The 57,671-nt window shown below is 44.4% G+C and carries 45 protein-coding genes and 2 riboswitches (1 of these 47 running past the window's edge); of the genes, 32 read left to right on the plus strand and 13 right to left on the minus strand.

All coding sequences use genetic code 11. The annotated features are described in order from the left end of the window. Positions 1–81 precede the first annotated feature (81 nt). The 4 genes from ACTXGL_RS03950 to ACTXGL_RS03965 form a co-directional block, all read right to left on the minus strand. Positions 82–645, minus strand: coding sequence for a hypothetical protein (locus tag ACTXGL_RS03950; RefSeq protein ID WP_443525022.1), 564 nt, complete (start codon positions 643–645; stop codon positions 82–84). A 29-nt stretch (positions 646–674) separates the two neighbouring features. After that, on the minus strand, positions 675–1,226 hold the full coding sequence (locus tag ACTXGL_RS03955; RefSeq protein WP_443525024.1) for a hypothetical protein: 552 nt from the start codon (positions 1,224–1,226) through the stop codon (positions 675–677). A gap of 177 nt (positions 1,227–1,403) precedes the next feature. Next, positions 1,404–1,661, minus strand: coding sequence for a YheV family putative zinc ribbon protein (locus ACTXGL_RS03960; protein WP_443525026.1), 258 nt, complete (start codon positions 1,659–1,661; stop codon positions 1,404–1,406). Continuing rightward, positions 1,662–3,857 carry a M3 family metallopeptidase gene (locus tag ACTXGL_RS03965; protein ID WP_443525028.1) on the minus strand — a complete coding sequence of 732 codons (2,196 nt, stop codon included), beginning with the start codon at positions 3,855–3,857 and terminating at the stop codon, positions 1,662–1,664. Between the two features lie 559 nt (positions 3,858–4,416). Between ACTXGL_RS03965 and ACTXGL_RS03970 the strand changes: the two genes are divergently transcribed. The 11 genes from ACTXGL_RS03970 (at position 4,417) to ACTXGL_RS04020 (ending at position 19,854) form a co-directional block, all read left to right on the plus strand. Then, positions 4,417–5,529, plus strand: a complete 1,113-nt coding sequence (locus ACTXGL_RS03970) for an AOC03_06830 family ribosome hibernation factor (RefSeq protein WP_443525030.1) — start codon at positions 4,417–4,419, stop codon at positions 5,527–5,529. 642 nt (positions 5,530–6,171) lie between these two features. Next, a riboswitch (guanidine-I (ykkC/yxkD leader) is annotated at positions 6,172–6,285 on the plus strand. A 45-nt stretch (positions 6,286–6,330) separates the two neighbouring features. Further along, positions 6,331–7,095 carry an urea amidolyase associated protein UAAP1 gene (locus tag ACTXGL_RS03975; protein WP_443525032.1) on the plus strand — a complete coding sequence of 255 codons (765 nt, stop codon included), beginning with the start codon at positions 6,331–6,333 and terminating at the stop codon, positions 7,093–7,095. A gap of 229 nt (positions 7,096–7,324) precedes the next feature. After that, positions 7,325–7,954 (plus strand): urea amidolyase associated protein UAAP2, encoded by a 630-nt coding sequence (locus tag ACTXGL_RS03980; protein WP_443525535.1) that lies wholly within the window; start codon positions 7,325–7,327, stop codon positions 7,952–7,954. Between the two features lie 59 nt (positions 7,955–8,013). Then, the gene (uca, locus tag ACTXGL_RS03985; RefSeq protein WP_443525034.1) at positions 8,014–11,667 is read left to right on the plus strand and encodes an urea carboxylase; all 3,654 of its coding nucleotides are present in this window, start codon (positions 8,014–8,016) and stop codon (positions 11,665–11,667) included. Positions 11,668–11,746: 79 nt separating this feature from the next. Continuing rightward, on the plus strand, positions 11,747–13,582 hold the full coding sequence (gene atzF / locus ACTXGL_RS03990) for an allophanate hydrolase (protein WP_443525036.1): 1,836 nt from the start codon (positions 11,747–11,749) through the stop codon (positions 13,580–13,582). Positions 13,583–13,701: 119 nt separating this feature from the next. Continuing rightward, positions 13,702–14,727 (plus strand): ABC transporter substrate-binding protein, encoded by a 1,026-nt coding sequence (locus tag ACTXGL_RS03995; protein WP_443525037.1) that lies wholly within the window; start codon positions 13,702–13,704, stop codon positions 14,725–14,727. 72 nt (positions 14,728–14,799) lie between these two features. Continuing rightward, positions 14,800–15,741 carry an ABC transporter permease gene (locus ACTXGL_RS04000; RefSeq protein WP_443525039.1) on the plus strand — a complete coding sequence of 314 codons (942 nt, stop codon included), beginning with the start codon at positions 14,800–14,802 and terminating at the stop codon, positions 15,739–15,741. A 15-nt stretch (positions 15,742–15,756) separates the two neighbouring features. Beyond that, the gene (locus ACTXGL_RS04005) at positions 15,757–16,674 is read left to right on the plus strand and encodes an ABC transporter ATP-binding protein (RefSeq protein WP_443525537.1); all 918 of its coding nucleotides are present in this window, start codon (positions 15,757–15,759) and stop codon (positions 16,672–16,674) included. Positions 16,675–16,921: 247 nt separating this feature from the next. Continuing rightward, positions 16,922–17,677, plus strand: coding sequence for an endonuclease/exonuclease/phosphatase family protein (locus ACTXGL_RS04010; protein ID WP_443525041.1), 756 nt, complete (start codon positions 16,922–16,924; stop codon positions 17,675–17,677). A gap of 140 nt (positions 17,678–17,817) precedes the next feature. Further along, positions 17,818–18,816: an NADP-dependent oxidoreductase gene (locus ACTXGL_RS04015; RefSeq protein WP_443525043.1), complete on the plus strand. Its 999-nt coding sequence runs from the start codon at positions 17,818–17,820 to the stop codon at positions 18,814–18,816. A gap of 195 nt (positions 18,817–19,011) precedes the next feature. After that, positions 19,012–19,854 (plus strand): EcsC family protein, encoded by an 843-nt coding sequence (locus tag ACTXGL_RS04020; protein ID WP_443525045.1) that lies wholly within the window; start codon positions 19,012–19,014, stop codon positions 19,852–19,854. Positions 19,855–19,932: 78 nt separating this feature from the next. Here the strand turns inward: ACTXGL_RS04020 and ACTXGL_RS04025 are convergent, their stop codons facing one another. From ACTXGL_RS04025 to ACTXGL_RS04035, 3 genes are all read right to left on the minus strand, one after another. Further along, positions 19,933–20,550, minus strand: coding sequence for an alpha-ketoglutarate-dependent dioxygenase AlkB family protein (locus ACTXGL_RS04025; protein ID WP_443525047.1), 618 nt, complete (start codon positions 20,548–20,550; stop codon positions 19,933–19,935). A gap of 13 nt (positions 20,551–20,563) precedes the next feature. Then, on the minus strand, positions 20,564–21,454 hold the full coding sequence (locus ACTXGL_RS04030; RefSeq protein WP_443525049.1) for an alpha/beta fold hydrolase: 891 nt from the start codon (positions 21,452–21,454) through the stop codon (positions 20,564–20,566). A 76-nt stretch (positions 21,455–21,530) separates the two neighbouring features. Beyond that, positions 21,531–23,438, minus strand: a complete 1,908-nt coding sequence (locus ACTXGL_RS04035) for an ABC transporter ATP-binding protein (RefSeq protein WP_443525051.1) — start codon at positions 23,436–23,438, stop codon at positions 21,531–21,533. A 378-nt stretch (positions 23,439–23,816) separates the two neighbouring features. Between ACTXGL_RS04035 and ACTXGL_RS04040 the strand changes: the two genes are divergently transcribed. Both ACTXGL_RS04040 and ACTXGL_RS04045 read left to right on the plus strand, forming a co-directional pair. Further along, the gene (locus tag ACTXGL_RS04040; RefSeq protein WP_443525053.1) at positions 23,817–24,665 is read left to right on the plus strand and encodes an EamA/RhaT family transporter; all 849 of its coding nucleotides are present in this window, start codon (positions 23,817–23,819) and stop codon (positions 24,663–24,665) included. Positions 24,666–24,839: 174 nt separating this feature from the next. Next, complete coding sequence (locus tag ACTXGL_RS04045) at positions 24,840–25,730, plus strand: fructose bisphosphate aldolase (RefSeq protein ID WP_443525054.1); 891 nt, start codon at positions 24,840–24,842, stop codon at positions 25,728–25,730. 134 nt (positions 25,731–25,864) lie between these two features. Here the strand turns inward: ACTXGL_RS04045 and thiC are convergent, their stop codons facing one another. Beyond that, complete coding sequence (gene thiC, locus ACTXGL_RS04050; protein ID WP_443525056.1) at positions 25,865–28,003, minus strand: phosphomethylpyrimidine synthase ThiC; 2,139 nt, start codon at positions 28,001–28,003, stop codon at positions 25,865–25,867. Positions 28,004–28,245: 242 nt separating this feature from the next. Then, positions 28,246–28,401: riboswitch (TPP riboswitch) on the minus strand. A gap of 293 nt (positions 28,402–28,694) precedes the next feature. Here thiC and pstS point away from each other — a divergent pair. The 5 genes from pstS (at position 28,695) to phoU (ending at position 33,938) form a co-directional block, all read left to right on the plus strand. Then, entirely contained in the window at positions 28,695–29,855 is a 1,161-nt protein-coding gene (gene pstS, locus ACTXGL_RS04055; protein WP_443525058.1) for a phosphate ABC transporter substrate-binding protein PstS, read from the plus strand. Positions 29,856–30,098: 243 nt separating this feature from the next. Further along, complete coding sequence (pstC, locus tag ACTXGL_RS04060; protein WP_319050716.1) at positions 30,099–31,052, plus strand: phosphate ABC transporter permease subunit PstC; 954 nt, start codon at positions 30,099–30,101, stop codon at positions 31,050–31,052. A 49-nt stretch (positions 31,053–31,101) separates the two neighbouring features. Next, a complete protein-coding gene (gene pstA / locus ACTXGL_RS04065; protein WP_319050715.1) occupies positions 31,102–32,007 on the plus strand; it encodes a phosphate ABC transporter permease PstA in 906 nt (301 codons plus the stop codon). Positions 32,008–32,085: 78 nt separating this feature from the next. Next, positions 32,086–33,006 carry a phosphate ABC transporter ATP-binding protein PstB gene (gene pstB / locus ACTXGL_RS04070; RefSeq protein WP_442967648.1) on the plus strand — a complete coding sequence of 307 codons (921 nt, stop codon included), beginning with the start codon at positions 32,086–32,088 and terminating at the stop codon, positions 33,004–33,006. 149 nt (positions 33,007–33,155) lie between these two features. Next, complete coding sequence (phoU, locus tag ACTXGL_RS04075; RefSeq protein ID WP_443525061.1) at positions 33,156–33,938, plus strand: phosphate signaling complex protein PhoU; 783 nt, start codon at positions 33,156–33,158, stop codon at positions 33,936–33,938. Positions 33,939–34,029: 91 nt separating this feature from the next. Here phoU and ACTXGL_RS04080 read toward each other — a convergent pair whose 3' ends face one another. Both ACTXGL_RS04080 and argH read right to left on the minus strand, forming a co-directional pair. Beyond that, entirely contained in the window at positions 34,030–34,320 is a 291-nt protein-coding gene (locus ACTXGL_RS04080) for an oxidative damage protection protein (RefSeq protein WP_443525063.1), read from the minus strand. Between the two features lie 290 nt (positions 34,321–34,610). Beyond that, entirely contained in the window at positions 34,611–35,984 is a 1,374-nt protein-coding gene (argH, locus tag ACTXGL_RS04085; protein WP_443525539.1) for an argininosuccinate lyase, read from the minus strand. Positions 35,985–36,211: 227 nt separating this feature from the next. Between argH and ACTXGL_RS04090 the strand changes: the two genes are divergently transcribed. The 6 genes from ACTXGL_RS04090 to ACTXGL_RS04115 all read left to right on the plus strand — a co-directional run bounded on the left by ACTXGL_RS04090 (position 36,212) and on the right by ACTXGL_RS04115 (position 42,207). Continuing rightward, entirely contained in the window at positions 36,212–37,237 is a 1,026-nt protein-coding gene (locus ACTXGL_RS04090) for a histidine kinase (protein ID WP_443525065.1), read from the plus strand. A gap of 222 nt (positions 37,238–37,459) precedes the next feature. After that, the gene (locus tag ACTXGL_RS04095) at positions 37,460–38,197 is read left to right on the plus strand and encodes a LytR/AlgR family response regulator transcription factor (protein ID WP_319050711.1); all 738 of its coding nucleotides are present in this window, start codon (positions 37,460–37,462) and stop codon (positions 38,195–38,197) included. 193 nt (positions 38,198–38,390) lie between these two features. Further along, on the plus strand, positions 38,391–39,425 hold the full coding sequence (gene hemC / locus ACTXGL_RS04100; RefSeq protein ID WP_443525067.1) for a hydroxymethylbilane synthase: 1,035 nt from the start codon (positions 38,391–38,393) through the stop codon (positions 39,423–39,425). A gap of 96 nt (positions 39,426–39,521) precedes the next feature. Further along, complete coding sequence (locus tag ACTXGL_RS04105; RefSeq protein ID WP_443525069.1) at positions 39,522–40,553, plus strand: uroporphyrinogen-III synthase; 1,032 nt, start codon at positions 39,522–39,524, stop codon at positions 40,551–40,553. Between the two features lie 59 nt (positions 40,554–40,612). After that, positions 40,613–41,668 (plus strand): hypothetical protein, encoded by a 1,056-nt coding sequence (locus ACTXGL_RS04110; protein ID WP_443525071.1) that lies wholly within the window; start codon positions 40,613–40,615, stop codon positions 41,666–41,668. Between the two features lie 50 nt (positions 41,669–41,718). Next, the gene (locus ACTXGL_RS04115) at positions 41,719–42,207 is read left to right on the plus strand and encodes an acyl-CoA thioesterase (RefSeq protein WP_443525073.1); all 489 of its coding nucleotides are present in this window, start codon (positions 41,719–41,721) and stop codon (positions 42,205–42,207) included. Positions 42,208–42,367: 160 nt separating this feature from the next. On the opposite strand, the gene ribBA is transcribed toward ACTXGL_RS04115, so the two are convergent. Beyond that, complete coding sequence (ribBA, locus tag ACTXGL_RS04120; RefSeq protein WP_319050705.1) at positions 42,368–43,480, minus strand: bifunctional 3,4-dihydroxy-2-butanone-4-phosphate synthase/GTP cyclohydrolase II; 1,113 nt, start codon at positions 43,478–43,480, stop codon at positions 42,368–42,370. A gap of 347 nt (positions 43,481–43,827) precedes the next feature. After that, complete coding sequence (locus ACTXGL_RS04125) at positions 43,828–45,117, minus strand: replication-associated recombination protein A (protein ID WP_443525075.1); 1,290 nt, start codon at positions 45,115–45,117, stop codon at positions 43,828–43,830. A gap of 447 nt (positions 45,118–45,564) precedes the next feature. On the opposite strand from ACTXGL_RS04125, the gene ACTXGL_RS04130 reads away from it, so the two are divergent. Beyond that, positions 45,565–46,098, plus strand: coding sequence for a type IV secretion protein Rhs (locus ACTXGL_RS04130; protein WP_443525077.1), 534 nt, complete (start codon positions 45,565–45,567; stop codon positions 46,096–46,098). A 246-nt stretch (positions 46,099–46,344) separates the two neighbouring features. Then, entirely contained in the window at positions 46,345–47,310 is a 966-nt protein-coding gene (locus ACTXGL_RS04135) for a hypothetical protein (protein ID WP_443525079.1), read from the plus strand. Between the two features lie 118 nt (positions 47,311–47,428). On the opposite strand, the gene gltA is transcribed toward ACTXGL_RS04135, so the two are convergent. Continuing rightward, entirely contained in the window at positions 47,429–48,709 is a 1,281-nt protein-coding gene (gltA, locus tag ACTXGL_RS04140; protein ID WP_443525081.1) for a citrate synthase, read from the minus strand. Positions 48,710–49,738: 1,029 nt separating this feature from the next. Between gltA and sdhC the strand changes: the two genes are divergently transcribed. The 6 genes from sdhC to odhB form a co-directional block, all read left to right on the plus strand. Continuing rightward, positions 49,739–50,125: a succinate dehydrogenase, cytochrome b556 subunit gene (sdhC, locus tag ACTXGL_RS04145; RefSeq protein WP_319050700.1), complete on the plus strand. Its 387-nt coding sequence runs from the start codon at positions 49,739–49,741 to the stop codon at positions 50,123–50,125. 2 nt (positions 50,126–50,127) lie between these two features. Beyond that, on the plus strand, positions 50,128–50,532 hold the full coding sequence (gene sdhD / locus ACTXGL_RS04150; protein ID WP_319050869.1) for a succinate dehydrogenase, hydrophobic membrane anchor protein: 405 nt from the start codon (positions 50,128–50,130) through the stop codon (positions 50,530–50,532). Between the two features lie 328 nt (positions 50,533–50,860). Beyond that, entirely contained in the window at positions 50,861–52,711 is a 1,851-nt protein-coding gene (gene sdhA, locus ACTXGL_RS04155) for a succinate dehydrogenase flavoprotein subunit (protein ID WP_319050699.1), read from the plus strand. Positions 52,712–52,935: 224 nt separating this feature from the next. Beyond that, positions 52,936–53,646, plus strand: coding sequence for a succinate dehydrogenase iron-sulfur subunit (locus tag ACTXGL_RS04160; RefSeq protein ID WP_192518379.1), 711 nt, complete (start codon positions 52,936–52,938; stop codon positions 53,644–53,646). A 936-nt stretch (positions 53,647–54,582) separates the two neighbouring features. Beyond that, positions 54,583–57,468 carry a 2-oxoglutarate dehydrogenase E1 component gene (locus tag ACTXGL_RS04165; protein WP_443525084.1) on the plus strand — a complete coding sequence of 962 codons (2,886 nt, stop codon included), beginning with the start codon at positions 54,583–54,585 and terminating at the stop codon, positions 57,466–57,468. A 154-nt stretch (positions 57,469–57,622) separates the two neighbouring features. Further along, positions 57,623–57,671, plus strand: partial view of a 2-oxoglutarate dehydrogenase complex dihydrolipoyllysine-residue succinyltransferase gene (gene odhB / locus ACTXGL_RS04170; protein ID WP_443525086.1) — the 5' end (the start) only. It continues 1,184 nt past the right edge of the window; the window shows 49 of its 1,233 coding nt (coding positions 1–49); the start codon lies at positions 57,623–57,625; its stop codon lies beyond the right edge, outside the window.

Genomic DNA, 57,671 nt, shown 5'->3' on the forward strand with positions numbered 1-57,671 from the left:
TTTTTTTTATCTTTAAAAACGATAACTGAGCAATTCATAATCAGTTTATAAGTAACAGTCAGTTTATAAGTAATAGTCTGTTTATAAGCTGATGCTTTTTGGGACGTGCACATCGATACGTAGCTTTGGTAGGTCTTGTAAATAGGTAGTCAGTAATGGCAATGTATCAGTCTGCCAATCTAGAGGCAGAGAATTTGCTTCAGTACTTTGGTGAGTTGCAGTATCACGTGGATTATCAAAAATAAGTGGACGTGCCAATAGTGCAACTCTGCGTATGCCTTTATAACGTATGAGCGGCATCATCTGCTGTTGTAGATCAATCAAGGCAGTGGTGAACCAACGCGTACGCGCAGGATGGTATGGATGATTTGATACTACAAGGTTAGCGATATAGCTTGGCTGATTGCCATTACTACTGATACCCAGACCTGCTTGCTCACGCATGCGCTTATGCAGTAAGCAACTGCCAACATTTAAGCTACCATCACGGCAAGCACGATGATAGCGATGATAGTTATCAGGGTACAAGGTTTTGGCTCGTGCAAGGACAGGGTCCAAAAGAACGCCAGCGTTATTGACAGGTAATATGAGCAGTTGTGCTCTACTATTCAATATAGACGCATGCGTAAGTCGCAGGTTCGCCATCCTAAGCCTCTTTATCAGAAATGCTGTTTTTATTGTGGCTCTGTTTGACCAGCGCCATCTGCTTCTAGCTGTGCTATTTGCTGTTCGAGTAGGGCGATCTCTTCTGCTTTCATATCGGTGAGTTTTTTGCTCATGGCTAATTGCTCAGCAGCCAGCTTTTCTTGTTCAGCTAAGCGCTTACGCTCATCTTCTAAACGATCAATCTCTTCTTTTGCTAGGCTGTCAGTCTTTGGTATAGGCGCGTTTAAGATAGCGGCGGGGCTGGGTAGTTCAGTGCTTGCACTCCCATCTAAAATGACACTTTCATTCATGTCTTCGCTATCGTCAATGATAATATCGTGCTCATCATTGGTCATGTCTTTTGAATTTGAAGCGGCTTTAGCGGCCTCAGTTTGCTCAGCCATTGTTGGTGATTTGCTAATAGGTAAGACAGGATCTGGTTGAGGCTTTGCCCAAATAAAGTAAGCCACAGCGACAAGTAGTAACGCAAAAATAAGGGTAATCCAAACTCGTCGGCCAGCTTTTGCAGAGGTTGCTCTAGAAGACTTGGTAGATAAAGGACGCATTTGTTTACGGTTCATATTATGATCGATTTATGTCAAGACTATAAGTAGACATACTATAGCAAACTCAAAATAAAAAGCCTATCTATTGATAGATAGGCTTAATAGACCATGAAACAATGAGTGAGTAATACATAGGTACGCTGTTTGAAACAATTGCTGAGTAGTTAGCACTAAGCGACCAGTTTTCAACAATTAAGGTTTGAACTTTACGGTACCGCTAGTACCTGTAGTCATGGCATCACGAGTAAGCTTATCCTCCAAATGGTTTTTGGCACTGATCGCATCAGGATCAGGACGATGCTCCGAATGTCCACATTGGGTACACTCAATGTACTCATCTGGCGCTGGCGTGACAATATTGACTTGTACTACCGCGTCCATCTCCTGGCATTTTGGACAACGCACTCCTGCCAAAAATCGACGCTTGGGTTTAGATGACTGATAGCGCATTTAGATAACCTCGTGCGTCGTCTGGTCGTTTGTAGCGTCGATGTTCTTAGTATCGACAAAGCCATTGTGACGTAGTAGAGCATCAATACTGGCACTACGACCACGGAAGTTTTCAAAGTTGGTCTTGGCTGGGAAACTACCACCAACGGATAAGACAGACTCACGAAAAGCTTTACCAGTTGCTGGGTTAAAAATACCCTCTTCCTCAAACTTACTAAAAGCATCCGCTGATAATAGCTCTGCCCATTTATAAGAGTAATAACCCGCCGCATAACCACCCGCGAAGATATGACTGAAGCCATTAGCAAAACGGTTATAGTCAGGCGTCTGCATGATAGCGATATCGCTACGTACTGCATTGAGTGTTGCTAAGATACCATCGTAATCAAGGGCTGGGGTATGAGCGTGAATCAGTAAATCAAACAATGCAAACTCGATTTGACGCAGTGTCTGTAGACCGCTTTGGAAGTTTTTTACCGCCAATAGCGCATCCAATTTATCTTTAGGCAATGGCTCACCAGACTCGACATGGCTACTGATAAGCGCAATGCCTTCAGCATCCCACGCCCAGTTTTCCATAAACTGACTAGGCAGCTCGACGGCATCCCACTCGACACCATTGACACCTGCGACATCACCGACGGTAACTTGGGTCAATAAGTGATGCAGGCCGTGACCGAACTCGTGGAACAGAGTCAATACTTCATCATGGGTTAACAAGCTTGGTTTGCCATCAAGCGCTGGTGTGAAATTGCCTACCATGAAGCAGACAGGCAGTTGTGTGTGGTTTTGCTCTTCATAGCTATAGCGAGACTGAAAACCACTCATCCATGCCCCGCCACGCTTGCCACTGCGAGCAAATAAGTCGAAGTAAAAGCCGCCAATCAAGCGATCATCGGCATCAAACAGCTGATAAAAGCGCACATCATCGTGCCAGCGTGAGACAGAGGGAACATCAGTATCAGTATTATCAAAGTCTTGCTCTTGTACCGTAATACCGTATAGACGTTCAACAATAGCAAACAAACCACTAATTACTTTTGGCAATGGGAAATAAGGACGGATCTCTTCTTGCGATAAACTAAACGCGCTTTGCTTTACTTTTTCGGCGATATAAGCGCTATCCCACGGTTGTAATTCATCAATACCATAATCCTGCGCACATTTTTGTAGCTGTGCCAAATCAGCCTTGGCAGCTGGAGTCGCTTTGGCAGCCAAATCACGTAAGAAGGTTTCCACCTCCAAGACGCTATCTGCCATCTTGGTCGATAGGGATACTTCAGCATAGTTGTCAAAGCCCAATAATTTGGCCTTTTGCTCACGTAATGTCAAAATTTGACTCATGATGTCGGCATTATTTAGCGACTCACCTTTAGTATTGGTATGAGTATCAAACTCAGAAGCACGCGTGACGTAGGCGTGATACAGCGTCTCACGTAAGCTGCGATCATCAGCATGGGTCATAACTGCCAAATATACTGGGATATTTAGCGTTGCCACGTAATAAGGAGTAGGGAGCGCATCCACATCAGCTCGGCTGAGGTTATCGCTGTCAAGCTCACGTGCCTTATACTGCTCGCCTGCATCTGCCAATAGTGCCAACCCACTTTCTGTTAGACCCTTCAGCTGTGAGTCTGCTAGAGGCAATACAAATGCTTGGGTCGCATCTAAGATATGATCTGAGAATGTTGCAGACAAGGTAGATAGCTCACTTTGGATAGCAGCAAATTTTTCTTGCTCTACCTTAGGCAGTGCTACCCCTGATAGCTCAAAACTGCGCAGTGCCAGTTCGATCGCGCGCGTACGTGCAGGCTCAAGTGTCGCAAAGAAATCTGTGTCATTTACGATAGTCTGGTAACGACTAAAGAGCGTCTGATGCTGACCAACTCGCGTGCCATAAGCGGAGAGCTTGGGCAGTAGCTCATGATGGACATGACGAATCTCGTCGTTACTCATCACGCCATTGAGGTGTGACAAGATACCCCAGCTGCGATCTAGCGCCAGATTGATATGATCAAAACGCATGACGTCTGCCAATGCCTGTTCAGCACTTACGCTGGTAGCGTCCGTCACTGCCGAAAGGTTATCTAGAAAATTATTGGCTTCATCGATAGCATCAACGACTTGGTTCTGTAGTGTGTGCGGCGCGGCATCGGCAAAGTCGACAAGGCGCAAGTCTGAAGAAGGAATAGTCATAAAAGTATCCAATATTAATGGTTGTTATAGAGCAAACTGTCGTATCAGATCGCACTCGTTACGGTTTCAATCTGTAATGCACGGCTATTTTTATAGTCTACGATTTATAGATAAGTTATATAAAAGATGGGTTCGTTTCATAAAAATACAACCTGAGTGTGCACAAACTGAGCGCGCGCTCAATGTATGAGTACATGATATGGTCAGTAGAGTTCAGAAGACAGTTGGTTGAGACGATGTCTGTCTTTAACAATACAGATTGCTCTATTTACAAAGCGCTATCATTTGCTTGCATTTTAACCCTACAGAGAGTGAGGAGCAGCTGCTAGGATTAAGACAAAGGAATTCAAAAATTATGCACATATAAAGTGTGTACAACATGGAAAAGCAGAAGATGATCAGCAAATGGCTTTAGCAGTTTTTTATGAGCAGTCTATATTTTGTGATTATACTGATAAAACCATCGCTAAGTATGGCATAGAGTAAAACAACATAACGCTGTACTAATAAGAAAATATATAAAATCGAAAGTAAATGATAATAAAACAAGGAGCACTATATGAAAGCGACTCTCAAAAGTTTACGTGAAACCAAAGCGAACCCAGCAGTGAGTATTTTTGTGAAGACTCACCGAGCACATCCTGCTAACGAACAAGATCCTATTGCCCTCAAAAATCAGTTAAAAGTCGTAGAAGATCGTCTGAATAAAGAGTATGACAAGAGCACAGCGACAATTATCTTGGATAACATTCATGCCAAGACCAACGACTTAAATCATAATTACAACCTCGATACCCTAGCTATATTTGCCAGTACTGATGATGTACAAGTTATCCGTATGCCAATTGACACAACAGAACGCGTGGTAATCTCAGATAGCTTCGCGACGCGCGATTTGGTACGTGACATGGCAAGCGCTGTCCATTATTACACAGTAATTCTAACCCGTGACAAAGCACGTTTAATCGAAGCTTCTAATGACCGTGTCATCAGAGAGTTTGACAAAGATGACGATGCGCAAAACAATATGGAAAATATTCAGTTCCCTGTAGAGAACAACGGACTGTATACAACGGGTGATGGTAGCTCGGATCGTTCATCAAATAACGAAAGCAGCCATCTTAAAGAGTACTTCAACCAAGTTGATAAAAGTGTGCAAGAGCTGTGGGGCGAGCACAAAATGCCACTCGTAATTGTTGGCGACGCAAAAAACATCGGTTACTATAAAGAAGTGTGTGATCGTCCAGACAACATCATTGCCACGGTATCGAACGCTACTAATTTAGAAGATGGTAGTGCCCAGCATATCGTGGACAGTGTACAAGACGCTGTAGAAGATTACCGTACATCATTGCATAAAGCAGCATTGGGTGAAATCGATAAAGCTCGCGGTGCCAATATGTTGCAAACTGACTTGCAGGAAGTATATCGTAGCGCGTTCCAAGGTGCTGGCGAGACTCTTTATGTGCGCCGTGGTTATATACAATCTGCCAAGATCGATGAAAAAGCTCAAACCCTAAGTCTTGCAAGCGATGTCACTGCAGAAGGTGTCACTGACGATGCAGTTGGTGAAATTATCGAGCACGTCATTCATAATGGTGGTGAAGCGGTGTTTATGCCACAAGATATCATGGGTGAAGATCAGCCTATTGCTTTGGTAACTCGTTACTAATTAAACAGGTCATTAATCAAACAGGCATATTTTATTAACGATGCTTATCCATAGATAAGCTATCGGGAATAAGCAATTACGATACAAGAGCGTTGGTTCTATATGGACCAGCGCTCTTTTTTATCATGCTTATTACTCATGTCCATGAGTACACACTATATTGGTTACGGATTCGAAGCACTGGTTCATATTGAGTCAGTGCTTTTTGCTATTTTTCACTTTCTAACAGTCAAATTATCGCAGATAAAGCTAAGTATCGATGCATACTTAGCATGGTTCAGAATAGAGCGATATTTCTCATTATGGTGCACGATGTTCTATGATAGTGCGTTTTTTAATTTACCTAGTAACTAACTTCTATCTTTTATGAACTGCTACTGCCAATCATATCAGAGCCCTATTTTTAGGAGAGTATCGAATTTGCTATTATGTACTCAGCCTATATGTATTAGGCTATAAGCGTCCCTAGAAGTAAATTTATCTTGGAGAAATACGACTAATATAGCGAATTTTTTAGTGAGCTAATTTTAAGTTGTGCGAAAAATAAGAGCCAAATCGATAGTGATGGATAATGACTGGCATACCGCTTGCAGAGTTAATAGTACACGGTTAACTACCGTATGCTATTAATCTAAGAGCTAAAAAAATGCCGTCTAGGGTTCCGATATAGTAGAGGAAGGCTTTCTAAAACTATATGACTGGTCCGAGAGATGGCGGTTCGAAAGAACTACACGGAGGGATAAAAGCCCGGGAGACTCTAAGTGACACTGTTCACTTAAGCTCATAACTGTGGAGTTTTTTATGTCATCCGTTTCAATCACTACTTCCGATAGTTCATATTCAGACCGTTTCACCATGCCTCTACCAGGTGGCCACCATTGGTGTGGACGTATCAACAAAAACACTGTATTAACGCTCAAATCAATGGCAGCCAATGCCAATGCTAGCCTATATGTGGTTAATGCTGATGAGAAGCTTGAACGCTTCAACATGCCAGATAGTCTAAAAGCACAACACACCTTATACCTATCTGAAGGTCACGTACTCTACTCCGATATGGGCCGAGTGCTGGCCTCTATTATCAGCGATGACCATGGCTGGAACGATGCTATTTGTGGCCCTAGCACCGCTGCTATGATCAGCTCACAATATGGCAAAAAAACCTTCCAAGATGCTCGTAACGAGCGCTATCAAAATGGTCTTGACGGACTACTAACAGAGATGTCGAAGTTTGCGCTAAATGAGAGCGATCTTACGGCAACGGTCAATTTATTCTCCAAAGTCATCCCCGATCTACAAGGGCAGCTGTCCTATATCGCTGCTGACAACACCAACCAATCTATCGCCCTACGGTTTGAGATGAATTGCTTAGTATTCATCTGTAACGCCCCGCATCCACTTGATCCATCAGACATCTATGATCCAGCTGATATTGAACTAACCATTCAGCAGGCAGCGCCTATCGTGTCGAAGGCAGAGTTTGATATTTGTCGTGACTCCTGCTCGCAAAACCAACGTGGGTTTGAAAACAATGCACGCTATTTTGGCGACTATACGAACGCCTAACGACAGGCAGTGTTCGATAGTCGAAGGCATTTATTAAGTAAGTGGTTATCAATTTCTAATTTTTGACTGGTAAAACGACTCTATAGGTTCGTGAGCACCATACCTACGTCCATAACCATTCATAGTAACTATTTATAATAACTAAGAGAGCAGACTCATGACAATTAATAATGATATTAAAAATAACGATGAATATACGCAAAATCCAGCCACAACAACTTTAGAGTCAATGGATCTAAAGCAGATCAAGCTGCGTGAAACGTGTGCTGCTGGAGAGGGGTGGATGGCCGAGGTTAAGAAAGACCAGACCTTGCGCATTATAGATGCCGAAGGCAATCAGGCAGTCGATACCTTGTTTATCAGCTGTGCTGATACGGCTGAACGTTATAGTGCCACGGATACCTTGGCACAAAATCAAAAGCTGTTTTTGGAGATGGGCAGTCAGCTATTCACTAATAGAGGGAAAGTTATTGCCACTATCACAGATGACACTTGTGGTCGTCATGATACGTTGGGCGGTGCATGCTCATGTGAGAGCAATACCGTGCGTTACGCTCATGATACTTATCCCATGCATAGCTGCCGTAACAACTTTATGCATACTCTAGCAACGCATTCAGTTGCTCAAAAATATGATCTGAACCTACGTCATGTCGGACCAAACATCAATTTCTTTATGAACGTACCTATTACGCCTGACGGTAGTTTGGCGTTTGATGATGGTATCTCAGCCCCTGGTAAATACGTCGATATCACCGCTCAAATGGACATGATTGTCCTGATATCGAACTGTCCTCAGCTCAACAATCCCTGCAACGGCTATAACCCCACGCCCATTGAGCTGGTGATTTATGAGTAAGTAAGCGATTTTCGAACAAGACGATACTGCCTATTAATGAGAATGCTGAGGAAGTTGTGATGTTTAAAAAAGTATTGATTGCCAATCGCGGTGCTATTGCTTGCCGAATTATACGTACCTTAAAGCAAATGGGTGTCGGCTCAGTCGTTGTCTATACCGATGTAGATCGAGGCTCACTACATGTCAGTCAGGCTGATGAAGCCATAAACATCGGCTCGGGTCCTGCCAGTGATAGCTATCTGAATATGGATAAAGTATTGCAAGCAGCGATAGATTCAGGCGCAGAAGCCATTCATCCTGGCTATGGGTTTTTATCAGAAAACGCTGCATTCTGTGATCGCTGCAGTGATGCTGGAATCGCTTTTATTGGGCCAACCTCTGAGCAGCTGCTGAGCTTTGGGCTCAAGCATACAGCTCGTAAGCTCGCCATTGACAGCCAAGTGCCATTGTTACCCGGTAGCGAGCTGCTACAAGATGTGGACGAAGCATTACGTGAGGCCGAGCGTATTGGTTACCCTGTCATGCTCAAAAGCACTGCAGGCGGCGGCGGTATCGGCATGCGTCTGGTATGGAATGAGGTCGAACTAAAAGATGCTTATGAGTCTGTGCATCATTTGGCACAAAGCAACTTCAGTGATGCTGGGCTATATCTCGAAAAATTTGTAGAGCATGCTCGCCATATCGAAGTGCAAGTATTTGGTGACGGGGCAGGTAATATCATCACCTTAGGAGAGCGTGATTGTTCTATTCAGCGTCGTAATCAAAAAGTGATTGAAGAAACGCCAGCGCCCTTACTATCAGACGTACAAAGACAAAACCTACAAGCGGTGGCGACTAAGCTCATGCAACAGGTCAACTATCGCTCTGCTGGTACCGTGGAGTTTGTGATGGATGTGTCGACGCAAGACTTCTATTTCTTGGAAGTGAACACACGCTTGCAAGTTGAGCATGGTGTCACAGAAGAAATCTATCAAGTGGATTTAGTACGCTGGATGATTGAGCTGGCTGCAGGCGAGTTCGTGTTGCCAGAGTTGCCACTGCGCGCATTAGGACATTCGATTCAGGTGCGTCTGTATGCCGAAGACCCTGTCAAAAGCTTTCAACCAAGCACGGGGATTTTAACGGATGCTTATTTTGACCCAGCCGCTCGAGTTGAAACTTGGATAGAAACAGGCAGTGAAATATCAGCCTTTTATGACCCGATGCTAGCAAAAATAATAGTTACGGCACCTGATCGCAAGCAAGCACTGGAGAAAATGAGCCAAAGTTTGGCCGTGTCACGTATGGCAGGTCTTGAAACCAATCTTGAGTATTTGCAGCAGATAGTGGCTTCAGAGACATTTTATGCAGGCGAGCAGACTACAAGGTTTTTGAACACTTTTACATGGCTCAGTCAAAAAATCGAAGTGTTGCAGTCGGGCGTACAGACGGCCGTACAAGATGTACTCGGCCGAGAAGGTTACTGGGATGTGGGCGTACCTCCATCAGGTGCGATAGATGGTCTGAGTCTCAATACGGGCAATCAGCTGTTGGGTAACCCATTTAACACTGCAGGTCTTGAGTGCGTGGTTACTGGACCGACTTTATTGTTCCATTGCGACAGTCAGATTGCTATTACTGGCGGTAACATGGCCTGTACCTTGGATGGTGTAGAGCAACCAATGTGGCAAACCATTCCTGTACGTAAAGGTCAAAAACTCATTTGTGGCAATATCACCTCAGGTTGCCGAAGCTATATCGCTATCAAAGGTGGCATAGATGTCCCTGAGTATCTAGGCAGTCAAGCGACCTTTAGTTTAGGTCAGTTTGGTGGTCATGCAGGTCGTAACTTACTTATCGGCGACATGCTACCCGTTGTACAGTGCGATACGTCCATTGCTACTAAAGCCTTACCTGCTGCCCAGCAACCGGCGTTTAATGGACTATGGCAAATCGCGGTTATGTATGGACCACATGGCGCGCCAGATTTCTTTACGGATGCTGATGTGACGCAGTTCTTTGAGCATGAATGGGATGTCCATCACAACTCTAGCCGTACTGGTATCCGTCTGGTCGGACCTAAACCTGAATGGGCGCGTGAAGATGGCGGCGAGGCAGGGCTACACCCCTCAAATATCCATGACAATGCCTATGCTGTTGGTGCGATTGACTTCACAGGTGACATGCCGATCATTCTAGGACCTGATGGACCAAGCCTCGGTGGCTTTGTGTGTTTAAGCGTCATTGTCGCAGGTGAGCGCTGGAAAATGGGACAGCTCAAAGCAGGTGATCGAGTGCAGTTTGTCCCTGTCAGCTACGATCAAGCTGCACAACTACATCAGCGTTACGATGACATGCTACGGGCTGATCACTGTGATTTGGTGGATTATGATTTACCTATTCATACAGAAAAAGTAACATTGCAAACAGCCATATTAGACACTTTACCCATCAATAATGACCAACCAAAAGTGGTGTATCGTCCTGCTGGAGACAGCTATATATTGATTGAGTACGGCGAGCAGGTGCTTGATTTGCAACTGCGCTTCCGCGTCCAGGCATTGATGGAGTGCCTACAAGCACAGCATATCGATGCCATTATCGATATGACGCCAGGTATTCGCTCACTATTAGTGCATTACCATTCATTGAAATTGCCACAGGCAGCACTGCTGGCAATCCTCAAGCAAGCAGAAAGCGCGTTACCCGATATTAAACATATGCAAGTACCGTCCAGAATTGTCCATCTTCCCATGGCGTGGGCTGACTCTCAGACTAAGCTAGCAACGGAGAAGTATCAGCAACTTGTCTATCCTGACGCACCTTGGTGCCCCGATAATATCGAGTTTATCAGACGTATCAATGGCTTGGCCTCTGCCCAAGCGGTCAAAGATATTGTCTATGATGCCAGCTATTTGGTTATGGGTCTTGGTGATGTCTATTTGGGTGCGCCTGTTGCCACACCGCTCGATCCCAGACATCGTTTGGTCACTACCAAATACAATCCTGCCAGAACATGGACACCAGAGAATGCGGTGGGTATCGGTGGCGCTTATATGTGCATCTACGGTATGGAAGGCCCAGGCGGCTATCAGTTCGTCGGTAGGACGCTACAAATCTGGAACCGCTATCGCTCACATCCAAGCTTTGAAGCCGAAAAACCATGGCTGCTACGATTCTTTGATCAAATTCGCTTTTATGAAGTTAGTGAAGAAGAACTGTTATTAATGCGAACTGCCTTTAAAGCAGGTGAACTATCTATTGAGGTTGAGGATAGTGTGTTAAACCTCGCTGAGTATTACGAGATGTTGAGTGAAAACAAGGATAGTATTCAGACGTTCAAAGATCAGCAGCAAGCCAACTTTGATGCAGAGCGACAACGCTGGAAGCAGCAAGGACTTGATCAGTATGTTGGCGAAGATATCGACGCGGTAGAAGTATCATCAGAGGTCTCTGTACCTGAGGGCGGAGTAGTCGTTAAAGCTCATATGATGGGCAGTGTCTGGAAGATTTCTTGCGCGGTAGGTGATGTAGTCGATGAGGGGCAGACTCTAGCAATCATAGAGGCTATGAAAATTGAGATACCAATTGTCTCACCCGTTGCGATGCAGGTGGTGAGTATTGAAATTGAGATTGGTACTACAGTGAAACCCGAGCAGCCTTTATTTGTACTTGCACCCATTACTGCTCACGAGACATTGGTGGCAGACTCAGACATACACGAAGAAAGCTGATGCTGTACGGACTCATCTAGCCGATAGTGAGATAGCAAAACAACGATAAAAATGGCGAAGAATAATAGAGAGAGCAACTATGCAAAAGAATTGGACGATCAAAGATTGGCAAAGCGCTTATGCCGAAGGAACGACCCAGCTAAGTGATCTATTAGATTATGTGGCGGGTATTAGTAATGATAATAATGCTTGGATTGAGATTGCGACTCCTGAGCAGCTGACCGCTCAGATTGACAGTATCGCCACGCAAAACTCCCAAGACTTACCGCTATACGGCATACCGTTTGCGGTAAAAGACAACATCGATGTGGCAGGGTTTCATACCACGGCAGGATGTACAGATCCTTTGTATTTGGCTGACAAAGACGCACATGTGATTGCCAAGCTCAAGTCGGCAGGCGCTATCGTCATCGGCAAAACCAATCTTGACCAGTTCGCGACAGGACTGGTAGGTACGCGCTCACCTTATGGGGCGGTGGCCAACAGTTTCAATCCTGACTATATCAGTGGTGGCTCAAGCTCAGGCTCTGCGGTCAGTGTGGCAAATGGCATCGTGGCTTTTGCATTAGGAACGGACACGGCAGGCTCTGGACGTGTACCTGCGGGTCACAACAACATAGTGGGTTTGAAGCCTACAAAAGGCTGGTTCTCCAGTACGGGTCTCATTCCAGCGTGTCGATTACATGATGTGATTTCTATTTTTGCGCTGGGTGTTGATGATGCGTGGCAAGTAGCTCAGCTAATGAAAGGCTACGATAAAGAGGATGATTACAGTCGTACCCATCCTGCCACTGCGCCAGTCGCCTTTAGTCTTGGCAAAATTGCTATCCCTGATACCTTAGAGTTTTACGGCGATACCGAGTCAGAGCAGGCTTTTGAGATAGCCATCTCGCAGCTACAGACGATGGGTTATGAGATCACACCGATAGACTTTACCGTCTTCAATGAGTTAGCAGATGCACTTTATAACGACAGCTGGGTTAGTGAACGCACCTTTGCCATTGATCAGCTCGTCGAGCGCGATGCGCTACTACCTGTCACTCGCCAAATCATCAGTCAAGCTGAGAACTACAATGCGGTTGATGCGATGAGTGCTGAGTATTCTCGTGCTGCATTAAGTCGCCGTATTCAACAAACGCTATCTAAATTTGATGCCTTAATGGTGCCAACCGCACCAACCATCTATACCATCGATGCGGTCAATGCTGACCCGTTAACGAAAAATAGTCACATGGGTGCTTATACTAATTTTGTGAATCTAGCGGACTTGTCGGCGTTGGCGTTGCCGAATCTAATCGCTAGAGATGGCCTGCCACGCGGTGTGACCTTTATCGCTATGGGCTGGCATGATGAAGCCTTAGCCAACTTTGGGCATCAATGGCAAACCGCTCTGGATATACCAATGGGAACCTCTCACCATCATTATCACTCCGGCACCTCTCAAACCCAAACCGCTCAATCTAATCAACCACAATCGCTTATTCCACTGAGCACAGATGATAGTGATAGTAGTGTAGCACTAGCAGTGGTTGGTGCGCATTTGAGTGGTATGCCACTCAACTATCAGCTGACCGATAGAGGCGGTGTATTGTCTGAGCAAACCCAAACGGCACATGCCTATCAGCTCTTTGCATTGGCAGGATCGACACCTGCCAAACCGGGACTGAGACGCCATGACGAAGGACGCTCGATTGCAGTAGAAGTCTGGCGAATCCCCAAAGCAAAATTTGGTGACATCGTCAACGAAGTGCCTGCACCATTAGGCATCGGCAATGTCGAATTGGCAGATGGACGCTGGGTCAAAAGCTTTATTTGTGAAGAGTACGGATTTGAAGGTGGTACGAATGTGACCGAGTTTGGTGGTTGGAAATCTTATATAGCTGAACAATCAGAGTCCGTAACTTATATCAAATAACTCTAATCATTATCCGAAAACAGTAACGCAAGCAATGCCGATATCTCTCATGGTATTGCATAACAATAATCAACGGACATTCCCATAATGGGCCTGTCTTTATTCAAGGAGCAAGACTCATGAATCGACGCTTATTTACTTTTGCGGTTTTCTCAAGCTTTATGCTATTTGGTTGTGACAACACGGCTACCGTATCAGCACCTGAAGGGGAGGCAGCACCAGAAAAAGTCACTGCCTCAAATGACGAACCAATCTCTATCGGTTACAGTGATTGGCCTGGCTGGGTAGCGTGGCAGATTGCAATTGATAAAGGCTGGTTTGATGAAGCTGGCGTCAATGTTGAATTTAAATGGTTTGATTATTCTGCTTCGTTATCTGCTTTTGCCTCTAATCAGCTGGACGCCATTTCTGTGACCAATGGCGACAATTTAGTCAACGCTGCGAGTGGTAGTGAGGGCATTATTATCTTGGTTAACGACTATTCAGCAGGTAATGACCAGATCATTGCTAAACCGTCGGTCACTAGCATAGCGGACCTAAAAGGCAAATCAATCGGTGTTGAAAAAGGCTTGGTAGATCATTTGCTGCTCAATAGCGCGCTGGCCGATAACGGGTTGACAGAGGCTGATGTGACACTGGTCAATGCCACCACAAACGAGTTACCACAAGTCTTCACAAATGAGAGTATTGACGCCGTCTCCATCTGGCAACCCAATGCCAATCAAGCCCTAAAAAATGTGCCAAGTGCAAAGGCTATCTATACCTCAGCGGATAAGCCGGGTCTTATTTATGACACGTTAGCCGTCAGTCCCGCCAGCCTATCTGAGCACAAGGCAGAGTACGCCAAAATCATCCAAGTGTGGGGCAAGGTCGTCAACTATATCAATGATCCAGCGACTAGAGATGATGCGATTAGCATTATGTCTAACAAGGTCAACGTGCCTGCTGATCAATATAGTGCCTTCTTGAATGGGACAAAACTGATGGGTCTTGAAGATAACAAGAGAATCTTTGCAAAATCTGATGAGCTCAGCTCTATCTATGGATCTAGCTATCATGTCAATCAGTTCAATATTGACAATCAGATTTATGATCAAAAGCTTGATATCGATAAATTGATCTATCCTGACTTGATTAATCAGTAAGGATAAGTGCCGTTTTATCTATTGCAAAGGCAGTGGTTGTTGAGTCTTCATCATCGTTTTAGAGGGTAGCCCATGAGTCATATCAACACATATCTAACCAAGAAAACCACTCTTGGGCTCAATGTACTCTCATTTTTGATTCCGATCTTACTATGGTGTGCGGTCAGCTACCTTCCTTTTATCTGGCATCCACAAGTTGAGATTACCGATGCTGGCGCGAGTACTTATCTACAAGAGGGTAGCCGCATTGATAAAGAGGTATTTTACCGCGAAGCACAAGATGCGATGGCCTCTGATGCAGCACCACCGCAAGGAAAACTGGTCAATCCTGTCTACTTGCCAGCACCGGATGAGGTAGCCACAGCGATGGTCACTGCCTTCGTCAACCCGCCTGCGCAAGCGGATGGGCCGTGGTTACATGAGAGTCTCTGGCAGAGTATCCGTACGGTATTTATCGCTTTTTTTATCTCATCTATCGTCGGTATTCCGTTAGGGCTGCTGTGCGGATTTTCTCAAAAAATTGCACAAATTACTCAGCCCTTCGTAGAGTTCTTTCGCTATCTACCAGCACCCGCATTTGGACCTTTGGCCGTGGCAGTGCTTGGTATCTACGATGGACCAAAAATTGCCATCATCGTGATTGGGACTCTATTTCAACAGATTCTAATCATTGCAAATACCACGCGTACCATGGATCTTGGTTTGATTGAGGCAGGCTACACGCTAGGCACGACCAAACTAAAAAGTTTCTTTTATGTACTGCTGCCTGCCGTCTTGCCCGACGTCTATCGAGACCTGCGTGTTCTACTCGGCTGGGCATGGACATATTTGATTGTTGCTGAACTGATAGGGACGACATCAGGTATTACTTGGTTTATTGTGCAACAAGCCCGCTACCAGCATTTTGATAACGTCTATGCAGGTATTCTACTCATTGGGTTTATCGGTTTAGGTACAGATATCTTGTTGTACCAGCTCGGTAAAAAACTCTTCAAATGGAAAGCGAGTATTTAAATGATAAATAACGATATGGTCTCTTCCGTCCCTACACATAGTGCTCGCACCACCCATAGCGGTGCCACTGACTATTTCAAAGCTTTGTATCAGAGAAATGTAGTGTTGCAAGTTGAGCAATTGACACAGTCGTTCGATCAAGGTGGTAGCCAAAAAGTAATATTGAAAGATGTCAGCCTAAAAATCTATGAGCGTGAGTTTGTATGTGTGATTGGTCCTTCTGGTTGCGGCAAGTCAACACTGGGGCGTATCGTTGCAGGCTTAGATGCGTATCCTAGCGGCGAGGTAGTCGTTGATAAAGAAAAAGTCAAAGGCCCAAGTGCTAGCCGTGGCATGGTTTTTCAAGGCTATACGTTATTTCCTTGGAAAACAGTCAAAGAAAATGTGATGTTTGGTCCTATCATGGGTGGCCGTAGTAAGTCGAGCGCAGAGCGTAGTGCCCGTGAGTGGCTAGATGTGGTCGGACTGACTAAGTACGAAAACCACTATCCACACCAGCTGTCTGGCGGTATGAAGCAGCGTGTTGCGATTGCGCGCGCACTGGTCAACGAGCCAAAGGTGTTGATCATGGATGAGCCATTTGGTGCACTTGATCCTTATACACGTCAAAAAATGCAAAAGCATCTACTAGATCTATGGCGTAATATTGATATTACCATCGTATTTATTACGCATGATATGGATGAGGCGGTGTTACTGTCAGATCGTATCGTGGTACTCAAGGCAAATCCAGGAGAGGTTCAAGAGATTATTGAAGTACCGCTCGCACGGCCTCGTTCTCCCGATATTGTGACAGACAGTCGTTTTTTACAACTAAAAGCACGTATCAATAGCATCGTTCATAACCCACAACCTGTCATTGACCCTGCATTGACAGATATGCCAGATATCCCGCGCATGACCCCTTTGGACAAACACAAATCCGTAACATAGCTATTTGTCTTAAGTTGAAAAAGGCAGTGTTCGGTCTCCGTTCTAACCTGCACAATCGTTGCTAGCCATATAGCGCAGCGGTTGTGCTCTATTATCATTAGTCACAAAAGCTGTGATGGGTTTATCGGTTTTGCTTAGCAATACTACTACGAGTTATCTCTGATTAACTGCTGCTGATAAATACGACTGCTGTTATACTCAGTAGCGTATTCATCTGCTTGCTGATCTATTTATGACGAACAAATTTATGACTACCAACTCTTTTGTGTTGACCAGCTACAATATTCACAAAGGCATGTCACCACTAAACCGCCAAGTAAAAATGCAAGGTATTGCCAAAGCGCTAGAGGCTGTCGGTGCAGATATACTGTGTCTGCAAGAAGTGCAGGGACAGAACCTAAAGCGCAACATGCAATACAACGAATACCCAAATCAGTCGCAGCATGAATGGTTTGGTGAGTTTTTAGATCTAGAAAACAGCTACGGTAAAAACTCAGAATACGAGAATGGTCATCATGGCAATGCCGTATTAAGCCGATTCCCGTTAGATCCAAAACACAACGTCAATATTACCGTCAATAAACTTGAGCAACGCGGCGTCTTACACTGTGAAGTACAGCCTAATGGTTGGGAGCGACCGGTCGTTGTATTATGCGCGCATCTCAATTTGTTTGAGCGTGATCGTATCAAACAGTATCAAGCGATCAGCGACTATGTGCGACATGAGATCGCGCCTGATCAGCCGCTTATATTGGCAGGTGATTTTAATGACTGGAAAAAGATGTCTTGTGACAAGCTTGCGACCGAGCTGGGTATGATAGAAGCGTTTAAGGATTGTCACGGTAAACTATTACCGACGTTTCCAGCAAAACTGCCAGTACTCAGCCTAGATCGTATCTATGTGCGTAATTTGATAGTCAAAGATGCGTGGGTACACACTGGTAAGCCTTGGTCGGCACTATCAGACCATCTACCGATTAGCGCAGAATTGGCCTTGCCATAAAACAGCATTACCGTACCAAAAAAACAATGAGAAACGCGCTATCAAACAAAGCTTCTGTAAGAAAAGCTCGATTACATAAAGTGCTAGTCAATAAATGGGTAAAAAATAAATTGCCCGATAATATATAAGGATATATAACGATGTCTAATAATCAAATACCGAACACTCAGCATGCAGTACTCATACGCGAATTTGGTGAGCCTGAAGTCATGCAATATCAAGATGGTGTGGCAGTACCAGAGCTGGCCGATGAGCAAGTATTGATAAAAATTGCCTATGCTGGTATCAACCCTGTGGACTATAAGACGCGGCAAGGTAAAGGGTGGGGAGCGACTGCTATCCAAACAGAAAAATTCGACAATGACCAGCCTGCAATTTTAGGATTTGATGTAGCAGGCGAGGTCGTCAGCAGTAATAGCGACCAGTTTGCTATCGGTGATAGAGTGGCTGCTTTGAGCTTTAGTGGTTGTGGCTATGCACAATATGCCGCAGTAGATGCCAAGTTGCTTGCAAAAGTACCAGAAAGTGTCACGCTGGAGCAAGCGGGGGGGTTGCCTTGTATTGGTCAAACCGCATTACAGTTTGTAGATTTTGCGGATATAAAAGCAGGCGAGCACGTGGTAATTAATGCACCAGCAGGCGGCGTTGGTCATTTATTGATTCAATTACTTATGAACAAAGTGGCGCAAGATAATATCAAAGTAACAGTTATTTGCTCACCAGAAAAGTACGCTAAGCTTGATGAGTTGATAGAGGTATCTAAGCTGGCAGGCTGGATTGATTACACCAAGGATGAGGATTTTCCTGAGCTGCAAGCGGATGTGCTGTTAGATTTGGTCGGCGGTGATGCAGGGATACGCGCACTTAGCGTGATGAAGCCTGAAGGTCATGTCTATGTATTACCCACCATTTGGGTAGATAAGCTCAAAGAAGCCGGCAGTCAAAAAAACCTAAACGTGGCAGGTTATAAGTCGCAACGTAACGGTGAAGATATGGCACGTGTTTTACAGCAAGTTGCTGATGGTAAGCTGATTTTGAAGATTCAAAAGATCTATCCATTATCTGAAGTCGTTGCCGCTCACCATGAGCTACAAAAAGGCGATTCTTTTGGCAAAATTGTCTTGTCAGCTGCTGATTGAATGTCAAGATCGCTCGAGTATTAGGCAGTATTTAGTCAGGTTTATTAGTAATGGGATTTCTGTTGAAACCTAATAAAACCAACTGATGACTTAATAAATCATACGAAAGTTTTATGTTGGACAACAGAACACCCCTGTAGTCGCCCCTTGTTTATCATAAGATAGAAAGTGAACGATACTAATAAAGGGACTAATATGACTACTAACGAAAAAACAAATGATCACATTGCTTATGAAGCCAAAGTCCGTGAAGACATAGAAGCGTGGAAAAACCCTGATAAAAGCGTACTTGATAAAGCGCTGTCCGTTATCAACAAACCTATTGTTGAAGCAGGTGACGCGCTTATGAGTATGCCGCAATTCGGTGATGCGCTGACAAAAGCCACAGAGCAGTCTATCACCGCTTTGAGTAATGCCGCAAACTGGACATTGAATACCCAGGACGTCATCAATACTTATCAAAACGAGTCTGATATCGCAGGCTCTTCTATCACTACATTCTCTGATATTGAACGCTTACCGATTGCTGTCGTTGATAAACAGGTTGAATTGTTTAAAAGTAAATATGTGGCTTTAACGAGTGCTCAGGGGGTGACCACTGGAGTCGCCGGGTGGGTAGGTATACCTGCTGACGTGGTCGGTCTCATTACGGCAAATCTACGTGCGATTGGTGAGTATGCGACTTACTATGGTTTTGATATTAATAATAAAGGCGAGCAGTTGTTTGCCATGTCTTTGTTAGCGGTGGCGACGTCTGCATCTGCCGAGGAGCGCAAAGCTGCTTTGGATAATACTGATGCAATGGTCAAAGATCCGCAGACGCAGGCATTTAACCAAGTTAATGAAGAGGTAATGTCGCGGGTAGTACGTCAAACGGCAACCAAAGTGGCGACCAATATGGTCAAAACAAAAGCAGCACAGATTATCCCAACAGTGGGTGCGGTGGTCGCAGGCGGTGTCAACGCCAGCTATACTGCCAGTGTTTGTGAGGCGGCGCACCAATGCTACAGAGAGCGTTTTTTGGATCGCCGTGTATAGTTAGTATTTGCGCATAACTACTAACCCTACATAAAACTAGACTACTTAACGAATACATCGCTCAGTATGACGCTGTTACTAACGGGTGAGCATTTGCCGAAATGTTAGGCTGATCCGCCCAGTAGAGACTGCTTTTGTTTTAGTGACAGTATGCTTCCAAAAGTTTTGCGTCGCGCCATGCATGACAATTAATTGACCAGACTCAAGATGAAGTTCAACTTTGTCTTGAGTTTTTTTATGCTTAAAAACAAATTTGCGTGTGGCACCTAGAGATAGAGAGGCAATAATTGGCTGATGACCAAGCTCTTTTTCGTCATCGGCATGGTAGCGCATACCGTCAACCCCAGAAGGATAATAGTTGAGCAAGCAGGTATTAAAATCGACCACAATACCGACATCTACCAAAGCCTGTTCAACCTGTTGTTTCACGTGGAACACTATACTTGACCACGGTACCGTCTGCCGTTTATGCCCTGAATACTGATAATCGGCATCCGTCTCTCCCATCCAGACAATTTGACGAGTCGTCACATGGGTCTTACCAAACAATCTCACGATGTCTGGCTGCCACGGTAACTCATCTAATAAAGTGTCATAGAGAGTATGAGCGTCGTCGATAATTATGCCCAAATCATTAACTTTACCATCATAAGGCAATAAATTATCGGTAGGAGCAGGGGCAAAGAGATCAGTCATAGATTAGTGGTCGCTATTTGCTGTTTTGATGATGATCATTGATGACTCGGGCACAGAGTGTAGGCGCCTCAATCGGCAGTAGATGACCATAATCTGGTAATGAGATCAGACTGCCATCAGGTACAAACTTGCGCCACTTTTTACGTACTTTATCACTGATAAACAAGGTAGGCTTACCGGTGATTAACGTATAAGGGCAGCTCAATTTTTTGAGCGCAGCATCAATATGAGGCGCACCAAAATAGTTTGCCAGCTCTTGTCCAGGTGCAAACATAAGCGTGTAGCTGCCATCAGTATTTTTGCTTAGACTTTGCTCAGCAAAGATCTGCAAGTGTGTATCACTGATGCGCTTATAAGCACGCTGCGCGCGTAGGCTCTGATAGTAGTCATCAGTACTTGACCAAGTCGATTGCTTAGTTGATGTGCTTTTAAATGGTTCTTGGCTAAGAAGTACAGAGCGAGGCAATAGATTATATAAAGTGGCTTGGCTTTTGGTAAATGTGACAGGTTCTATGAGATACAGCTGCGAAAACAGCTCTGGACGCTTGGCAGCAGCGATTGCCGTAGCTGTTGCGCCTTGGGAATGTCCAATACCCACGACAGGCTTATCTTGCGTTTGTTCTAAAAACTCAATCAGCATATCAGCATCTTGCTCACGTGTGAGGCGACGGCTTTGCGGTTTATCGTACCAGTAACCGCGCAAGGCAAGTGATCTCATATCAAATTCATTTGCTAGCTCACTCAGTAGCGGCATATACGTACCAACCGTAAAGCTGTTACCACCATAAAAGTGTGCTGGTGCACGCTGAGTCGTCGTTGACTCTGCTGGCTGATTGAACTGGCTCAGGTTATAGTAGCGTGCTTTTTTTTTGCTAAGGGTGATACTGCGTGTGAATGCGTCCATAAAATAAACACTTCCTTGTGACTTATTTATTATGATTTATTTTTTGTGATCTATTTGCTTATCGTTTTAGTGAGTCTTAGTTGTCTTCACCTAAGAAGCCACCGCTTTGGCGCTGCCACAATCTGGCATAGACGCCGTTTAACGCTAGTAGCTCATTGTGGCTACCTTGCTCGATGATACGTCCTTGATGCATGACGACCAGTCTATCTAACGCAGCAATGGTAGAGAGTCGATGGGCGATAGCGATAACCGTTTTGCCTGTCATGATGTCATTTAGACTCTCAGTAATCGCATACTCAATCTCAGAATCTAGCGCACTTGTTGCTTCATCCAAGAGCAGAATTGGTGCGTTTTTTAGCATAACACGTGAGATAGCGATACGCTGACGTTGACCGCCAGAGAGTTTGACTCCGCGTTCACCTACTTGCGTATCGAGACCTGTATTGCCTTTATCATCATATAAGTCTTTGATAAAGTCCCATGCTTGCGCTTGTTTTGCTGCAAACATAATCTCCGCGTCAGTAGCATCAGGGCGACCATAAGCGATGTTTTCACGCACAGTACGATGCAGCAAAGAGGTATCTTGAGTTACCATACCTATTTGTTGACGCAAGGATTCTTGAGTGACGGCGTCAATAGCCTGACCATCGATCAAGATTTTTCCGCTATCGACGTCAAAGAAGCGCAGCAATAAATTGACCAAGGTTGATTTGCCAGCGCCTGAGCGCCCGACCAGACCAATTTTTTCCCCTGGTTTGATGTCTAGATGAAAGTTATCTAGCAGTTTGGTATATGAGTTAGGTGTGTGCGTAGTGCCATCATGAGACTCGCTGTCTTGCGCGCGCTCATCTTCTTCAGATTCATAACTGAAATCAACATGCTCAAATACAATACGACCATCAGTGACAGTAAGCGCGCTTGCATCAGGTTTGTCTATGATCGTTTGCGGTGCTGATAGTGTACGCATACCGTCTTGCACGGTACCGATGCTCTCAAATAAACTGGCCGTCTGCCACATGATCCAGCGCGTCAGACCATTTAGACGTAACGCCATAGCGGTCGCCGCCGCAATTGCCCCGACACCCACAGCGCCTTGTTGCCATAAGTACAGACCAATACCTGCGGTACTACTGACCAAGATGACACTGATGAGGTGGGTTGATACTTCTAGATAGCTGACCCAGCGCATTTGTGCATGTACCGTACCCAAGAACTGTCCCATGGCGTTTTTAGCATAACCCAGCTCCCGGCGTGAATGGCTAAAGAGCTTGACGGTCATGATATTGGCATAAGCATCTGTGATACGCCCCGTCATCAGAGCACGAGCATCAGCTTGAACGATGGCAGTGTCCTTGAGCTTAGGAATAAAGTACCAAATCGTTAGTGCTACTAACACCAACCAAATAATAAAAGGTATGAGCAGCAGACTGTCTAGGTTAAATAAAATCACCCCTGAGGTGATAAAGTAGACAGAGACATACATAAACATATCAGTGACAGTCATGACCGTATCGCGGACAGCGAGTGCGGTCTGCATGACTTTAGCGGAGACACGCCCTGAGAACTCATCTTGATAAAACTGCATCGACTGACCAAGCATACGCTGATGAAAACGCCAGCGCATTTGCATAGGGAAAACACCCTGCAAGGTTTGAAAATGGACGAACGATGACAACGCAATCCACAACGGGCTGACAATCATCACCGCAAGCATAAGCAGTAGCATATCGCCTTTTTCTGCCCATAAGTTTTGCGGTGTATAGATACCTAGCCAGTCGACGATATCACCAATCCACGCAAACAGCATAGCCTCATAGATACCGATACCAGCGGACAAAACCATAAAGAGCAACAGCCAGCCACGCAGACCGTTGGTACATACCCATAAGAACTTTAGCATACCATCGCGAGGTGATGGCAGCGGCATAGGGGTGTCTGGAAAGGCGGGTAGACGGTTTTCAAAAAAGCGAAATAGAGCATTCATAGGCAGCAGTAAAACATCAATAGCAGTACGTCGAGATGAACGAGAAGTCTCGTTATCTCAAATCTTTACTTTTGTGATTGGGGTTAGGTGCTATTTTAGCAAAATTACCCATCATACCTGCATGCTAATTGTAATTTGATCACCCATGATGCTCATTGCCAGAGCTTTGGTATGGGCAATAATAAATGGATTGCTGCAAAAAATATATTTTGCTACCTTTTACAGCGCGCTTATCTAACTCACTATTCATGTGCTTAAGTATAGCGTTGGCAGTTATGATGTGATCAGGCGCCCGTTGGATAGATAAAGTGGCTTAAGTCAGGTACTACTGGTATACAAACAAGCACCCAATATAGAGGTCAAACAAGGTAGAAGTGAATGATGTATTTAACAATCGCGGTGCTATGCAGCGTTGCTGTCTCTGTACTCTTAAAAGTATTGCGTCAAAAAAACATAGATATACGTCAGACTATCGTGGCAGGGTATCCGGTGGCATTTTTACTGACATGGGTATTATTACAGCCTGATATTGGTGCCATACATGCGCTTGATAGTGCTTGGGGTATTATCATCGCGCTTGGGGTATTGTTGCCCGCGATATTTATCATTCTGGGCCGTGCTATTGAAGCAGTCGGCATGGTAGCAACGGATGCGTCTCAGCGCTTATCACTGATTATCCCCATTGTCGCTGCTTTTCTATTGTTTGGTGAAGTGTTGACGGGTACTCGTATACTTGGGTTGGCATTAGGATTTTTGGCACTAGGTGCGCTTGTCTATCGACCACAGCATAATGATATCACTCGGCAAGCAAAGCATACGCCACTATGGTTATTCGGGGTATGGGCAGGCTACGGCATTATTGATATCTTGTTCAAACAGGTCGCCAAACAAGGCGCCGCTTTTCCGTTGACGCTGTTTGTGAGCTTCGGTATGGCAGGTATGCTGCTTTTTATCTATCTACTTATCAGCCGGGTACGCTGGCAAAAAGACGCACTCATAGCAGGTCTGCTGCTTGGAGCGCTAAACATGGGTAATATCTATGCCTACGTACGTGCCCATCAAGTGTTATCTGATTCACCCAGTATCGTCTTTACGGGTATGAATGTCGGTGTTATTGCGGTGGCAACATTAATTGGCGTAGGCGTATTCAAAGAGCAACTTAACCGTATCAATATAGTGGGGTTACTACTCGCTGTATGCTGTGTGGGCGTGCTCTTTTTAGCATAGTTTTTACCCAAAATAGTTGTATAAAAGTAATTTTAGACACGCTGTCACGTATCCTATATAGGCAGACAATCCATCCTATGATAAGGTTGTTTGCAAATAACATGGTTTATATAAGCCATATACCGTCTCGTTATGATATTTGACCTCAACCAATAAAAACAGGATGCATCCTCAATGGAATACGATAAGCAATTACAGCACATAAAAAATGGCTCAGGTTTCATCGCGGCGCTTGATCAAAGCGGCGGTAGTACACCAAAAGCACTAGAAAACTATGGTGTTAGCGGTGAAGCGTACGATAGTGATGAGGCGATGTTTGATTTGGTGCACGAAATGCGTGCGCGTATCATGACATGTGACTGTTTTGACAAGGAACGTGTGCTTGGCGCTATTCTATTTGAAGACACCATGGAGCGCGACGTCAATGGTAAGTCGACTGCCAATTATCTATGGGAAGACAAACACATCGTACCATTTTTGAAGGTAGATAAAGGGCTGGCTGACCAGATGGATGGCGTACAAGTGATGAAGCCGATGCCCAATCTAGACCTGCTATTGGATAAAGCAAAAAACTATCCAGTATTTGGCACCAAGATGCGTTCAGTGATCTATGAGCCAAGCGCTGATGGTATTGAGCTGGTGGTACAGCAGCAATTTGATGTGGCCAAGCAAATCATCTCAAAGGGTCTCATGCCGATCGTCGAGCCTGAGGTCAATATAGACAGCGCGCAAAAGCATGATTGTGAGCTATTATTAAAAGCCGATATCTTGCGTAATCTTGAGCGCTTGGGTGACGAACATCAAGTGATGCTTAAGCTGACATTGCCTGAAGAAGCAGGATTTTATCAAGAGCTGATTGATCATCCAAAAGTGCTCAAAGTAGTCGCACTATCTGGTGGTTATAGCCGTACCGATGCGTGTGCTAAGCTCAAGCAAAACCCCGGTATGATTGCGAGCTTCTCTCGTGCCTTTACCGAAGGGTTGAGTAAGCAACAAAGCGATAGCGAGTTTGCTGACACCATCAATAATTCTATCGAAGAGATTTATCAGGCGTCGAAGGTTTAATAGTACTGGTTTAATGAGATGGGTGTAATAGGTACTGGCTTGATAGTCATACATAGACCAAAGAAAAGCCCGAACCTGACTATCAGGTTCGGGCTTTTCTTTGGTAGGACTATTATTTGATAGAGCTAAAAAACTTACACCTCTTTATATAACTGACGCCCTTCCTTATTGTATTTCTCCATCATTTCAGCCATGCCTTGACGGACTTCCTCAGCACTGGCTTCGCCAACTTGTCCCACCAGTTCAGTATCAACTTTTTTAATCAAATGATCAGCATCGCTTAAGTCGCCTGATTGCGGTGTGACTTTTTTATTCGCGGCATCTTTATCAAGTCCAGCTGCATACTCACGTACGTTTTGGGTGATTTTCATGGAGCAAAACTTCGGACCACACATCGAGCAGAAATGGGCTGATTTATGTGCGTCTTTTGGTAAGGTCTCGTCGTGATATTCGCGCGCGGTATCAGGATCGAGCGCCAGATTGAACTGATCATCCCAGCGGAATTCGAAACGTGCTTTGGATAAGGCATTATCACGTGCCTGCGCACCAGGGTGACCTTTGGCCAAATCAGCAGCGTGAGCGGCAATCTTGTAAGTGATAATACCGTCTTTGACGTCTTTTTTGTTTGGTAAGCCCAAGTGCTCTTTCGGTGTCACATAGCACAGCATCGCTGTACCAAACCAGCCAATCATCGCTGCACCAATCGCACTGGTGATATGGTCATAACCCGGTGCGATGTCGGTGGTTAATGGCCCTAAGGTATAAAAAGGCGCATCCGCACACAGCTCAAGTTGCAAGTCCATGTTTTCTTTGATACGGTTCATCGCCACATGTCCAGGGCCTTCGATCATGACCTGTACATCATGTTCCCATGCGACTTTGGTCAATTCCCCAAGCGTACGTAGTTCACCGAACTGCGCCTCATCATTGGCATCTTGTAGACAGCCAGGACGTAAGCCATCACCTAGACTAAACGCCACATCGTACTGCTTCATAATCTCGCAGATGTCTTCGAAATGCGTGTACAAGAAACTTTCTTTGTGATGCGCCAGACACCACTGCGCCATGATAGAGCCACCACGCGACACGATACCCGTTAAGCGTTTTGCAGTGAGTGGTACATAGCGAAGTAGGACGCCGGCATGAATGGTGAAATAATCCACGCCTTGCTCTGCTTGCTCAATCAAAGTGTCGCGGAAGATTTCCCATGTTAGGTCTTCTGCGACGCCATCGACTTTTTCCAGCGCTTGATAAATCGGTACGGTACCAATTGGCACAGGCGAGTTACGGATTAACCATTCACGGGTTTCATGAATATGATTACCCGTTGATAAATCCATAATGGTATCCGCACCCCAACGTGTGGCCCACGTCATTTTGGATACTTCTTCATCGATAGACGAACCCAGCGCGGAGTTACCGATATTGGCATTGATTTTCACCAAGAAATTGCGCCCGATGATCATCGGCTCAGATTCAGGGTGATTGATGTTGTTTGGGATGATTGCACGTCCAGCTGCCACTTCGTCACGGACAAACTCAGGCGTTATGATAGTAGGCGTATTGGCGCCGAAGCTCTCGCCGTCATGTTGACGCATATCGGTCAGCGCGTGCTGTTTTTGCGTCTCACGTATGGCGATATATTCCATCTCAGGGGTGATGATGCCGCGACGCGCGTAGTACATCTGCGTGACATTCCCTGGTTTTTCATCAATATCTTTAGCACGGCGTGGCTTGTCAATATGAGCAAATCTAAGGTTGGCAGTGCTGATATCGCGAGCACGTGCTTGACCGTATGAGCTAGATAGACCGCTTAATTGCTCCGTATCGTCACGCTCGGCGATCCAGTTTTCACGCAGTTTTGGTAGACCTTTCGTCAAGTCAATCTCGACATTGGGGTCAGTGTAGACGCCTGAAGTATCGTAAACATAAAATGGCGGATTATGCTCACCGTTTTTATCACCCGTACCGCCGACTGGTGTATCCGCCAAGCTGATTTCGCGCATCGGTACTTGGATGTCAGGTCTTGAACCTTGGATATAGACTTTGCGAGAGGCGGGTAGAATACGGTGCAGGTCGCGTGCATCTTCTTCAAAGCGCGCATCACTGGCAGCACGGTGGGCAGGTGTTTTTAGGGCGTCTGCTTTTTTATCTGCTTTGACGGTGTCAGTAGAGTCTGAGGTAAGAGGTATGTTGTTGGCTGGGTTATGCGTTTGTGCAGATGAGGCACTGTCTAAAGAGGTGTTGTCTAAAATGCTGTCTAAAGTAGTCATATGCTGTCCTAGCGTGTTGGTTTTTGAATAAAATCAACACCGCCAGTATCTGCGGGTGCAGCACCTATCATTGAGACAAGTTTGGACTATCGACACCTAACAGCGATCAAAAAATTGCCGCGGTAAATGGTCATCAAATAGTGGACGCAGATTTGTATCTTCGCTCGTTGTCTGCTCATGCGGCACGCATACTCAGACAATGATGATAAAAATGTATTTCTACGCGTCCTTTGTCATCAATAACAAAGTGCTTAAGACTTCCCTGCGTCGGTACTAACCGCATCAGGTTCGGCGGGTGATCTCTCAGCGAATGTAGATAGGCGGCTACTGTTATTAATGTTTAACTATAAACGCTTAATAAAGTAGGCCAATACTACACCGCACCCCGAGTCTGTCAGTGTTGTAAATCAGATTTCATACTAGCAAAATTCTGCACTAACAGCTAATAGTATTTGAACGTAAGTATCAGACTCCAAATGCGATGTTTAATATATTTATCCAATAGGCCACTCAGTATCAGTAACGACTATCGCTTGGTATCACTGGGCTAGGCAGAGGTTGTCTAAATATTATGTAAAGCGAATAAAAGATTGCGACGGTTGTCATTAAATTGTCATAAAGATTTGGCAAGATATCACGCATATCACAAACAATGCTTTTTTATATCGTCGTTAAACTTCAGGAGTTCTACATGCGTTATTCGTTATTAGCAGTAGCCGTCAGTTGCACCTTAATGCTTACGGCATGTAATAAGTCAACAGATACGACAGAAACCGCTGCCGCTGATACTAGTAGCGCTACGACCACTACTCAGACTCAGGAAACGACTGCTGCTGATGCTGGTTTTAAATCTGCTGAAAACATCGCAATGAACATCACGGGTGCAGGTGCCTCATTCCCGCAGCCTATCTATGCCAAATGGTCTTATGACTACAATGGCGCGACTGGCGGGCAAGTTAACTACCAGTCAATTGGTTCATCTGGCGGTATCAAACAAATTCAATCAAAAACTGTCGATTTTGGTGCTTCTGATGCGCCATTGACACCTGAAGAGCTAGCAGAATCTGATCTTATCCAGTTCCCAACGGTCATCGGCGGCGTCGTACCTATCGTTAATATTGATGGTATTGAGCCAGGTGCCTTGAAGCTAGATGGTACGACTTTGGCAGACATCTATCTAGGTAAAATTAGCAACTGGAATGACCCGGCTATCGCAGCTATGAACCCAGATTTGACCTTGCCAGATGCGGCAATCACAACGGTATTCCGCTCAGACGGTTCAGGTACGACGTTTAACTTTACTGACTATCTAGCAAAAGTATCACCAGATTGGAAAGATACGGTTGGTGTTGATAAAACGGTTAAGTGGCCAACCTCTGCGACTGGCGCAGGTGGTAAAGGTAACGAAGGCGTCTCAAGCTATGTAAACCGTATGAAAAACTCTATCGGTTATGTTGAGTATGCATACGCTAAGCAAAACAACATGTCACATACTGCACTGAAGAACGCCGCGGGCAACATCGTTCAGCCATCTGCTGAGACATTTGCCGCAGCAGGTGACATCGATTGGTCACAACAAGAAGGCTTTTATAAAGTCATCACTAACTCTGAGACTGAGCAAGCATGGCCTATCGCTGCTGCAACCTTTATCTTAGTACACAAGCAGCCAGAGAATCCTCAGCAAGTTGCTGGCGTGTTGAACTTCTTTGACTGGGCGTATACCCAAGGTGATGACAGCGCTATGAGCCTAGATTATGTCCCATTCTCTGATACGGCAGTGGCTCTATTCAAAGCAAAATGGAACGACGTAAAAGGTAGCGACGGTCAGCCAGTTTATAAGCCAGCGCAGTAAGTTGCTACTCTTGATTTTGACATAGTTAGACTCTCAAACAACCACTCTATAGAGAGCCTGGTTGTTTGAGAGGTTTTATCACAGCAATTTTGACCGTAACACTGACTGCAGTACTGATGGATATATTGAGCAGTTGCCATTGGTACACAGGATCGTCAATGATTATGCGGGCGGGCTTGTTGTGATAAAGCTGAACAAACACACTGGTTTTTTGAATTCACTCTATTCAATGCTGAGACACTTATGACAGACTTAAGGTCCCAACTGGCTAAACAAAAACGTTACGACGCTTTATTTGTCAACTCTACCAAAGCGTTTGCCATACTGGTCCTCCTATCTTTAGGGGGCATTTTAGTTTCTCTCATCGTTGGTGCTTGGCCGAGTATTCAAGAGTTCGGGCTTGGGTTTTATACCAGCAACAATTGGGACACGGTCGCCAATGAGTACGGCGCGCTTGCGCCTATTTACGGTACGCTAGTTACCTCACTCATCGCTATCGTGATTGCCGTACCCGTCAGTTTTGGTATTGCGATATTTCTGACTGAGATGTGCCCTAAGTTCCTCAAAAAACCACTGGGTATTGCCATTGAGCTATTGGCCGGCATCCCTTCTATCATTTATGGTATGTGGGGTTTGTTTGTTTTTGCGCCATTCTTTGGCGATCATATCCAGCCATGGTTTATTGAGCACATCGGTCCTCTACCTATCATCGGTAAATTGTTTGTAGGTGCTCCCATGGGACTGGGGATGTTCACGGCATCTCTAGTGCTGGCTATCATGATTATTCCTTTTATCGCAGCCACCATGCGTGACGTCTTCTCTGTTGTACCAGATTTACTCAAAGAGTCTGCCTACGGTATGGGCGCGACGACGTGGGAAGTTATGTTCAAGATTATCCTCCCTTATACCAAAGCAGGGGTTGTTGGCGGCGTTATTTTGGGTCTGGGGCGCGCACTTGGCGAGACCATGGCGGTGACTTTCTTGATAGGTAATGCTTTCAATATCAGTCCAAGTCTGTTTACTTCTGGTGTGACGATTACCTCTGCCTTAGCCAACGAGTTTGCCGAAGCCTCTAGTGAGCTGCATTTGGCCTCGCTACTACATTTGGGCTTAATACTGTTTGTCATTACCTTCATTGTGCTGTCTTTGGCCAAACTCATGCTTATGCGTATGGATCATAAAGCGGGCAACCGATAAATCATGTATCAGACTTTGATATTGATAAAAGATATGGGAAATAAAGACTATGCCTTCTAACAATGCGCTCAACGCACCACTACCAGTCAAGACAAGCTCTAAAGCACGTTATAACAAGAGTCTTTATAACAAGCGCCGTTGGACCAATAAGCTTGGGCTAGGGTTTGCCATGTCAGCCATGGTTTTTGGTTTGTTTTGGTTGTCGTGGATTCTAGTGACATTATTTGTTGAAGGTTTTCAGGGAATGATGGAGTTACCCATCTTTACCGCTGATACGCCGCCCCCTATGAGTGCTGGTGGTTTGCGTAACGCCATTGTTGGTTCGGTAATGCTCGCATTTTCAGGATTGTTCATTGGTGCGCCCATTGGTCTTATGACCGGTATTTATTTGTCTGAGTTTTCTAAAGGGAGTATGCTGGGTAAGGTCACTCGTTTTTTGAATGATATCTTATTGTCAGCGCCTTCGATTGTTATTGGTCTATTTATCTACGCTCTGATGGTAAAAGGTCAAAGCTTCTCTGGTTGGGCAGGTGCATTAGCATTGGCATTGATTGTTATTCCAGTGGTCGTGCGTACGACTGAGAGCATGCTCAATTTGGTGCCCAATAGTTTGCGCGAAGCAGCATACGCACTCGGTACGCCAAAGTGGAAAATGGTAACGCAGGTCACGGTCAAAGCGGCTAAAGCTGGACTGACCACAGGTGTACTATTAGCCTTTGCTCGTATCACAGGCGAGACGGCACCGTTGCTATTTACAGCACTTAACAACCAGTACTTCAGTACCGATATGGGTCAGCCGATTGCCAACTTACCCAACACCATCTATCAATTTGCTATGAGCCCGTATGATAACTGGCACATGTTGGCTTGGGCAGCCGCGCTGCTTATCACGGCGTCTGTCTTGGTACTAAACGTATTGGCACGGTTTATTGGTAATAGAGGTCAGGTTAAATAAGTCTTGATTCCCTGTAGTATCGCAGCAGATACTCACTCAAATTTATATGAAATCAATTAAGATAGGTTGAATAATATTATGAATGATGTCATAAGCAAAGCCCGTACAAAAACCACAACGAATGATTTTGATACGGCAACCGACAGCCTATTGAGTAGACCTATGTCAAATAACCAAAAGTCACAGCAACCCGTTGCTACTGATTTCAACAAACAAACCCGTCACGATATCCCTAAAAACATGCCTGCCGCAAAAATGGAAGTGCGAGATCTAAACTTCTATTATGATGATTTTCAGGCACTAAAGAATATCAATATTGATATCGCTGATAAAAAAGTCACTGCCTTTATCGGTCCTTCAGGTTGCGGTAAATCTACACTACTGCGTACCTTTAACCGCATGTATGACTTATACCCAGGTATGCGTGCAGAAGGTACGATCAATCTCGATGGCAATAACATCTTGGGCAAAGACGTCGATGTCAACTTGCTAAGAGCACAGGTCGGTATGGTTTTTCAGAAACCAACACCGTTCCCTATGTCTATCTATGACAATGTCGCCTTTGGGGTACGACTCTACGAAAAGCTGAGCAAAGACGAGCTCGATCACCGCGTGGAGTGGGCGCTGAAAAAGTCAGCCCTATGGCCAGAAGTGAAAGACAAACTAAAAGCATCAGGTCTGTCACTATCGGGCGGTCAGCAGCAGCGTCTATGTATCGCCCGTAGCGTCGCGACCAAACCCGAAGTCCTACTGCTCGATGAGCCAACATCTGCACTTGATCCTATCTCAACTGGCGCGATTGAGGCGTTGATTGAAGATCTAAAAAACGACTATACGATTGCTATTGTCACGCATAACATGCAGCAGGCTGCCCGTGTGTCTGACTACACGGTGTATATGTATTTGGGCGATATGATTGAGATGGGTGAGACCGATCAGATATTTACTAAGCCTGCCCAAACAGCTACAGAAGACTATATCACTGGTCGTTATGGTTGATATTGAGTGACACCAAAGGTAAGTAGTAATGCGTTAAAACTGAAGCTGGATCAAACATCAAGTGCTCAACAGGACATTGTGAGTCGAACTGTTTTATCTAGCCAGCACACACTGAGCTCATAAAATATAGATTTCAGGGAATACCTCTCATGCAAAGTGATAAGCATATCTCCAAAAGTTTTGACCAAGATCTTGATGAAGCCATTCGTTTGTTTTTGTACATGGGTGATAGCGCTGCCAACCAAGTGGCGAAAGCGATCCATGCACTGATTGACAAAGATGAGATACTGGCGCAAGAGGTCATCGAGATGGACTTTGATATCAACCGAATGGAGGTTGAGCTCGATGAACACATCTTGCTATTGGTTGCGAAGCGTCAACCTGCAGCAGGAGACTTGCGCCTAGTCATGTCTATCAGTAAAGGTGTGGTAGATCTTGAGCGTATTGGCGATGAAGCGGTAAAAATTGCAAAAATGGCAAGCAAAATTGCAGCACAAGGCAAATCGTCTTATGGCTATGCTGAGGTACAGCACTTAAGCAATCAAGTAAGGTTGATGCTTAATAACGCGTTAGAAGCCTTTAGCCAATCAAATGCTGAGCAGGCGTTTGAAGTGATGCGCAATGACAGTGTGGTCAATAACGAATATCAATCTGCTATCCGAGCATTGATGACCTATATCATGGAAGACTCTAGACAAGTCTCAAAGGTCATTAATATCATGTGGATTTTGCGTTCGCTTGAACGTATCGGTGATCATGCACAAAACGTAGCAGAGCTAGTTATCAATTATATCAGTGGTCAAGATGTACGCCACTCAGACTACGCCATGGTCGAAAAAGCAGTACAAGAAGCCAATGACCGTCTGGCTGCTCGTCAAGTCAGTACCATGTCAGTCGACGACTACGAATCGTTAGAAAGTAATGACGACTGATAATGCAGTCAGCATAGTTTGCTCATAATAAAAAACGCGCTATAGCTAGCGCGTTTTTTTGTGGTCGTTACCAATACATAGAAAGCTCAGATTAGCTTTCTGGTGTCCAGCCTTGGGCGCGTTCGTAGTCTTCATTGTCCAAGAACTTATCACGTTGCTCGGTCAGGAATTTTTTGGCTTCAGGGTCCATCATGCTCAAATGATTTTCGTTGATGAGCATGGTTTGATGTTCAAGCCATTCTTTCCATGCCTTTTCAGATACCGTTTCTTGTAGTTCTTGACCTTTTTTATTTGGGAAAGGTGGATGCGGCATTTTTGGCAGATCTTGCTTGTATTTACGGCAAAAGACGGTATTGGCTTGAGGGTTAAAAGTCTCAGTCATAAGGCATTCCTTATTTATTATATTGGGTAAAATCACATGATCTTATGAGACCATGATAACGGTCTTGGTAGATTTAGCAAAGGATATCTGGTGTATCGTTTGCAATTACTAGCTTAGTAGCATAAGTCTTAGCATCTTAAATTTTAGTGTCACAAGTTTCAGCATCACAAACTTTAGTACGATAAATAAAAACACCCGCTACAGATGCGGGTGTTGGGTGTAGATATTACGAATATTGATCGTCAACCATAGCTTAGCCGCTATTTTGAATCAGCTATCTCGTCAGTTGACTAGACAAAGGCCTTTAAGCGTGCGCGTCCATTAACCACAGCTTTCTTAACTTGGTTTGGCGCAGTACCACCTAAATGGTCACGAGCGGCAAGCGAGCCCTCTAGAGTTAGATAATCAAAAACATCTTCGCCAATAGCGTCGCTGAATTGCTGCAACTGTGCTAATGATAAATCACTGAGATCGACACCTTCTTTGATACCTAGCGCAACCGCATTACCGACCACTTCATGCGCATCGCGGAAGGCAACGCCCTGGCGTACCAGATAATCTGCCAAATCAGTTGCCGTAGCATAGCCTTTCATTGTCGCCGCGCGCATACTTTCTTTATTCGGGACGATGTTTGGTAGCATATCAGCGAATGCCAAAAGCGACCCTGTCAGGGTGTCGACACAATCAAACAAAGGTTCTTTGTCTTCTTGATTGTCTTTATTGTAGGCGAGCGGTTGGCTCTTCATCAAGCTGAGCAATGTCATGAGCTGACCAAAGACTCTTGCCGCCTTACCGCGTACCAGTTCAGGCACGTCAGGGTTTTTCTTTTGTGGCATGATCGATGAGCCAGTACAGAAGCGATCTGGTATCTGTACAAAGTTGAACTGTGCTGACATCCAAAGAATAATCTCTTCGCTCATACGTGACATGTGCATCATCAGGATAGAGGCAGCTGAGGTAAACTCAATTGCAAAGTCACGATCTGAGACCGCATCAAGTGAGTTTTGACAAATACCTTCGAACCCTAATAGTTCGGCGGTGATGGTGCGGTCGATAGGGAAAGTCGTGCCAGCGAGGGCTGCGCTGCCCAGTGGCATCTGGTTGATACGGCGGCGGGCATCAACCAAGCGCTCAGTATCACGATACAGCATCTCAAACCAAGCCATCACGTGATGACCAAAGCTGACAGGCTGGGCGGTTTGTAGGTGTGTAAAACCAGGCATAATGGTATCGGTATGTTGATCAGCCAGATCAAGTAAGCCGCTTTGTAAACGCACGAGCAGGGCAATAATATTATCAGTCTCTTCACGTAACCATAAACGGATATCAGTGGCTACCTGATCATTACGGCTACGACCAGTATGTAGTTTTTTACCGACTGCGCCTATAATGTCAGTTAGGCGTGATTCGACATTCATGTGGACATCTTCAAGAGCGATTGACCAGTTAAACTCGCCTGCTTCGATCTCGCGTAATACCTGGTGCAGTCCATCAATAATCGTGGCCGTTTCATCAGCGGTTAGAATATCGCATTCTTTGAGCATCGTTGCGTGGGCAATTGAGCCTTGAATATCGTGACGAGCAAAACGTTGATCAAAGCCGACAGAAGCAGTAAAAGCGGCAACGAAGCTGTCCGTCGCTTCGCTAAATCGTCCGCCCCACATTTGCTGGCCCTGACTGTTTTGTGTCGCATCAGTTGTTGTAGAGACATCTGTGCTAGAATCAGAGACAGATGAACTTTTACTTGATTCGGGATTACTAAGGTTTGAAGAATTGGCGTTCATATCGGTACAAGACAAGTCAAGAGAATAAGAACTCGAGTATAGCAAATGATGAGGTTGCCTTACTAGCCGAACGTTTAGAGTTTTTTATTCCCAAACTCATGAAGCTCATGAGACCTTGGCAGTGGCTGACATATATCGTTTTTTGGTCACTGTTTCTGACAGTGATTGAGCGTCATGGTCTGTCAGGTTGGTCTGATTTTATTATCAAGTTCTTTTCTCGAGTGCTACAGAATTCACTAACCGTCATTCCAGCGCTATATTTGGTCGATTATCTGCGTCCTGCCTTCAAAAATGCGAGCATTCCTAGTGTGAGTGTGCGTATTGTCATGCTCATGATGTTTTCTGCTACGGTATCCATGGCGTTAGTGGTGTTGGTCATGATTAATCTAGGATTGATGGCATACGACCGTCAAGCTTTTGTGATCAATTTGCTATTCAATACAGTACTGACTGGTGGTTTTACCATTGTGTTTTTATTATATTTTTTGCGTAATCATCGTGAGCTCAACGCACTCAAAATATCTTTTGAGTATAAGTTAACCGCCCAAAACGATTTGATTAAAGCCCGTACTGCTCCGCATTTTTTCTTTAATACGATCAACACACTTGTATCACTTATTGAATCCAATCCGCCAAGAGCTGCTGCCTTACTACAGCATGTCTCTGCTTTGTTCCGTGCCAGTTTTAGCGGTGCGCGTGAGATCAGTTTTGAAGAGGAAGTCGCGCTTTGTGAGCATTACTTAGCGATTGAGTCTAGTCGCTTAGCAGATAAGCTCGAGGTAAGCTGGCAGCTGCCTGATGAAGACATCATGTACGATATGGTCATCACGGCTTTAACCTTACAAAGTGTTTTAGAAAAGATGCTGCTCAATGTTGTAGAGATGACCACCGAAACGATTCATATTGATATCAAAGTCACTTGGCAGCAGCACCGTGTGGCAATTCAGATTGAGGTAGAACTGCCCAAAAAAACCTTGATCATCAATCATGATTTGCGTCAGCACATGAATTTTTATATTCAAACGGATCGTTTACGTGCCCATTTTGGTCAAAGTGCTGATATCCAAAGTCTCGTAACCAGTAACCAAGTTACCACCATTATTGACTATCCCTTACAAGATGTCAGTTTATAATATTTGCACCTTTTAGGTGCTTTTGAGTGCTACTGTTCACGTATTATGAAGTGTGGCATATTTATTGCATCATCTTTTATATCTATATGGTTATTGCGATTTATATCTGGTGAATAATGGTTAATATAAAATAGGATGCGACGAAACGTCATCATATCGAACCGATCAATATATTCGTAATACCATCAAAAACATTAAGTATGTCTTTAGGTGGGAGTTTTCATGCGTATCGTAGTTTGTGATGATGAGCCTTTGGCACGTGAGCGCTTAGTCAGAATCGTACAGGAGTCAGGTCACGAGGTCGTCGCTCAAGCCACAACAGGTGGAGAGGCCATCGTCGCTGTAAAAATTCAGCAGCCTGATATTATATTGTTAGACATTCGGATGCCTGAGATGGACGGGGTACGCTGTGCCCAAGAGCTTGCCAAACTTGAGCATCCACCTGCTATTATTTTTGTTACCGCTTATGATCATTACGCGATAGCTGCACTAAAAGCCAATGCAATCGGGTATCTGTTAAAGCCTGCAAACAAAGATGAGCTGTTAGAGGCACTGAACAAAGCAAAAAACCTAAACGCGGCGCAGCTCAACGAAATTCGTAAGCTAGAAGATCCAACCGCGCGTCCAGTACGCGAGCATATTGCTGCCCGTACTCACCGCGGTGTAGAACTGATTAAGCTAAAAGACATTTATTACTTTGCAGCAGACCAAAAGTACGTCAAGGTACGTCACAAAGATGGCATGGTACTGATTGATGAAACGCTAAAAGAACTAGAGCAAGAGTTTGATGACCGTTTATTTCGCGTGCATCGCAATGCGATCATTAACCTTAATTTCTTGGATTATTTAGAAACCTTAGATGCGGGTCAGTATCAGATACGGTTTAAAGACATTGATGAGACGTTAGCCGTGAGCCGGCGTCACCTGCCAGCCTTACGCGACAAAATTCAGAGCATGTAATGAGGTGTTCTTGTTTCGACATAATCCTCCCATATCATCCAACCCTTATTTATGCTTAAATAGGGGTATTTTTTTGCGTCAGCCTCTACTATTAATGATTTGAGTCACCACTTTTCTGTGGCAAGTTTGCCCTATTGTTTGGTGATGACATCATAGTATTGAGCGGATAGCAATGAGTTTATTGAGGCCATTTATGAGCAACCAACAGCAATCTGCTTTGACTACATTAACCATCGCCACGCGTCAGAGTCCTTTGGCTCTATGGCAAGCGGAGCACATTCGCGATCGCTTATTGGCGCTTTATCCTGAGCTGACAATCAAGTTACTAAAAATTGTCACTAAGGGTGACAAGATTTTGGACACCCCTTTAGCCAAAATCGGTGGTAAAGGTTTGTTCGTAAAAGAGCTAGAACAGGCACTGTATGACAAACAAGCAGATATTGCCGTACATTCACTAAAAGACGTACCGATGCAGCTTCCTGAAGGTTTGATGCTAGGCGTTTATTGCAAACGTGCTTCACCAACGGATGCTTTTGTCTCAAACACTTATAATAGTATTGACGAGTTGCCGCAAGGTGCCGTCGTTGGGACGTCGAGTCTGCGTCGTCAGTGCCAAATCAAAGCGTACCGCCCAGATCTACAAATCAAAACCCTGCGCGGCAACGTAGGTACGCGTTTGGGTAAACTAGATGCTGGTGAGTATGATGCCATTATTTTAGCGACCAGCGGATTACAGCGTATTGAATTAGATGCGCGTATACGCGGAGAGTTAGATATTGCTGCTTGTTTACCTGCAGTTGGTCAAGGTGCCTTAGCTATCGAATGCCGTGAGGGTGACGATGAAGTACTACAGCTGCTGGCACCGCTAAACGATGACAAAGCTCGCATTCGTCTCATCGCTGAGCGTGCACTAAACCGTCATTTAGAAGGCGGCTGTCAGGTGCCGATTGCTGCTTATGCTGTGTTGCAAATGGCGGACGAGACCAGTGCCAATAATGATGACAATGGCGAAAACGGCAATAACGATGATGGTAATGTGTTGTGGTTACGTGGGCGAGTGGGTCAAGCTGATGGTAGCGAGCTGTTAAAGGCAGAAAAGCGAGCGACGTTGGTCGGTACGCAAGATGAGCAAGAAGTGCAGGCCAATCAGCTAGGTATCGATGTTGCAGACATGCTACTCGCTGATGGGGCTGGAGATATATTATCAGCCATTTATGAGCCTGAATAACCGATAGATTGCATTGTGATTTTGTTATAGACCAGCATTTCAAATGGCTGGTCTATAGTGGAGCTAACTTTATAGGTCTTTTGCCATGGTACAGCTATGTCATCAACGTCAACCCAAGTGACATTCAGTCGTGATAGTCACAATAGTCACCCGGATGACTCATCATCAGTGCCGCAAATTGTCATCAATACGCGTCCAACAGAACGTGCTGCGCCGCTGACACACCATCTGCAAGCAGCAGGGTTTACAGTAGTCGAGATACCAATGTTGGTATTGCAATCACGTTCAACGACTGACGATGATATGACACTGATGCGTGCATGGCTCGCTGGTGAATATAAGGCTCTGGTAGTTATCAGCCCAACTGCGGCTACGTTAGGATTGAATGCTTGGCGTGCACTTGTGCACAACGAGCATAGTGACTGTAGTCATTCGGGAGAAGCGCTCAAGCGGCTAGTATCTGAACAGCCAGAGACTAGGCAAGCTGAGATACTCTATGAACTTCTTGTCGCGCCAAGTCAAATCATTGCAGTCGGTCAAGCCACTGCTACGGTACTGAATCAGGCAACAATAGAGGCGACAAGCTACCAAGTATTGCAGCCTGAGGTTGCCAATAACGAAGGTATGCTGGCAATGCCTGAGATTGAAAGTTTGCAGCCTGGTGATAAGCTACTGATATGGCGTGGTCTTGGCGGGCGACGATTATTGGTCGATACATTACAGGCCCGCGGTGTGCATATTGATAGTATTGCGTGGTACGAGCGCACGATGCCTATTGATGCACGATCTCAATATCAGCAATATCAACAAGATTTTCTTGCACATAACAAAGAAAAGAACGCACGATCGAATCAATCAAAACCAATCGTAGTTGTGAGTAGTGGGGTCGCCTTTGAGCACTGGAAACATATCATTAAAGGTGCACAGGTAGAGACTTTGGTATCAAAACCAGATACATATGCGGTGAGTCATACCGAGGAAAGTGTGCCACTCGCGTTATCAGACTTTGCTTATGTTGTACTGGGTGAGCGTTTAGCAAAGATGGTGGCAGCAGAACACTTGAGCTATTGGCGTGTAGAAGACTTAGCACCAGATACGATTCTCTCAGCCATCAACGCTACCAATTAGTATTATAATCTTTTATTTGCTTTAAACATAGTCACACCTATAAATAGTGGTACAGCCTTATGTCAATGAATCCTGAGTCTTTACCCGAAGGTCCTTCTGCTGTACAGCAGCGCCGCCAAGCAAACATTTTGCTGCTGCGGATGCAGTGGCTAGTTATTCTGCTACTTATCGCAGCGCTGCTTTGGTTATATATCAGCCAGCAACGCTTTCAACATAGTGTCAATGAGCGCTTACAAAGTAATGAACAGGTCGTCAGCCGTTTAAACGAAATGGACGATCGCTTATTTGCTATGAGCCAACAGACACTGCCTGAACCGAGAGTGGAGGCCAGCAGTCAAGCGCAAAACCAGCTGGATCTATTACGTATCCAAATAAAGGCTGCCGATAGACTACTAGCAGATAATAATGATAGTGCAGCGATAGAGCTACTGCGAGGGTTGCATTGGCAGTTGGCACAAAGCAGTAATGAGATTGCACCTGCGTTGACTGTGGTCATCAAGCAAAGCTTGCTCCAAGATATCGAACGCTTACAAGCGCAAAGCTCACAACCGAGTCCATGGCAAATCCAAAACCTTGCGATTCAAAATATCCAAGAGTTTTTGCACAGTCATGAGCGTCTTGGAAGCTACGAGCGTACGGATATTCAGCGCCGAGAGCTTGTCGATGCTGCAACAAACAAGCCTGCTAACAGACCGGTGAACAATGAGGCAAGTCTCTCTCGCAGACAGCTCGTCATTCACGAAGTCATCATGACCTTAAATCTTGCAAGCCAATCTAGCAATATGCGTGAACAGGACCAATTGAGTAGTTATTTGACCCAAGCGCGCAAACAGCTAAAAACGTTAATTCCTAAGTCATCAGTTAGCAAAAAGTCTACTCAAAGTGATGCGATTGGCATTGTTCCAGCGGACAAAAAACCGATAGGTGCACAAGCTAATTCGGACACGGCTTTAGACACCAATTTAAAAACCAACGTAGACACTAATTTAGAAATTATGAAAGCCCCTAGCGATATACCAGAAGTTATCGCTTGGCTAGATCAACTGATTGCCAATACACCCAAACCAACCCCTTTATTGACCACACAAATCTTAGACAAACCTCAGAGCCAGTAGAGGTTGTTTAGCAGCGCGACAAATACTGAATATAAAGAAAAAGGTAAGTTATGACTGATTTTAACGAAAAATATGATTTTTTGGCTGACGTGATTACCGAGCGTCCTGACGTACTGGCTAATTATCCAATCATTCATCCCCAGCCAATTCATTGGGGTGAGATGGATGCATTTAACCACCTCAATAATGTGGTTTATTATCGTTACTCTGAGTCAGCGCGTATTGGTTATTTACATGCGTTAGATATGTTTGATGGCAGTATGGTTACCGTACTGGCGCAATCGAGCTGCCAATACTTACGCCCAGTAACGTATCCTGATACCTTGCTGCTAGGTGTGCGCTGCCAGCGTCTGGGTAATACCAGTATAACAATGGAATATAGCTACTATAGTACAGCGCAAAACATCATCGTGGCGACGGCCGAGGCAGTGGTGGTACGTCTCGATAGTGATGGGAAAGGTAAGTTGCCATGGACAGCGGAAGAGCGCGCGCGGCTGTTAGCACTAGAAGCGAAATTTGATCACACTCCCGAGCTTTAGAGTGATATTAACCTGACGCTTTTTTGAGAGGTCTCGCTGGTTAAAGTTGAAGGGTATCGTCGGTTAAGCGTTGATTATTGAAAACAAAAAAAGGGCACGCTAACATGATATTAGCGTGCCCTTTTCGCGACTTATGTTTTAGTCCACTTTTAAACAGGCTTTAGCTTTGTTGCGGGGCGCTGACAAAATCAACCACATTTAAGTCAAAGCCTGATAAGGCATAAAACTTCATCGGTGATGACAGTAAACGCATATCACGTACACCCAAGTGACGCAGTATTTGTGCACCAACGCCGATACTACGATAAGGCTGCTGGGCGATGGTCGATAGTGACTGATTGTCTGAAGCTTTATCTAACGCATCTCCTAGATCGACTGGCTGATGATTACCTACCCAAACCATGACGCCACGATCTGAAGCACTGATTTCTTCTAGTGCTGACTGTACGCTCCAGCCGCTACGACCCGTCGTATCATTTTTGGCAGCAAATAGATCACGTAGTGGATGGAAGCCATGGACACGTACGGTACTCACGCCTTCGCTCACATCACCTTTTACCAATGCTAAATGTGTTTCTTCAGCACCAAACTCACGGAAACGATGCAAGGTAAAAGTGCCATGTTCAGTTTCAAAAGGACGCGACTCGATTTCTTCTACCGTTTGCTCATTGGCGATGCGGTAGTTGATGAGATCGGCGATTGTACCCATTTTGATGTCGTGTTCTTTTGCAAATATCTCAAGATCATCTCGACGTGCCATCGTACCATCAGCATTGATGATCTCTACAATGACTGCTGCAGGCTCTAATCCTGCTAATCTTGATAAGTCGCAACCGGCTTCTGTGTGGCCTGCACGGTGTAGAACACCGCCGTTTTGTGCCATGATTGGAAAAATATGCCCAGGTTGGACGATGTCTTCTGGCTTTGCAGCAGACGAGACCGCAGCTTGAATCGTACGAGCGCGGTCCGCTGCAGAGATACCAGTGGTAACACCTTCAGAAGCCTCAATAGACACCGTGAAGTTTGTGCTAAATTTTGCTTCATTGCGATCTGACATAAGCGGCAGGGCTAATTGCTGGCAACGCGCCTGTGATAGGGTTAAGCATACCAAGCCGCGCGCGTGAGTAATCATAAAGTTGATATCTTCAGGGCGAACGTGCGTCGCTGCCATGATGATATCACCTTCGTTTTCGCGGTCTTCATCATCCATCAAGATGACCATTTTTCCGGCACGAATGTCTTCGATAATCTCAGGAATCGTATGTAAACTCATAGTAAGTCTCAATATTTTATTATTAATAAATATGTGTGGTTTGGAATATAAAGCGTTATCTGCCTATTGTAGCAGTAGATGGTAAAACGCGCTGTTGCTGTTGAGCAAAGCGCGTGATAATCATAGTAATTAAATAACAGTAATCAAATATAGAAGTAACTCATGACTCTTATATATCATTATGGATACATTTTAACGGTTTTTGTCCACGCGTGCTGCCTCAAAGCTGAACTATCACGCTTAGTCTTTTAAAAATGGGGTTAAATATTACTAATGGCTCATACGTATAATGACTAATCCCTAAACCAACGATAGCTCAAAATTTTCCGATACATCAGATGGTATTCTCAATCATTACTTGCTGCTTGGGTTTTTAGCCATTCTATAAACTGTTTACTATGCTGCTCGCGCTGATTATCAGCAAACTCGTAAAAACTGGTACCCAACAAGTTTTCTGGCAAATAGCTTTGAAGATAGTAGTGGTTAGGGTAGTTATGAGGATACGCGTAACCTTGTCCGTAGCCCTGATTACGCATTAGTTTTGTCACCCCATTACGTAGGTGTAATGGTACAGGGGAGGCATCCTTTTCTGCCAAAGCCATTGCCGCATTTATCGCTTTATAAGTGCTATTGCTTTTGGCACTGGTAGCTAGATAGACCACGACTTGCCCCAATATGATGCGTGCCTCTGGCATACCGATTGATTGCACACTGCGCAATGCTGTATCAGCAAGGAGTAGGGCATTGGGGTTGGCATTACCGATATCCTCACTGGCGAGTATCACCAATCGACGCGCAATAAAATCTGCAGGCTCTCCGCCAACCAGCATCCGAGCCATCCAATATAGCGCTGCGTCAGGATCTGAGCCACGTACTGATTTAATCATGGCTGAAATAATATCGTAATGCTGCTCACCATCTTTATCGTAACGTACCAACGCCGTTTGCGCCACTTGGCCAACCAGCTCATCATCAATGACTGTTGGTGATTGCTTGGTGTCGGCTGTTTGGATCGCGAGCTCTAATAAGTTTAGCGCCTTTCTTGCGTCGCCATGTGCCAATTGACTGATGGTATCTTGCGCTTGCAAGTCGATAGTCAGCTTTTTAAGGACAGCGTCTTCTGTTAGTGCTCGCTGTAATACGACACCAATCTGCTCAGGCGTCAACGGCTCTAAACGATATACTTGGCAACGCGATAATAGAGCATTATTGACGCTAAATGATGGGTTCTCTGTGGTTGCACCAATTAAGGTAATATCCCCAGATTCCACAGCGCCCAAGAGCGCGTCTTGCTGCGCTTTATTAAAACGATGTATCTCATCGATAAATACCACAGGTGACTCAAGGCTTAATGAGTCTCTATTGTCTAGTACTTCACGCAGCTGCTTGACCCCGGTATTCAAGGCAGAGAGCGCATGAAAGGGTCTACCAACGGCATCAGCCAATAGCATCGCGATGGTTGTTTTTCCGATACCTGCTTCACCATGTAAGATAATAGATGGCAAGTGTCCTTGCTCTACCAAACGTCGTAGCGGTGCACCTATAGCTAAGAGGTGCTCTTGACCAATAATGGCAGCAAGTGAGGCAGGGCGCATACGCTGGGCAAGGGGGGTGTCGGCGTGAAAGTTGGTCGGCATAGAACTCTCTATCAAATAATTAAAAAACCATCAATGGATCATAATGGCAGTTATCAATGGGCGTTATCGCTAAATACAGAACGTTGAGTACAGAGCACCGCATTCTATTCTATATTTACTATTCTGAGTTCATCTAAATACACTCAGTTGTTTGGCATGATTCTCGCAGCAACTTTATAATGACACTCAATATTGGACATGAGCCATAAAAGTAGGCTAGGTTATAAACCTAATGTTACCTGTAAGTATGGGTCATACACGCTAGGCTAACGCAAAAACATGTTAATGAAAGCTCACTAAGCGTATAGCTTATGTCCTTGATACTTTAGTTCTCACAATTCATCTATATTAACGGTTCAACCATTTCAGTAACGGACTTGGTAAAAATGGATAACCAAACATAATCTATTAGAAGTAGCCTATCAAATATAAGGTAATACATTGACGATGTCTAAACCCACACTCAAGCGCTTATTTAATCGATATCTACGTAACCGTAACCACAGCCAGCGGTCGCGTGGTTTGACGGCAGGCGAGATAGCGCTGGCGAGATCCGTATTTGGTGAGAGTATCAGACTTGATGAGGTTCGGCTAAAGACCGCTTGGTGGGTACTAAAAAACTATGCCGTCAGTCCCAATGGTAATATCTATTTTAACCCAGCTGATTGGATTATAGATTTTAGTGACGCGCCTTTGGCGAAACAGAGCTGGCTAATACATGAGTTGACTCACATATGGCAATTGCAGCAAGGTTTAAAAGTCGTACGCGGTGCCCTTATCGATCGGCGCTATGACTATGTATTAGAAACGGGTAAATCCTTTTTTAAGTATGGTATAGAGCAGCAGGCACGTATGGTACAAGATTATTTTGTACGTCGTCAGCGCGGACAAGACTGCCAAGCTTTGGAGGCTTGCATACCATTTTTGACCGTAAATCCTATTACTAACATTAAAAGCACTGGTAGCTCTTTTATCAGCTAGGTTTTGCCTGTCATATGATAATTAGGTTTCTAACTGCTTGGGGTAATTAGAGATAGTGCTATGATTAGTAATAGTATGACTAATGAATAAGATAAAAATAATTATATGCCTATTAAATTGGGTTTGTTCAATGACTAATAAGTCAGTGATGGCTCGAAGAATAAATGAACAGAGAATGACAAACGTTAGTTATCGTCATCACTTTAGCTTTTTATACGTTTGCTTTATTAAAGGATATGTACTCTTATGCTTAGATTTTTATCAGTGAAGCCTAATACTGACACTCATTATCAATCGCCACTGCTTGCAGCAGCGTTGACGAGTGTACTGTTTCTGACGGGTTGCCAACAGCAAGCAGATACCCAGCCTGTACCAAGCGATACCGAGACAAGCGAAAAAACAACTGAAGAAGACAGTCAGCCTATGCCACAAAGCGATTCGGCTGCAGCGCGTATAGAACAGTTTCAACCTATATATGTTGCACAAGCGCAAGGGTTGCAGCGCCGTCTTCAAGCAGAGTATGAGTCACTGCAAGCGGCAGATGCATCAGACAGCGATGAGTCCTTACTACTAGACGGTGCAGCTGACAATGCTAACGATAACGTGACTGACAGCACAGGTGAAAACACTACTAGCAACAACAGCAACGATGAGACAATAGAGAATGCGTCAGAGGGCTCTGGTGTTGATAGTGCTGAGCAGACAACAGCATCGAACAGCCCAGTGGCTATAGGTAGCAATACAGATTCGGATGCAGCGGTCGATATCAATACTAGTACCGAAGTTGGTGAGCGTGACTTGACGGTGTTAAAGCGTATTAGTCTGGAGCCACGTAAACCTGTGATACTGACCGAAGCGCAGATAATAGAGCGCTATCAACAAACGATGGATACGCTATATCAGCCTGTGACGACGCCACTCAGTGCAGAGGATTCTGACACACTGATTAACATCGCGACTTTAGTGCCGCAATTGTTTGAACATGCAGAGATTGCCGGAAGGTTAAGTGCAAAAAGCCCAGCGCTGGCTCGTTTGATTATTCAGCATCAAGTATGGGAGCAGATAGAAGCGCAGCAGGTAGTCGATATGCAGCAGATGAAACAACAGCAGCAGCAAGAGTTTGAGATGCTCATGACTAAGTTTAATGATACGATTAAAGGCTATGATGAGCAGATTGCAAAGTATGAACAGACTTTGAAAGAATTTCAGTAAATAACCATGTCATGTTCGTAGTATCAAATATACATACTAGAGCCAATAGTACCTATCAAAGAGCAATAAAAAATCCCGCATGATAGCGGGATTTTTTATTGCTCAAACACGGCTCAGCTTACTTGCGATCTTCAACTTTTACAAAATCACGGCGCGTTTCACCAGTATACAACTGACGCGGGCGACCGATTTTGAATGGTGCACTATGCATTTCTAACCAGTGGCTGATCCAGCCTGAAGTGCGAGCCAATGCGAAGATAACTGTAAACATTGACGTTGGGATACCGATGGCTTTCAAGATGATACCAGAGTAAAAATCAACGTTTGGATATAGGTTACGCTCGATGAAGAACGGGTCTTCTAGCGCGATTTTCTCTAGTGCCATCGCTAACTCAAGCTTAGGGTCGTTGATACCTAGTGCTTCTAGTACTTCATCACAAGTCTCTTTCATTACTTGAGCGCGTGGATCGAAGTTTTTGTAAACACGGTGACCAAAGCCCATGAGCTTCACTTCACGGCTTTTTACTTTTTCCATGAACTCAGGCACGTTTTCGACAGTACCGATTTCATCTAGCATCTCAAGAACAGCTTCGTTGGCGCCGCCATGTGATGGTCCCCATAACGCAGCAATACCTGCAGCGATACATGCATAAGGGTTTGCACCGGTAGAGCCAGCTAGACGTACTGTTGACGTAGAAGCGTTTTGCTCATGGTCAGCGTGCAAGGTAAAGATCTTGTCCATGGCGCGAGTGATAACGTCATTGGTTTCGTAATCTACATCAGCAGGCGTTGCAAACATCATGTACAAGAAGTTTTCTGCGTAGTTAAAGTCATTACGCGGATACATGAACGGTTCGCCTTGTGAATACTTATAACTCATCGCAGCAAGCGTAGGCATCTTAGCAATTAGACGAATAGCTGTGATTTCGCGATGTTCTTCATTGCTCACGTCTAGGTCTTCATGATAGAACGCTGATAAGGCACCAACGACACCAACCATAATAGCCATTGGATGCGCGTCACGGCGGAAGCCTTCAAAGAACTTACGCAATTGATCATGGACAGGAGTATGCTCGCGGATTTTTTCAAAAAAGTCTGCTTTTTGCTCAGCAGTAGGTAGGTCACCATGAATCAATGCATAAGCGACTTCTAGGTATTCAGCGTTGTTCGCTAACTCGTCGATAGGGTAGCCACGATGCAATAACTCGCCTTTACCGCCGTCGATGTAAGTAATCTTTGATTCAACAGGAGCAGTAACTTTAAAGCCAGGGTCATAAGACCAGAAGCCTGATTCTTGTAGAGCAGCAACATCGATAACTGGGCGCCCTAAAGTACCTTTAATAATAGGAAGTTCGTATTCTTCACCATTCACGGTTAGTTTGGCATTATTATCAGCCATAAATTGCTCTCCATTGGTTTTAGCTTGTTAGAATAAAATTACTACAGACGTACACCTCACGTCATCATCGGTCAAACGGTAAAATGAATTTAACTCATTTAATACGCAGGGTATATTAGCAGCAATCACTTGTGATTTGAAAAAACTTTTATTGACTACCATCCCAATTGGCATGGGTTAGCGGTGGTTATTCGCTGTAATTTTTGTATCAAAATATGTCTGTTTGGTTATTTTGCTTAAATTTATCCATTTTTCAGCCATATTTATGATGTCAAAATCGGTACAACATTGTTCGAATATTGGCAAAAATCTAGACACATATGCATAAAAATTGAGCTTAAAATCTTCTAGGTCATGAGTAGCAAACCAATCGAATTCGACTTAAGTTTGATATAGATCAATGCTTTTCAGATTGAGTATTACATATCTCTATTTATTTGTTAAATAACTGTGTTTTACTATTGCTTCAGGGATAAGTTTGTAATTATCGCTCAGTCATTTTATAATTGTAGTAATTAACTAGCACTAGCTTGTGCAAATTGATAAGTGGTCATAACATAGTGTCGTTTATAGCTTGCTTTATATATGCCTATTTACGATTGTCTAGTGTTTTGATAGACCAAACCGAATTCTATGGTTTGAGTGTTCCTATTAACCATTCTGTTTTTGAGTGCTGAGCACAAGTATCTGTTGCTTAGTATGCGGCTCGCTCTGAAGTAGAGGACATATTAACGTTGTCTTGCGCTTCATACGACCAATAAAAATAGACTGGTTAGTCGATCTTACTCATGTTTATTCTCTTTGTTGTATAATAGATGGGTTGTTTGATAGGCCTGTCATCTCGACAAGCGATGTTGAACAGTCTATTACTACCTTTATATACATGATCCTTTCTTCATATTTAGCGCAAACTAAAAGAAGTCAGCTAGCTCTTCCTTACTTTATTCGTCTCGTGTGTTGCTCGACGCTCATCTGACACTATCCATGTCAAGCCTCGATAGCAGATACAGGAGTATAACCGCAAAAAGGATGCCCGCTGTGAAAAGCAACCGACCTATTGATCTGCCTTTAAGCCAAGTGATTAGTGTTAATCGCTCACCGATTGCGATCGCCTCTATCTTGCATCGTATCTCTGGCATTATTTTATTTTTATTAATTCCTGTCATGCTATGGTTATTACAGAACTCACTGGCGTCGCCTGAGAGTTTTGCAACTGTATTTGACAACGTACTTGTGCGCTTTTTAGCATGGATATTTGTTGCCGCTATTGCCTATCATTTCGTAATGGGTATGAAACATTTATTTGCTGATATGGGCATGAACGAAGAGCTAAAATCTGGTCGCACTGCCTCTATGGTCAGTTTTGTGATCGCCGCGATTTTGGTTGTCGCGTCATTTGTATGGGTGATGTTCTAATGATAAAAAATGATTCAGGAATCAAAAGTGCTACTGGTCTGACAGGTTCAGGCTCACGTGATTGGATTATTCAGCGTATTAGTGCTGTTGTTTTAGCCGTTTATAGCGTGATATTGCTGGGCTTCTTTTTGACCCATGGTGATGTCACTTTCATTGAATGGTCATCATTTATGACCAGTTTACCGATGCGTTTATTCAGTTTGGTTGCAGTACTTGCACTGGCTGGCCATGCTTGGGTCGGTATGTGGACAGTATTTACTGACTATATTACGACAGGCAAGCTAGGCTCAAGCGCAGCAGGTTTACGTTTAGTACTACAGTCATTGATGATTATCGCTATTTTAGTATTTCTATTTTGGGGCATTATGATTTTTTGGGGTAACGGTTTCGGTATCGCTGCTGTTTAACCATTGAACAAATACCTCTTATATCTATATATAACAGCAGGTATATCCAACTGATAAACTGGTTGGAAAGATAATCGCAATTATCTGCTGATAGCCAAGAATAGTCATAGCATTGGACTAGCATTGATGACCAGCTAATCTGATTATAGCTGAGTAGGCTTAGTCCAGTATAACGATAGATATGCACATGAAGTGGTTGCAGACTGTTTAGATTGTTATGTTACAAGTTTATGAAATAGCCAAATAGTGAGCTTTCATAAATGTGATACAAGCTTTTTAAAGAGTTTTAATTAACTTCTGAGCATTAACAGGCATTAGGAAAACCGTAATGGCAACTAGACAAGACAATACCATTAGTAATATCAAGACCCTAAACTACGATGCAGTCATCGTTGGTGGCGGCGGCTCAGGTATGCGTGCTTCATTGCATTTAGCGGAAGCGGGCATGAAGGTTGCAGTCCTTACCAAAGTATTCCCAACGCGTTCGCACACGGTTGCCGCTCAGGGTGGTATCGGTGCAAGTTTGGGTAACATGAGCAATGACAACTGGCACTTCCACTTCTATGATACCGTAAAAGGATCAGATTGGTTGGGTGACCAAGATGCTATCGAGTATATGTGCCGTGAAGCGCCAAAAGTAGTCTATGAGCTTGAGCACATGGGCATGCCATTTGACCGTAACGAAGATGGTACGATTTATCAGCGTCCGTTCGGTGGTCATACGTCTAACTATGGCGAAAAAGCTGTACAACGTGCTTGTGCTGCTGCTGACCGTACAGGTCACGCGCTGCTACATACGCTATATCAAAAGAATTTAGAGCAAGGCACTGAGTTCTTTATCGAGTGGATTGCCCTTGATTTGATCAAAGACGAAGCGGGTAACATCAACGGTGTCGTTGCGCTTGAGCAAGAGACGGGTACGGTTGCGGTATTCCAGTCACCAATTACTGTCCTAGCGACAGGCGGTGCGGGTCGTATCTTTGCAGCGTCTACCAATGCTTATATCAATACTGGCGACGGTATTGGCATGGCAGTACGTGCTGGTATCCCATTGCAGGATATGGAATTCTGGCAGTTCCATCCAACTGGTGTTCATGGTGCAGGTGTACTACTGACTGAAGGTTGTCGCGGTGAAGGCGCTATCTTGCGTAATAAAGATGGTGAAGCGTTCATGGAGCGTTATGCACCAACCGTGAAAGACTTGGCACCACGTGACCTCGTATCACGTTCAATGGACCAAGAAATCAAAGAAGGCCGTGGTTGTGGTCCTAATGCTGATCATATCGTTATGGATATGACGCATCTAGGCGTTGAAACCATCATGAAGCGTTTGCCATCAGTATTTGAGATTGGTAAAAACTTCGCCAACGTCGACATCACAAAAGAACCAATTCCAGTAATCCCAACCATTCATTACATGATGGGCGGTATTCCAACCACTATTCATGGTCAGGTTGTTGTGCCAGATCTAGAAGCAGGTACTGATGAAGACGGCCTATATGCTAAAGGCAATGTGGTTAAGGGTCTTTATGCAATCGGTGAATGTGCTTGTGTGAGTGTTCATGGTGCCAACCGTTTAGGTACGAATTCACTACTTGATCTACTCGTATTTGGCCGTGCAGCGGGTAAACATATCGTTGATGAGTTCCATCACGCTGATCACAACTACAAGCCGCTTGATCCACGTGTGCTTGATTTTACAGTGAAGCGTTTAGACAAGTTGCAACAGTCTACTGAAGGCTACAATGCGCAAGACGTGGCTGATGAGATTCGGGCAACTATGCAAAAGCATGCTAGTGTATTCCGTACCCAAGCAATGATGGATGAAGGCGTTGAGAAAATCCTAGCGCTAGGCGATAAGATCGAAAAAATTCATCTTGGCGATAAATCACAGGTGTTCAACACAGCACGCATCGAAGCTTTTGAAGTGGCAAATCTGTACGAAGTAGCAAAAGCCACTATGATATCAGCGGCTACACGTCACGAAAGCCGCGGCGCACACAGTGTATCTGACTATGACCGTCCAGAAGATGATGATTACGCACCAAATGGTCGTAACGACCACGATTGGATGAAGCATACTTTATGGTATTCTGAAGGCAACCGTATTATTTATAAGCCCGTTCGCAAAGTACCATTGACTGTTGACTACATTGAACCAAAAGTTCGCGTCTATTAACTCTAGATTGCATGCTTGGTTCATAGCCAACATGCAACAGCAGTCTCAACGTTTTATCCCTTATTAATTTATTAAAAAGGTGACCGCCAGCTACATGCTCATGCCAGCGTTACTGGGCTATTGATTGATATTCGATATTTAATTATCAGTACTAATCAATAGCCAGCGCTAATATGTTGCAGTCTTTGTATGCCCGCCATCACCTACGTGTGGAGTTTAGCATTATGAGCCGAGGTACTCGCACCATCGAAATCTATCGCTACGATCCTGATGTGGACGCAGCGCCGCGCATGCAAACCTATACGATTGAATTACTTGATTCAGATCGTATGTTGCTTGACGTATTATTACGCCTAAAGAAAGAAGATGAGACAATTACTTTCCGTCGCTCTTGTCGCGAAGGTATTTGTGGTTCTGACGGCATGAACATCAACGGCAAAAATGGTCTAGCATGTTTAATCAACATGAATACCCTACCAGAAAAAGTAACGGTTCGCCCGTTACCTGGTTTGCCAGTGGTTCGTGATTTGGTTGTTGATATGAACCAATTCTACGAGCAATATGAGAAAGTACACCCGTACTTGATCAATGATCAGCCAGCACCGCCGACGGAACGTCTACAGTCACCTGAACAGCGTGAAAAGCTAAACGGTCTGTATGAGTGTATCTTGTGTGCGTGCTGTTCAACCAGTTGCCCATCATTCTGGTGGAACCCTGATAAGTTCCTAGGTCCATCAGCGTTACTGCACGCTTATCGCTTTGTTGCTGATAGTCGTGATGGTGATACCCAAGCACGTTTGGCCCGTCTAGACGATCCGTTTAGCTTGTTCCGTTGCCGTGGTATCATGAACTGTGTATCGGTTTGTCCTAAAGGCTTGAACCCAACCAAAGCCATTGGCCATCTACGTAATATGTTGATTGATCAAGCCGGTTAGTAGTTTGCAAGCGCATCAGTTATAATAGATACAGTACGAAAAACACCACCTATTCGTTAGGTGGTGTTTTTGTTAGTTAGACTGGCTTAGATATATTTGCGTGCATACTCTACTGGCTCTATACCAAGCAGGCTTACCTATAGAGTCTTAGATCACAGCAGCAGGAAACTAAAGCAGTAAGTTTGACTCGCAAATGGTCAATATTCAGCCATTGAGCTGGCAAAACACCATACGCAATACATTGGTTGTGTGTAAGAAGACATAATATATAGACAATCAATCTATATAATCGGATATAGACACGAGAAAAGTTTGGTATAATTACGTTTTTGACGATACTAAATGCTAATTGAGTGGTTCAGTAATACGTATCAATTAATAGAATAAAACGTTATGTATACAATTATTGTGCTTGTATAATTGATAATAGATATTCATTACGTAAATACTTAGTATTGAACAAACAAACTATGTCGCAAAAAATGGTCGTGATAGGCTATACAGCAATGTATTTCTGTCTTGATGGACAACATTTCTAGTAGACATAGGATGTTTTAGCGTTAACAGCCATTATAAATGGTTAGCTAAAAGTTTGATTGATTGTTAATAACTTATAACTTACCAATCGGTTATAGCTACAAGAAGTATATATAAATTAATGTTGTGAAACGAGTCAGTTAACAAAACTGAGCGTTCACAAATAATTTTATTTTTAATATAGGTATTGCAATAAGACTTGTTATCACTATTTAGCATCCCTTGCTTCTTTAGACAATGACGGCAATATTCTATAGTGACGGCAATACTTAGGGATAGAAGTGTTTTATCAAATAGTATTTAACGGGATATGACAAATTGTCTATATGCCTAGCATCTAGCGATTGACACCATAATAAGCACGACTCCATTCATTTATCTATCAAATAGACGATTATTATGAATAGTATAACTAAAGAAAAAGCGGACCAAGGACATACTGAACTGGCCGCTGATAATGCCAGCTATATAGAAGCTCTTTACGAGCAGTACCTAACAGACCCTGATAGTGTTGACACAGATTGGCAAGCGTACTTTGAACAGTACAAATCGTCAGACGATGCCAAGCATAACGCGATTAAGGACCAATTTTTATTACTTGCTCGCAATCAGACCGCGAATAAAGTAAGTGATGAAAACACTGACCAAAGCAGTGGTACCTCAAATAACTGTACTGATCCAAAGCAAATGGGTGTGCAGCAATTAATCTCCGCATATCGTCGCCGTGGCCATCGCCGTGCCAAACTTGATCCTTTAGATTTGCATCCACGTGCCGAAGTAGAAGATCTAACGCTTGCTTATCATAATTTATCAGAAGCAGATCTTGATACTGTATTCCCAACCAATGATTTAGTAATCGGTAAAAATGAAGCGCCATTGCGTGAAATTATCGAAATCATGGAGCGTGTGTACTGCCGTCATATTGGTATCGAGTACATGCACGTCACCACCAGCACAGAAAAGCGCTGGATGGAAGAATACTTAGAAACCAACTTGGGCTATATCCAATTTGATAAAGAAAAGCGCTTATCTATTCTTGAGCGCCTGACTGCTGCCGAAGGTTTAGAAAAGTACTTAGCACGTAAATATACGGGCGTTAAACGTTTCGGTCTAGAGGGCGGTGAAAGCTTCATTCCTGCTATCAATGAAATTATTCAACGTGCTGGTGGCTATGGCACAAAAGAGATGGTCATTGGTATGGCTCACCGTGGACGCCTTAACCTACTAGTCAATATCCTAGGTAAAAATCCTGCGGATCTGTTTGACGAATTTGATGGCAAAGTACAACCAGAAAAAGGCTCAGGTGACGTTAAATACCACAATGGTTTTTCATCAAATGTGATGACGCCAGGTGGTGAGGCGCATTTGGCACTAGCGTTTAACCCATCTCATCTTGAAATCGTTGCACCAGTATTACAAGGCTCAGTACGTGCCCGCCAAGTGCGCCGTAATGATCAGCCGTCATTAGACAATACTGGTGGTAATTCAGTATTGCCGATCGTTATCCATGGCGACGCGGCTTTTGCTGGTCAAGGTGTGGTTCAAGAAACCTTCCAAATGTCACAGACCCGTGCTTATACCACTGGTGGTACTGTACATATTGTCATCAATAACCAAGTTGGTTTTACCACCAGCCGTCAAGAAGATGTTCGTTCAACCGAATACTGTACTGACGTCGCTAAGATGGTACATGCGCCCATCTTGCACGTGAATGGTGACGATCCTGAATCAGTCGTATTTGCAGCTCAGTTGGCATTAGATTATCGTCATCAGTTTGATAAAGACATCATCATTGATCTTTTTTGCTATCGCCGTAACGGACATAATGAAGCAGATGAGCCTTCAGCTACGCAGCCATTGATGTATGCAGTTATTAAAAAATTGCCTACAACGCGTACCATCTATGCACAGAAGCTTATCGCTGATGGGCTTTTAAATAGCGAAGAAGAAAAGCAATACGAAGACGACTATCGTGAATCTTTAGACCGTGGTGATTATGTTGCCAGCTCACTAGTAAAAGAACCTAACGAGCAGTTATTTGTAGACTGGAAGCCTTATTTAGGTCACGAATTGGTTGACGACTGGGACACTAGTGTCGATATCGAAAAGCTAAAAGCTTATGGACGCCGTATGGCTGAAATGCCAGAGGGCTACAAGCTACAACGCCAAGTTCAAAAAGTAGTTGAGCAGCGTCTAGCGATGCAGACTGGTGAAGAGCCTCTCAACTGGGGTGCAGCTGAGACATTGGCTTATGCATCATTGGTCGATAACGATGATGTATTGGTACGCATTACGGGCGAAGATGTAGGACGTGGTACGTTCTCGCATCGTCACAGTGAAATCTATAATGTCAATGACGGCAGCATGTATGTGCCACTCGCTCACATGAGTAAAACGCAAGCACGCTTTGCCACCTATAACTCATTGCTATCAGAGGAAGCAGTATTAGCCTTTGAATATGGTTATGCTACGACAGTACCAAATGCATTGATTGTTTGGGAAGCGCAGTTTGGTGACTTCGTGAACGGTGCGCAGGTCGTTATTGATCAGTTCATCTCAAGTGGCGAGACCAAGTGGCAGCGTGTTTGTGGTTTGACCATGTTATTGCCACATGGTTTTGAAGGTCAAGGTCCAGAGCATTCTTCTGCGCGTCTTGAGCGCTTCTTACAGCTATGTGCTGAAGACAATATGCAAGTTATTACGCCAACGACTCCTGCACAGATTTATCACGCCTTGCGTCGTCAAGCAGTACGCCCGATTCGTAAGCCTTTGATCGTTATGTCACCAAAGAGTTTGTTACGTCATAAGCTGGCAACGTCTAATCTAGAAGAGCTTGCCAATGGTAAGTTTGAAACCGTAATTTCAGAGATGGACGACCACAACGCAGACAAAGTTACTCGCATGGTGCTATGTGGCGGTAAGGTCTATTACGATCTACTAGAGCAGCGCCGCGCATTGGGTCTTGATCATGTTGCTATCGTACGTATTGAACAACTTTATCCATTACCAGAGCAACGTTTGGTTGCTGAGATTGAAAAATACAGCAATCTAGCTGAGATTGTATGGACGCAAGAAGAACCACTGAACCAAGGCGCTTGGTACTATCTGGCCCCGCATATGTTCCGTATTGTTGTACCACATCCAACTAAGGCAAAAGTCATGGAGCCGGTGGCACGTCCTCCTAGTGCAGCACCTGCAACAGGTTCGCCAAAACTGCATGCTCAGCAGCAGCAAGCATTGATTGCTGGCGGTCTTGGTATAAGTGTCGATGAGCTATCTAAGTAACAGGTTATCTAATCGAAAGACTATAGCAGATAAATGAATCAGGCGATGACAGTTAGTATTTTTTAATACAATCTAAGCGTTACTTTTAACGAATACTGACTGCCTATCACGACTTAATAATAAGTATGAATATCCACATCTAAGGAGTATATCGATGGCTGACATCAAAGCCCCCGTTTTTCCAGAATCGGTTGCCGATGGCA

Origin of the sequence: Psychrobacter sp. T6-6 (genome assembly GCF_052258185.1) — a bacterium.
Taxonomy (GTDB): Bacteria; Pseudomonadota; Gammaproteobacteria; order Pseudomonadales; family Moraxellaceae; genus Psychrobacter.

Bases quoted from the DNA above. Each gene is read 5' to 3' on its own strand.
- ACTXGL_RS04030 (WP_443525049.1), bottom strand. From the start codon at position 21,454: ATGGACGCATTCACACGCAGTATCACCCTTAGCAAAAAAAAAGCACGC.
- ACTXGL_RS04005 (WP_443525537.1), top strand. From the start codon at position 15,757: ATGGTCTCTTCCGTCCCTACACATAGTGCTCGCACCACCCATAGCGGT.
- ACTXGL_RS04160 (WP_192518379.1), top strand. From the start codon at position 52,936: ATGAGCCGAGGTACTCGCACCATCGAAATCTATCGCTACGATCCTGAT.
- phoU (WP_443525061.1), top strand. From the start codon at position 33,156: ATGCAAAGTGATAAGCATATCTCCAAAAGTTTTGACCAAGATCTTGAT.
- hemC (WP_443525067.1), top strand. From the start codon at position 38,391: ATGAGCAACCAACAGCAATCTGCTTTGACTACATTAACCATCGCCACG.
- ACTXGL_RS03960 (WP_443525026.1), bottom strand. From the start codon at position 1,661: ATGCGCTATCAGTCATCTAAACCCAAGCGTCGATTTTTGGCAGGAGTG.
- pstC (WP_319050716.1), top strand. From the start codon at position 30,099: ATGACAGACTTAAGGTCCCAACTGGCTAAACAAAAACGTTACGACGCT.
- ACTXGL_RS04110 (WP_443525071.1), top strand. From the start codon at position 40,613: ATGTCAATGAATCCTGAGTCTTTACCCGAAGGTCCTTCTGCTGTACAG.
- ribBA (WP_319050705.1), bottom strand. From the start codon at position 43,480: ATGAGTTTACATACGATTCCTGAGATTATCGAAGACATTCGTGCCGGA.
- ACTXGL_RS03950 (WP_443525022.1), bottom strand. From the start codon at position 645: ATGGCGAACCTGCGACTTACGCATGCGTCTATATTGAATAGTAGAGCA.
- thiC (WP_443525056.1), bottom strand. From the start codon at position 28,003: ATGACTACTTTAGACAGCATTTTAGACAACACCTCTTTAGACAGTGCC.
- argH (WP_443525539.1), bottom strand. From the start codon at position 35,984: ATGTGGGGCGGACGATTTAGCGAAGCGACGGACAGCTTCGTTGCCGCT.
- ACTXGL_RS04115 (WP_443525073.1), top strand. From the start codon at position 41,719: ATGACTGATTTTAACGAAAAATATGATTTTTTGGCTGACGTGATTACC.
- ACTXGL_RS04125 (WP_443525075.1), bottom strand. From the start codon at position 45,117: ATGCCGACCAACTTTCACGCCGACACCCCCCTTGCCCAGCGTATGCGC.
- gltA (WP_443525081.1), bottom strand. From the start codon at position 48,709: ATGGCTGATAATAATGCCAAACTAACCGTGAATGGTGAAGAATACGAA.
- ACTXGL_RS04010 (WP_443525041.1), top strand. From the start codon at position 16,922: ATGACTACCAACTCTTTTGTGTTGACCAGCTACAATATTCACAAAGGC.
- ACTXGL_RS04165 (WP_443525084.1), top strand. From the start codon at position 54,583: ATGAATAGTATAACTAAAGAAAAAGCGGACCAAGGACATACTGAACTG.
- ACTXGL_RS04135 (WP_443525079.1), top strand. From the start codon at position 46,345: ATGCTTAGATTTTTATCAGTGAAGCCTAATACTGACACTCATTATCAA.
- ACTXGL_RS04130 (WP_443525077.1), top strand. From the start codon at position 45,565: ATGTCTAAACCCACACTCAAGCGCTTATTTAATCGATATCTACGTAAC.
- ACTXGL_RS04090 (WP_443525065.1), top strand. From the start codon at position 36,212: ATGAGACCTTGGCAGTGGCTGACATATATCGTTTTTTGGTCACTGTTT.
- ACTXGL_RS04040 (WP_443525053.1), top strand. From the start codon at position 23,817: ATGATGTATTTAACAATCGCGGTGCTATGCAGCGTTGCTGTCTCTGTA.
- pstB (WP_442967648.1), top strand. From the start codon at position 32,086: ATGAATGATGTCATAAGCAAAGCCCGTACAAAAACCACAACGAATGAT.
- ACTXGL_RS04095 (WP_319050711.1), top strand. From the start codon at position 37,460: ATGCGTATCGTAGTTTGTGATGATGAGCCTTTGGCACGTGAGCGCTTA.
- ACTXGL_RS04035 (WP_443525051.1), bottom strand. From the start codon at position 23,438: ATGAATGCTCTATTTCGCTTTTTTGAAAACCGTCTACCCGCCTTTCCA.
- ACTXGL_RS04080 (WP_443525063.1), bottom strand. From the start codon at position 34,320: ATGACTGAGACTTTTAACCCTCAAGCCAATACCGTCTTTTGCCGTAAA.
- ACTXGL_RS03975 (WP_443525032.1), top strand. From the start codon at position 6,331: ATGTCATCCGTTTCAATCACTACTTCCGATAGTTCATATTCAGACCGT.
- ACTXGL_RS04105 (WP_443525069.1), top strand. From the start codon at position 39,522: ATGTCATCAACGTCAACCCAAGTGACATTCAGTCGTGATAGTCACAAT.
- uca (WP_443525034.1), top strand. From the start codon at position 8,014: ATGTTTAAAAAAGTATTGATTGCCAATCGCGGTGCTATTGCTTGCCGA.
- ACTXGL_RS04015 (WP_443525043.1), top strand. From the start codon at position 17,818: ATGTCTAATAATCAAATACCGAACACTCAGCATGCAGTACTCATACGC.
- ACTXGL_RS03955 (WP_443525024.1), bottom strand. From the start codon at position 1,226: ATGAACCGTAAACAAATGCGTCCTTTATCTACCAAGTCTTCTAGAGCA.
- sdhC (WP_319050700.1), top strand. From the start codon at position 49,739: ATGCCCGCTGTGAAAAGCAACCGACCTATTGATCTGCCTTTAAGCCAA.
- ACTXGL_RS03995 (WP_443525037.1), top strand. From the start codon at position 13,702: ATGAATCGACGCTTATTTACTTTTGCGGTTTTCTCAAGCTTTATGCTA.
- sdhA (WP_319050699.1), top strand. From the start codon at position 50,861: ATGGCAACTAGACAAGACAATACCATTAGTAATATCAAGACCCTAAAC.
- pstA (WP_319050715.1), top strand. From the start codon at position 31,102: ATGCCTTCTAACAATGCGCTCAACGCACCACTACCAGTCAAGACAAGC.
- pstS (WP_443525058.1), top strand. From the start codon at position 28,695: ATGCGTTATTCGTTATTAGCAGTAGCCGTCAGTTGCACCTTAATGCTT.
- ACTXGL_RS03980 (WP_443525535.1), top strand. From the start codon at position 7,325: ATGGATCTAAAGCAGATCAAGCTGCGTGAAACGTGTGCTGCTGGAGAG.
- ACTXGL_RS03970 (WP_443525030.1), top strand. From the start codon at position 4,417: ATGAAAGCGACTCTCAAAAGTTTACGTGAAACCAAAGCGAACCCAGCA.
- ACTXGL_RS04025 (WP_443525047.1), bottom strand. From the start codon at position 20,550: ATGACTGATCTCTTTGCCCCTGCTCCTACCGATAATTTATTGCCTTAT.
- ACTXGL_RS04000 (WP_443525039.1), top strand. From the start codon at position 14,800: ATGAGTCATATCAACACATATCTAACCAAGAAAACCACTCTTGGGCTC.
- atzF (WP_443525036.1), top strand. From the start codon at position 11,747: ATGCAAAAGAATTGGACGATCAAAGATTGGCAAAGCGCTTATGCCGAA.
- ACTXGL_RS03965 (WP_443525028.1), bottom strand. From the start codon at position 3,857: ATGACTATTCCTTCTTCAGACTTGCGCCTTGTCGACTTTGCCGATGCC.
- ACTXGL_RS04020 (WP_443525045.1), top strand. From the start codon at position 19,012: ATGACTACTAACGAAAAAACAAATGATCACATTGCTTATGAAGCCAAA.
- ACTXGL_RS04045 (WP_443525054.1), top strand. From the start codon at position 24,840: ATGGAATACGATAAGCAATTACAGCACATAAAAAATGGCTCAGGTTTC.